General features: G+C 69.1%; 43 protein-coding genes and 3 tRNA genes (1 of these 46 cut by a window edge). 14 read left to right on the top strand and 32 right to left on the bottom strand.

All coding sequences use genetic code 11. The features are described from left to right. A partial coding sequence (gene tnpC / locus Mth01_RS14765) for an IS66 family transposase (protein WP_204016414.1) occupies positions 1–1292 on the bottom strand: 1292 nt, incomplete at its 3' end. Here tnpC and Mth01_RS14760 point away from each other — a divergent pair. After that, a complete protein-coding gene (locus tag Mth01_RS14760; RefSeq protein ID WP_308440801.1) occupies positions 1273–2934 on the top strand; it encodes a reverse transcriptase/maturase family protein in 1662 nt (553 codons plus the stop codon). The genes tnpC and Mth01_RS14760 overlap by 20 nt on opposite strands. Before the next feature lie 104 nt (positions 2935–3038). Here Mth01_RS14760 and Mth01_RS14755 read toward each other — a convergent pair whose 3' ends face one another. From Mth01_RS14755 to Mth01_RS14740, 4 genes are all read right to left on the bottom strand, one after another. Beyond that, positions 3039–3386 carry a hypothetical protein gene (locus Mth01_RS14755; RefSeq protein ID WP_204016412.1) on the bottom strand — a complete coding sequence of 116 codons (348 nt, stop codon included), beginning with the start codon at positions 3384–3386 and terminating at the stop codon, positions 3039–3041. Then, entirely contained in the window at positions 3380–13441 is a 10062-nt protein-coding gene (locus Mth01_RS14750) for a DNRLRE domain-containing protein (protein WP_204016411.1), read from the bottom strand. Before Mth01_RS14750 ends, Mth01_RS14755 begins: the two co-directional genes overlap by 7 nt. Before the next feature lie 337 nt (positions 13442–13778). Next, entirely contained in the window at positions 13779–14687 is a 909-nt protein-coding gene (locus Mth01_RS14745) for a polysaccharide deacetylase family protein (RefSeq protein WP_204016410.1), read from the bottom strand. A 65-nt stretch (positions 14688–14752) separates the two neighbouring features. Beyond that, positions 14753–15064, bottom strand: coding sequence for a hypothetical protein (locus Mth01_RS14740; RefSeq protein WP_239089666.1), 312 nt, complete (start codon positions 15062–15064; stop codon positions 14753–14755). 233 nt (positions 15065–15297) lie between these two features. Here Mth01_RS14740 and Mth01_RS14735 point away from each other — a divergent pair, with 233 nt between their 5' ends. After that, positions 15298–16134, top strand: coding sequence for a DMT family transporter (locus tag Mth01_RS14735; RefSeq protein WP_204016409.1), 837 nt, complete (start codon positions 15298–15300; stop codon positions 16132–16134). Between the two features lie 61 nt (positions 16135–16195). Here Mth01_RS14735 and Mth01_RS14730 read toward each other — a convergent pair whose 3' ends face one another. Then, positions 16196–16786: a sigma-70 family RNA polymerase sigma factor gene (locus Mth01_RS14730; RefSeq protein WP_204016408.1), complete on the bottom strand. Its 591-nt coding sequence runs from the start codon at positions 16784–16786 to the stop codon at positions 16196–16198. Positions 16787–17073: 287 nt separating this feature from the next. Between Mth01_RS14730 and Mth01_RS14725 the strand changes: the two genes are divergently transcribed. Then, positions 17074–18144: a PLP-dependent cysteine synthase family protein gene (locus Mth01_RS14725; protein ID WP_204016407.1), complete on the top strand. Its 1071-nt coding sequence runs from the start codon at positions 17074–17076 to the stop codon at positions 18142–18144. Here Mth01_RS14725 and Mth01_RS14720 read toward each other — a convergent pair. From Mth01_RS14720 to recG, 13 genes are all read right to left on the bottom strand, one after another. Continuing rightward, on the bottom strand, positions 18141–19412 hold the full coding sequence (locus tag Mth01_RS14720) for an MFS transporter (RefSeq protein ID WP_204016406.1): 1272 nt from the start codon (positions 19410–19412) through the stop codon (positions 18141–18143). The two genes, Mth01_RS14725 and Mth01_RS14720, sit on opposite strands and share 4 nt — an antisense overlap. A gap of 3 nt (positions 19413–19415) precedes the next feature. Beyond that, positions 19416–21437 (bottom strand): tetratricopeptide repeat protein, encoded by a 2022-nt coding sequence (locus Mth01_RS14715; protein WP_239089665.1) that lies wholly within the window; start codon positions 21435–21437, stop codon positions 19416–19418. A gap of 323 nt (positions 21438–21760) precedes the next feature. Beyond that, positions 21761–22915, bottom strand: a complete 1155-nt coding sequence (gene ftsY / locus Mth01_RS14710; protein ID WP_407695946.1) for a signal recognition particle-docking protein FtsY — start codon at positions 22913–22915, stop codon at positions 21761–21763. A 102-nt stretch (positions 22916–23017) separates the two neighbouring features. After that, positions 23018–26761, bottom strand: a complete 3744-nt coding sequence (locus Mth01_RS14705) for a chromosome segregation SMC family protein (RefSeq protein ID WP_204016404.1) — start codon at positions 26759–26761, stop codon at positions 23018–23020. A gap of 275 nt (positions 26762–27036) precedes the next feature. Beyond that, positions 27037–27231 (bottom strand): hypothetical protein, encoded by a 195-nt coding sequence (locus Mth01_RS14700; protein ID WP_083501994.1) that lies wholly within the window; start codon positions 27229–27231, stop codon positions 27037–27039. Positions 27232–27419: 188 nt separating this feature from the next. Then, positions 27420–27689: an acylphosphatase gene (locus tag Mth01_RS14695; protein ID WP_204016403.1), complete on the bottom strand. Its 270-nt coding sequence runs from the start codon at positions 27687–27689 to the stop codon at positions 27420–27422. A gap of 85 nt (positions 27690–27774) precedes the next feature. Continuing rightward, on the bottom strand, positions 27775–28692 hold the full coding sequence (gene mutM, locus Mth01_RS14690; protein ID WP_204016402.1) for a bifunctional DNA-formamidopyrimidine glycosylase/DNA-(apurinic or apyrimidinic site) lyase: 918 nt from the start codon (positions 28690–28692) through the stop codon (positions 27775–27777). 33 nt (positions 28693–28725) lie between these two features. Next, positions 28726–29478 (bottom strand): ribonuclease III, encoded by a 753-nt coding sequence (rnc, locus tag Mth01_RS14685; RefSeq protein WP_204016401.1) that lies wholly within the window; start codon positions 29476–29478, stop codon positions 28726–28728. A 296-nt stretch (positions 29479–29774) separates the two neighbouring features. Next, positions 29775–29954 (bottom strand): 50S ribosomal protein L32, encoded by a 180-nt coding sequence (rpmF, locus tag Mth01_RS14680; RefSeq protein ID WP_204016400.1) that lies wholly within the window; start codon positions 29952–29954, stop codon positions 29775–29777. A gap of 1 nt (position 29955) precedes the next feature. Continuing rightward, the gene (locus tag Mth01_RS14675; protein WP_204016399.1) at positions 29956–30531 is read right to left on the bottom strand and encodes a YceD family protein; all 576 of its coding nucleotides are present in this window, start codon (positions 30529–30531) and stop codon (positions 29956–29958) included. 87 nt (positions 30532–30618) lie between these two features. After that, on the bottom strand, positions 30619–31095 hold the full coding sequence (gene coaD, locus Mth01_RS14670) for a pantetheine-phosphate adenylyltransferase (protein ID WP_204016398.1): 477 nt from the start codon (positions 31093–31095) through the stop codon (positions 30619–30621). Between the two features lie 15 nt (positions 31096–31110). Further along, on the bottom strand, positions 31111–31680 hold the full coding sequence (rsmD, locus tag Mth01_RS14665) for a 16S rRNA (guanine(966)-N(2))-methyltransferase RsmD (RefSeq protein WP_204016397.1): 570 nt from the start codon (positions 31678–31680) through the stop codon (positions 31111–31113). 297 nt (positions 31681–31977) lie between these two features. Continuing rightward, positions 31978–34149, bottom strand: a complete 2172-nt coding sequence (recG, locus tag Mth01_RS14660; RefSeq protein ID WP_204016396.1) for an ATP-dependent DNA helicase RecG — start codon at positions 34147–34149, stop codon at positions 31978–31980. Between the two features lie 252 nt (positions 34150–34401). Here recG and rpmB point away from each other — a divergent pair, with 252 nt between their 5' ends. From rpmB to Mth01_RS14645, 3 genes are all read left to right on the top strand, one after another. Beyond that, positions 34402–34587: a 50S ribosomal protein L28 gene (gene rpmB, locus Mth01_RS14655; protein ID WP_079312702.1), complete on the top strand. Its 186-nt coding sequence runs from the start codon at positions 34402–34404 to the stop codon at positions 34585–34587. A gap of 287 nt (positions 34588–34874) precedes the next feature. Further along, a complete protein-coding gene (locus Mth01_RS14650) occupies positions 34875–35147 on the top strand; it encodes a hypothetical protein (protein ID WP_204016395.1) in 273 nt (90 codons plus the stop codon). Between the two features lies 1 nt (position 35148). After that, the gene (locus Mth01_RS14645) at positions 35149–35568 is read left to right on the top strand and encodes a PIN domain-containing protein (RefSeq protein ID WP_204016394.1); all 420 of its coding nucleotides are present in this window, start codon (positions 35149–35151) and stop codon (positions 35566–35568) included. Positions 35569–35629: 61 nt separating this feature from the next. On the opposite strand, the gene thiD is transcribed toward Mth01_RS14645, so the two are convergent. Both thiD and Mth01_RS14635 read right to left on the bottom strand, forming a co-directional pair. Then, complete coding sequence (gene thiD, locus Mth01_RS14640; protein ID WP_204016393.1) at positions 35630–36421, bottom strand: bifunctional hydroxymethylpyrimidine kinase/phosphomethylpyrimidine kinase; 792 nt, start codon at positions 36419–36421, stop codon at positions 35630–35632. Positions 36422–36543: 122 nt separating this feature from the next. Beyond that, entirely contained in the window at positions 36544–37623 is a 1080-nt protein-coding gene (locus tag Mth01_RS14635) for a thiamine-phosphate kinase (RefSeq protein WP_204016422.1), read from the bottom strand. A gap of 48 nt (positions 37624–37671) precedes the next feature. On the opposite strand from Mth01_RS14635, the gene Mth01_RS14630 reads away from it, so the two are divergent. Further along, a complete protein-coding gene (locus Mth01_RS14630) occupies positions 37672–37905 on the top strand; it encodes an Lrp/AsnC family transcriptional regulator (RefSeq protein ID WP_204016392.1) in 234 nt (77 codons plus the stop codon). A gap of 39 nt (positions 37906–37944) precedes the next feature. Then, positions 37945–38400, top strand: coding sequence for a DUF3515 domain-containing protein (locus Mth01_RS14625; RefSeq protein WP_308440800.1), 456 nt, complete (start codon positions 37945–37947; stop codon positions 38398–38400). 40 nt (positions 38401–38440) lie between these two features. Here the strand turns inward: Mth01_RS14625 and Mth01_RS14620 are convergent, their stop codons facing one another. The 3 genes from Mth01_RS14620 to Mth01_RS14610 form a co-directional block, all read right to left on the bottom strand. After that, on the bottom strand, positions 38441–39565 hold the full coding sequence (locus Mth01_RS14620; protein ID WP_204016391.1) for a D-alanine--D-alanine ligase family protein: 1125 nt from the start codon (positions 39563–39565) through the stop codon (positions 38441–38443). 109 nt (positions 39566–39674) lie between these two features. Next, positions 39675–40682, bottom strand: coding sequence for an NAD(P)H-dependent glycerol-3-phosphate dehydrogenase (locus tag Mth01_RS14615; protein ID WP_204016390.1), 1008 nt, complete (start codon positions 40680–40682; stop codon positions 39675–39677). A 70-nt stretch (positions 40683–40752) separates the two neighbouring features. Beyond that, positions 40753–41487: a lysophospholipid acyltransferase family protein gene (locus Mth01_RS14610; protein WP_204016389.1), complete on the bottom strand. Its 735-nt coding sequence runs from the start codon at positions 41485–41487 to the stop codon at positions 40753–40755. A 104-nt stretch (positions 41488–41591) separates the two neighbouring features. Between Mth01_RS14610 and cofC the strand changes: the two genes are divergently transcribed. Then, complete coding sequence (gene cofC, locus Mth01_RS14605; protein ID WP_308440799.1) at positions 41592–42227, top strand: 2-phospho-L-lactate guanylyltransferase; 636 nt, start codon at positions 41592–41594, stop codon at positions 42225–42227. On the opposite strand, the gene Mth01_RS14600 is transcribed toward cofC, so the two are convergent. Beyond that, complete coding sequence (locus Mth01_RS14600) at positions 42224–43696, bottom strand: MFS transporter (RefSeq protein ID WP_204016387.1); 1473 nt, start codon at positions 43694–43696, stop codon at positions 42224–42226. The two genes, cofC and Mth01_RS14600, sit on opposite strands and share 4 nt — an antisense overlap. Before the next feature lie 195 nt (positions 43697–43891). On the opposite strand from Mth01_RS14600, the gene Mth01_RS14595 reads away from it, so the two are divergent. Both Mth01_RS14595 and Mth01_RS14590 read left to right on the top strand, forming a co-directional pair. Further along, the gene (locus Mth01_RS14595) at positions 43892–44632 is read left to right on the top strand and encodes a TetR/AcrR family transcriptional regulator (protein ID WP_204016386.1); all 741 of its coding nucleotides are present in this window, start codon (positions 43892–43894) and stop codon (positions 44630–44632) included. A 9-nt stretch (positions 44633–44641) separates the two neighbouring features. Beyond that, the gene (locus Mth01_RS14590; protein WP_204016385.1) at positions 44642–44845 is read left to right on the top strand and encodes a hypothetical protein; all 204 of its coding nucleotides are present in this window, start codon (positions 44642–44644) and stop codon (positions 44843–44845) included. 99 nt (positions 44846–44944) lie between these two features. Here the strand turns inward: Mth01_RS14590 and Mth01_RS14585 are convergent, their stop codons facing one another. From Mth01_RS14585 to leuC, 4 genes are read right to left on the bottom strand one after another with little or no spacing between them, the layout of a single operon-like run. After that, positions 44945–45244, bottom strand: coding sequence for an HU family DNA-binding protein (locus Mth01_RS14585; RefSeq protein WP_204016384.1), 300 nt, complete (start codon positions 45242–45244; stop codon positions 44945–44947). 51 nt (positions 45245–45295) lie between these two features. Next, positions 45296–45556 carry an SCO5555 family protein gene (locus Mth01_RS14580; RefSeq protein ID WP_204016383.1) on the bottom strand — a complete coding sequence of 87 codons (261 nt, stop codon included), beginning with the start codon at positions 45554–45556 and terminating at the stop codon, positions 45296–45298. After that, positions 45535–46122 carry a 3-isopropylmalate dehydratase small subunit gene (gene leuD, locus Mth01_RS14575; RefSeq protein ID WP_204016382.1) on the bottom strand — a complete coding sequence of 196 codons (588 nt, stop codon included), beginning with the start codon at positions 46120–46122 and terminating at the stop codon, positions 45535–45537. Before leuD ends, Mth01_RS14580 begins: the two co-directional genes overlap by 22 nt. 31 nt (positions 46123–46153) lie before the next feature. Further along, the gene (leuC, locus tag Mth01_RS14570; protein WP_204016381.1) at positions 46154–47554 is read right to left on the bottom strand and encodes a 3-isopropylmalate dehydratase large subunit; all 1401 of its coding nucleotides are present in this window, start codon (positions 47552–47554) and stop codon (positions 46154–46156) included. A gap of 137 nt (positions 47555–47691) precedes the next feature. On the opposite strand from leuC, the gene Mth01_RS14565 reads away from it, so the two are divergent. Then, positions 47692–48408, top strand: a complete 717-nt coding sequence (locus Mth01_RS14565) for an IclR family transcriptional regulator (protein ID WP_204016380.1) — start codon at positions 47692–47694, stop codon at positions 48406–48408. A 36-nt stretch (positions 48409–48444) separates the two neighbouring features. Continuing rightward, positions 48445–50136 (top strand): hypothetical protein, encoded by a 1692-nt coding sequence (locus tag Mth01_RS14560; RefSeq protein ID WP_204016379.1) that lies wholly within the window; start codon positions 48445–48447, stop codon positions 50134–50136. A 138-nt stretch (positions 50137–50274) separates the two neighbouring features. Here the strand turns inward: Mth01_RS14560 and Mth01_RS14555 are convergent. From Mth01_RS14555 to Mth01_RS14545, 3 genes are all read right to left on the bottom strand, one after another. After that, positions 50275–50347, bottom strand: a tRNA-Glu gene (locus Mth01_RS14555). 35 nt (positions 50348–50382) lie between these two features. Beyond that, positions 50383–50458: transfer RNA gene (locus Mth01_RS14550), tRNA-Glu, on the bottom strand. A gap of 57 nt (positions 50459–50515) precedes the next feature. Continuing rightward, positions 50516–50587 (bottom strand) — tRNA-Gln (locus Mth01_RS14545). Between the two features lie 204 nt (positions 50588–50791). Here Mth01_RS14545 and Mth01_RS14540 point away from each other — a divergent pair. After that, a protein-coding gene (locus tag Mth01_RS14540; protein WP_204016378.1) for a M3 family metallopeptidase crosses the window boundary here: on the top strand, positions 50792–52509 show its 5' portion. Its footprint extends 262 nt past the window's final position; only the first 1718 of its 1980 coding nucleotides appear in the window; its start codon is at positions 50792–50794; its stop codon lies off the right edge, out of view.

Here is a 52509-nt window from a genome sequence, read left to right as displayed (position 1 = left end):
AGCGCGATGTCGGGGAAGTCGCGGTGACGGACCAGGCCGTCCCATTCACGGTCCAACGTGGCCAGCACCTTCTTGGCGGCCGGGTGCAGACTGTAGATCGCACCCTGCTCGGCTCGGGCGGCGCCCATCGCATCAAGAGCGGCGTCGAAGGCATCGACAGCGTCGCGGTGCTCGGCGCTGCCGGGCGTCGCCTCAGCCATGGCCCGGTGCGCCGTGTACAGCACGGCGATCCGTTCGATCCACTGGTCACGCCAGTACCGCAACTGGACGTGGGCGTCCCCGGCACGGATGAAATACCTGCGTATGTGCGCCCAACACCACAGCGGATCCACGCCCTCCATGCGGGCCAGCGACTGGTAGACGGTGTAGAAGTCCGACGACACGACCAGACGGCGGCCGGCCGACATCGCGCCATCGGCGCGGCTGATGCCGAAATGCCGTTCCAGCACCACGGCCGAGCGGGTCGGGTCCATCGTGAACACCACCGTGTCATCGGCGATGAACACCCACAGCCACCAGCGGGTCCCGTCCTTGCCCTCAACACGTTCGAACACCCGCCAGCTGGTCTCATCGGCGTGCACATGGTGTGCGGCCGCGTTGCGCGCGGCGATCGCCTCGGTCAGCGGGGCCAGCAGCGCGTGCACGTCCTTCAGCGCCCCCGACAAAGTGCCCTCGGCGACGTCGAAGCCGTCGGCGGCCAACGCGACCGCGATCCGGTGCAGCGGACGGCCCAGCACGTACTTCTCATACAACAGCCGGGCCAGGAAGTGCGCGGTGAACCGGCCCTTGGCGACCGGTTTCGGCGGCACCGGCGCGACCACCGTCCGCGCGCCCGGACAGGCGCAGGCGCGCTTGTAGCGGCGCCGCCGGTGCACGATCCGCGTGATCGTCACCTGCCAGTCGATCTGCTCGCTGTCCTCATACCCCAACAACTCGAAACCGGCCCCGCACCCCGGGCAACACCGCTGGTCCTCGGGCACGTCGTGGATCTCCTCGCGGGTGTTCAGATGGGAGTAGTCCCGCCGCCCGTGCCCTTTACTCCCCGGCCGCTGCCCCCGCCGCCTGCGAGCGCCCTTGCCGCCGTCACTGCCGTCGGGCGCATCCCGCTCACCGGCCCCGCCCACACCGTCCGGCGCCGGGGCGTTCTCCTTCTTCTCCGAGGACCGGCCGAACAACATCCGCGACAGCACCGCGACCTGCTCGCTCAGCTCCTCGATCCGCGCCTCAGCCCGCTCAGCGCGGGCACGCCAATAGGCAACATCGGCGTCGTCGATCGTCTGCGCGGGGGGCACACAGCCAAGGACACACCATCACCAGCACAACATCACGCACCAAAACCGGCGTGTCGCCCCAGACCGCCCACTCCCGGCGAGCGGCAGCAAGGCGCAGCCGCCGACGTCCCCGTCACATCACGCAGGCACCGCGGCCCTATCCCTCCACGGGATCACCGAATGCTTACGGTCGGACAAACTGGTCGGCGAAGTCGTGCGCCTGCTGCTTGAGGCGTACTACGAACCGCAGTTCTCCGACCGGTCCCACGGGTTCCGCCCGAACAGGGGCTGTCACACCGCACTACGCGAGATAGCCACCACCTGGAACGGCACGACCTGGTTCATCGAGGGAGACATCTCCGATTGCTTCGGGTCTCTCGATCACAACGTGATGATCAAGATTCTCGCGGAGAAGATCCACGACAACCGGTTCCTGCGGCTGATCCGCAACATGCTAACAGCCGGATACCTGGAAGACTGGCGGTGGAACGCCACACTGAGCGGCGCACCGCAAGGCGGTGTCGTATCGCCCATCCTGTCCTCCATCTACCTGCACAAACTGGACACCTACGTCGAGACGGTTCTCATCCCGCGATACACCCAGGGGACGCTCCGGAAAACCAACCCCGAGCACAACAGGATCAGGCAGGCGCTGCGACGCGCTCGCCGGCGCGGCGACCGGGTGCAAGCCCGGCAGTTGCAACAGCGGATGCGCCGCATCCCCAGCCAAGACGCTGACGATCCCGGCTACCGGCGGCTGAGGTACTCCCGCTACGCCGACGATCACCTCCTGGGATTCACCGGACCGAAAGCCGAAGCCGAGCAGATCAAAGATCAGCTGGCCAGGTTCCTGCGTGAGGAACTCAAGCTGGAACTCAACGCCGACAAGACGCTGATCACGCACGCCCGTACCCGGGCGGCCCGCTACCTCGGCTACGAGATCGTCACCCAGCACGCCGACCAAAAGATCACCCGAGGCCGCCGATCGGCCAACGGCGTGATCGCGTTACGCGTGCCCCACGACGTGATCAAGGCGAAATGTGCCCCCTACCTGCGCAACGGCAAACCCGAAGCCAGGACCGCCCTGCACAACCTCGACGACTACGACATCGTCAAGACCTACGGGGACCAATACCGGGGCATCGTCCAGTACTACCTGCTGGCCACCGACGTCTGGAGGCTCACCCGGCTGCGCTGGGTAGCAGAGACGTCGATGCTCAAAACGCTGGCGGCCAAGCACTCCTCTACGGTGTCGAAGATCGCGGCCAAATACAGGGCCAAAATCCAAACGCCGAACGGGATACGCACGTGCTTCGAAGCCCGCGTCGAGCGTGACGGCAAGCAGCCACTGGTCGCCCGGTTCGGCGGGATACCCCTTGCACGGAGGAAGACAGCGGTCCTTATCGACCGTGTCATCCAGCCGGTGCCCTACCCCAGGAAAGAGCTGACCATCCGGCTCCGCAGGGGCAGGTGCGAGCTGTGTGAGGAAGTGGCGAAGGTGCAAGTCCACCAGATCCGCAAACTCGCACAGCTCACCAGATCCGGAACAGACCTGCCTGCGTGGGCGGCTCTCATGGCACGGATGCGACGCAAGACCCTTGTGGTCTGCCAGCCCTGCCACGAAGCCATCCACAACGGGCATCCGTCCGCGAACGCGGCGTAGATCACTGGAGAGCCTCGTGCCGGGAAACTGGCCCGCGGGGTTCGGAGGGAAGCCACGCGCAAAAGGACCTGTTCAACAGGAACCTCGGCACGTGGCTTACCCGGTCAGTGCACTGAGGCCAGACTTACCAGCTTGAATATCCCAATACCGAGAAGAATACAGTACGGCACCCAGACCATCTTCACCTTGCGATAAATTAGAGTCGCAATCGTCGCGAAGATAGAACTGAAAACCGCTAGGACCTGAACAGCAGCGATCATATCCGAATCGATCGGATCAGGAATTTCACTGTCACCATTGTAGTCACGAACATCGAAGATGTAAGCGAAGAACATCCCAAGAATCGCCATAACCCACATTACGATGCACGACGCAGCTCTAAACACCTGGGCGAATCCTGGTACCGGGCCTCGATCTACACCCTTCGATGTCGACGAGAAATCATCTACCACAGAAAGCCCTCCATTCGCTTACGGTTATTCATCACACGCCTTGCGTATTGCGCGCCCTTCCCTGCCGCATCGTATCCATTATAGCCATTGGCCGTCCTGAAAGCCGCCTTCTCCGACCAGCCCTTTCCTGCATTGAGGTCATGCAGCCGATTGGCGGCCATAAAGATGCCTTGTATCGGATCCTCGATAGAATCCAACACTTTTCCGATCGCGCCAGAGGGTGGTTTATTCGGATCATATCCCAGGGTCTCCAACCCAGTCTCGACGCTCATGGAAACATCACCAAAGGTTGTCTTTCTGGCCACCTTATCACCATCCAGCAACTTCCGCTTAAAATAAACTAAATCATCGATGATCGGTGGGTCTCCACCTACCTCCTCGTAGAGGATAGCAGCCAGCAGACTCGCTGGCACCCCATACTTATTGGCCGCCGCATTGATGACGTCCCTATAGGCTTTCACGTATCGCTCCTTGAATTCATCAACATACTTCTTCGCCTTTTTATGCTGCCCCGTCTTTTTGAGCCATCCATAATACGCACCCATTGCATCGGTCCACTCTGGCGCATCCTTTACGTGATATTTTGAAGCTGCAGCTATCAGATCTTCGTGCTGCGCAGTCATACATTCGCGCGTCACAGAATATTTGCTAAACGCTGTAGTTTTGCAAGTAATCTCTAGCTCCACAAGCTGCAGCCCACTAGGATCGGACAGACCAATGGGGTTGTTTCCTGCATAGCTGTAGGGATTAATCCATTGCGGCTTTCGCTGGTCGAAGAGCGGGTCGGTGGAGATGAACTTGGCGATGACCGGGTCGTAATATCGCGCGGACAGGTAGCCCAGGCCAGTGGAGTCGTCTTCGACCTTGCCGAGGAAGCCTCGGTCTGTGAAGGGGAGGTTGTCGGTGCCGCGGCGCTGACCGAAGGGTAGGTAGCGTTCGCGGGAGACGGTTCCGGTCGTGTCGTTGAGGGCGAATTGGGTGGAGCCGTGCAGGCCGGCCATCAACCAGGTGACGCCGTCGCTGCCGATACGGATGGCGATCGTGGCACCGTCAGGGGTGGTGTAGTAGCGCTTGCCGGTAATGGCATTACCATTGGCCTCGATCTCCATAGAGCCGAGGTAAAGGGTGGTCTTGCCACCCGGGTCACGGCGGATAAGGCGTTCACCATTGGCGTCGTAGACCATCGTGGTGTCCTGACCGTCGATGGTGACCTTCTCCAGTTGGCCGAGTTCGTTCCAGGTGAAGGTGCCGTTCTTGCTGGCGACAGTGCGGGAGGTCAGTTGGCCAGCGGCGTCGTAAGCGTAGAGGTCCGTGCCACTGGGCCGGGAGATTGAGGTGACGGCGTTGGGCCGCACCGCCGATGTCCCTGCCTGAGGATAGGTGTAAGTGGCGGTCTGACCGTCGGACGTCATGGAGGTGATGTTGCCGGCCCCATCATGGGTGTAGGACAGGGTGTAGGGGTCGATGCCCTGGTTGTCGACTGATGCCGTGCTTGTCCCGCAGGCGGCGGCAGTGGTGGTCCAGGCCTGGGACAACCTGCGCAGGCCGTCGTAGGTGAAGCACTCAGACTGGCCGGTGCTCCCCCCAGCGGCGGAGGCGGCATCCAGAATGCGGGTAATCTGCCCAGAAACATCGTAGGAGAATTGGTCGTCTTGGCTAACGATAGGGCTGCTAGTGTCCGCCTTAGTTGTGGTGGTGACCCGCTTCACCCACCCCGTGGCATCATCCCATGTCAACGTCCGCTTGATCTTTCCATTCATTCCGTACGCACGTTCAGCCAGACGAGCAGTAGGGGAATAGGCTGTGGAGTCGACGTAGGTGAACCCGCCGCCGAGGTTCGAAGTCATTCCCTCAGGCAGGTCGAGACCGGTGTAAGTCGACATCACCATCTCGGCGGGCAGTCCGCCGACGGATGGCATGGTGTAGGTAGCGACCTTACCGGTGATGGTGTAGCTGGTGGCGAAAGTGTACGTCTCGGCCAACAGTCCCTCCGAGGACGGAATCGTCAGAGTGGAGCCGGTCGGGCGGCCCATGCTGTCGTACCCGGTGACCGCGTCGATGTAGGCGTTGCCGTCTACGTACCGGGTGGCGGAGGCCGGCTGCCCCTTGCCTCTGACGGCCGTGTCATACACCCACTCAGCGAGCTTGGTCCCGGAGACGGGCTCACCTGACCACGTGGCGGTCTTCCGGCCGAGGTCGTCGTAGGTGTGGGAGACCTTCTGGCCCTTGCCGTCGGTCGCCCACAGCAGGTGCCCTGCTGCGTCGTAGGCCTGCTGGGAGTTGCCGGCGTCGGGGTCGTGGGCGGCGGTGCGGCGGCCGAGCAGGTCGTAGGTGAACGTGCGGACGTTGCCGTTCGCGTCGACCTGCTTGGTCATCCGGCCGTCGCGGTCGTAGGCGTAGGTGGTGGTGTAGAAGTCGGGGACGGTGACGGTGACCGTCTGCCAGGACGTCCAGTCCGAGCGGAGGGCGCCCTTGACGGCGCGGGCGCGCCAGCGGATCTTCCAGCCGTCGCTGAGCGTGCCGGCGGGGACGGTGACGGCGGCGTCGGCTCCGGAGGTCACATTGCCGGCAGTGCCGGTCCAGATGCCCCCGGTGCCGTGGGCGGTGTCGGCCGGATCGTGCTCGACCTCGAATTCGGCGCCGAGTTGCCCGCCGTCCTGGGCGGAGGTGACCATGACCAGCAGGGAGGGGGTCAGCGTGGTGGTGGTCTCCCCGGTGGCGGGTTGGATCCGCGGGTCGCTGACCGCAGGGGCCTGTGCGGCGTCGGTCACGCTGAACGGCTGCCAGTCCGACCAGGCCGACGTCCCGCCAGGGGTGAGCGCGCGGGCCCGCCAGCGGACCTTCCACCCATCCGACAGTTTCCCATCCGGCACGGTCACGGTGGCCTGGGCGCCGGAGTCGACGTCGTCGACCGCACCGGTCCAGATCGAGCCCGTCCCGTGCTCGGTGTCGGCGGGGTCGTGTTCGAGTTCGAATTCGGCCCGGACCTTGCCGCCGGCGGGGTCGGTGACCTGGGCGAGCAGCTGCGGCGTCAACGACGACGCCACGGTGGTCCCGTCGACCTGCTGCGAGGGGACGACCTGCAGGGTGCCGAGCACGGGGTCGGGCCGGTCCACGCGGAAGGTCTGCCAGTCCGACCAGGCCGAGGCCGTGTCACCGGCGACGGCGCGGGCCCGCCAGCGCACCAGCCAGCCCTCACTCAGCGTCTGCTCGGGGACGGTCACCGATGCCTGGGTCCCTGCCGGGACGTTGTCGGCGGCATCGGCCCAAATCTGACCGCTGCCCTGACCCGCCGGTGCGGCGGGGTCGTGCTCGATCTCGAACTCGGCGCGCAGGGTGCCGCCGGCGGGGTCGGTGACCTGCGCCAGCAACTGCGGGGTCAGCGAACTGGTGACGGTGGTGCCGTCCACGACCTGGGCGGGGGTGACCTGTAGCGCGGTTACGCCGGGTTCGGAGGGGAGATCGCCGGCGTTGACCGTGCCGGTCTGCCAGTCCGACCAGGCCGAGGCCACCTGCGTGGCCGGGTTGACCGCCCGGGCCCGCCAGCGCACGCCCCATCCGTTGGCCAGCTTCCCACCAGGGACTTCCACCGAGGCCTGGGTGCCGGAGGCCACGTCATCGACCGCGCCGGCCCAGATCTGGCCGGTGCCATGCTGCGTGTCGGCCGGGTCGTGCTCGATCTCGAATTCGGCCCGCAGCGCCGCGCCGTAGGCGTCGGTGACGGTGGCCAGCAGGTGCGGGGTCAGCGACGTGATCGTGGTGGTCTGCCCGTCGGTTTGGGACGGGGTGACCTGCAACTGGGAGACGGTGGCGGCGGGGACCTTCACCGTCAGCGGCTGCCACTCGCTCCAGACCGAGGCGTTGGAACCCGGAGCGATGACGCGGGCCCGCCAGCGGACCTTCCACCCGTCCGCGAGCGTGTCGTCCGGCACGGTCACGGTGGCCTGGGTGCCGGAGGCCACATCATCGGCTCCGGCGGTCCAGATCTGGCCGGTGCCCTGGCCTGCCGGGGCGGCGGGGTCGTGCTCGAGTTCGAACTCCACCCGGGAGGCCGCCGCGTCCGGGGTGGTGGCACGGGCGGCCAGCGCCGGTGTGAGGCTGGAGGTGACCGTCTCCCCCGACACGTCCTGGGAGGGGGTGACCTGCAACTGGTCCACGGCCGGGTCCGGCACCGTGATGGTGGCGGTCTGCCAGTCCGACCAGGCCGAGGACACAGACGTGCCGGTATTGGTGGCCCGGGCCCGCCAGCGGATGTGCCACCCGTCGGCCAGTTTCCCGGCCGGAACCTCTGCGACAGCGTCGCTGCCCGGCGTGACCGCAGCCGAGCTGCCGGCCCAGACCGAGCCGCTGCCCTGGCCCGGGTGGGCGGGGTCGTGTTCGATCTCGTAGTCGGCCCGCAGGCTCCCCCCGGCGGGGTCGGAGACGGCCGCGTGCAAGGTCGGCGTCAGCGACGACACGTCCGCCCCGGCCAGCGGGCTGATCGACAGGTTCCCCACCGCCGGAGCGGAGTTGATCGTGTAGGTCACGCTCAGAGAGGGCGCGCGGCCGGTGCCGGCCTCGCTGCTGTCGAAGAAGACCTGATAACCCGCCGAGGTGGTCTCAACATTCCCCCGCAGCTGCAGGCCGTAGTTGGGGGTCCCCGACGCCCAGGCCTGGACGATCGAGGTGATCGTCCAGCTCATGTACGTCTTGGCCGCGCAACCGTTGCTCTCCAGGGTGAGGGTCTCACCCGCCGTCGTGTAAGCAGGCTGATTGGACCAGGTGATCGTCGCCGGATCCCAGCCGGCGGTGACCCGCGAGGCGCGGATCCCCGCACGCGGGCAGGTGGAAGGCTTGCTGATCGACTTCTGGTAGGCCTTCAACGTCGCACCCTGCACGGTCGCACCCGCCAAGGCGGCGGTGTCGAACTTCACGAAGGCGCGTGACAGGCTCGTGGTGTAGGCCCCGGCGCTGATGGTCGTGTCCCCGTCATAGGAACGCGTCGAACCTTGCACCACCGTGGTATCCGTCGTGAGCGGCAACGTGACCGTCGGGTCGATCGTCACCGGATACGCCGTGGCGGGATCGGCCAAAAACTGCGCGTCCGGGCGGAGCACCAGCACCTGCCCGCCGTCGTTGTCGGCGGCCACCTCGGTGGAGATCTTCCCCGGATTGCCGGTCGCGTCCTGTCCGCCGCCGGGCGGGGCGGCCCACATCACCGGCTGCGGCGCCGACGCCACGAGTTTGGCGTTCTTGCGGTTCTTCAGCAGCAGACGCCCGTCCGCACTCTCCGACAGGGCAAGGCCCTTGCTCTGCACGCCGATGCGGATCTCCACCGGTGTTGTGGGCCGCTCGCGTAACACCACGTCATGCCGGAACCCGGTCGGCAGCACCGTCACGACCAGATCCGCGCCGTTGCCGGCCGCATCGGCGAACGTGGCCACGTTGCCGCTCACCGTCGGCTTGGGTAGCGGCGCCGGCCAGCGCAACGCGTACTCCTGCCCGCCCGCGCTCATCGTCACGAACGCCCCCGCGCCACCGGTGGACACCTCCACGGCGGCACCGTCGGCGATCGCCTTCGGCTTCAACGTCCCGTTCTGCTCGACCAGCGTCGTGTCGATCGGCACCCACGCCCCGCCGCGCCGGGTCCGGACCGGACCCGCGCTGACCTGCGTGGTGAACGTCTTCCCGTCCGGCTGGGCATAGGTGATGCTCGTCTCATCGGTGGCTTCGGCCACCTCGACCGGCTCACCCGACCGCTGCGCCTCTGCTGAGGCGCGGGTGCGCGCGGCCTGCAACTCCGCCGACGGCGCCCCACCAGCCGCAGCGGAGCCGGCGGGGGCAGCGGCGGGGGCGGGGCCGGCCGCCACGGACTCAGCTTCCGCCGCCTGCCCGGCCTCGGCACCAGCAGCCGAGGAAGAGCCGGCCGCGGAGGAAGAAGAGGCGGCGGCCGAGGAGGAGGCAGCGGCGGAAGCGGTCGGGGACGCGGCCGGAGAGGAGGCCGGCGGCATCGGGCCAGCAACGCCAGCAGCCTGCTGCCCACTCCCGGTGAGCCATTCCTCGATCTTGGTGACCTGGTCGGCGGCATCGGTGTAGTACACCGTCTTGCCGCCCACGGGCGGGATCACCTCGTACTTGTCCGCCCCCAGGTAGTTCGTGGTCGTACGGCGGAACTCGCTGCCGCCGGTCATGTCCACCTGCGCGGTCACCCGGCCGAGCCCGTCATACTCCGGCTTGGACCACTGCGGCAGCGTCGCAAGGCCGGGGTTGAGCAGACCCGAGCCCGGCTGGCCGGTGTTGTGCACCGGGGCCGAGGTCGCGGCCGTCTGCCCCCGCCCGTCGTAGGTGGTGACCTGAACGATCCGCCCGCCGGCCGGTGAGGCGGTCTGCACCTCTCGGGTGCGGCCGAACCCATCGACATAGGTGTGGGCGGAGACCCACGTGGCCGTGTCGCCGGTGCCGGACTGCAGGCGGGACACGCTGGTCCGGGCCGGCTGACCGGAGGTGAGCGTGTAGGCGACCCTCGCCGCCGGAGTGTCCCCCGACTTGGGCCGCTCAGGCGTCCACAACTGCAGCGTCCGCCCGAGCACGTCGTAGTCGATGTTCACATCGTTGTCGTTGACATCACGCATGCCGACCGGCTGCCCGTTGTACTGGGAGGACCAGGTCGTCACCGCGTGCCCGAGCGAGTTGGTCACCATCACCCCGCCAGACGGCCACCCTGTGGCCGGGGTGTAGACGGTGGTGGTCGTCTTCTCCGCCGGGTCGGTCATCGTCAACGGCCGGCCGTACCCGTCGAACGTCGCCTTCGTCACCGCATGATCGGACTCGCTGCTGTAGGCACGGGACTCGGTCACGTTCCCCCGCATCGGGGTGTTGGAGGACTCACTGGTCGCCCCGTCATACAAGGTGACCGTGCGCGCCAGCAGCGTCCCGGCCGCGCAGTCGTCCCCCGCGCGCCGTTCCTCGCTCGCGGGATAGGAGATCATCCACGCCCCGCCGGAGGTGTTACGCGCATACGTGGTCGCGGTGCAGGTGTTGTCCGAGCCGTCCCCGCGTTCGCCGTAATCGTTGACCGTGACCGGCAACCCATCAGCGTTGTAGGCGGTCTTGACCTCCGTGTACCGCCACCCCGTGGTGGTCTTCTCCCGGCCCACCTGACGCACCCGGTCCACCCGCGAGGGCTTACGCGAACCCGGGGCGGTGCCGGTGACGGTCACCGCGTACTCATACCGGGTCGAACTCTCCTCCCCGCTCGTGCCCCAGACCTGCTCCTGCAACGTCCGCCCGCTCAACTCGACCCGGTCGCTGTGACGGGTGCCGTCGAAATCGGTGAGGCTCTGACCGGACACCCCGCGGAAGAACTTCGCCGAGGTCATGCTCGAACCCGACGGGCCATCACCGACAGTGGTGGTCACCTGCCCGTAACCACGCCAATCGGTGTAATCCTTACGCCGGAACGGCTGACGCGGCGCCAAAGGATTGTCCGAGATCACCCAGGCCGGGTCACCACCGTAGGAGTAGCCGGTCACCTGCTCCGGAGAGCCGCCCACCAAGTCGATGTCGGTGACCGACATCACCAGCCACTTCGCGTACACCTCACCGGTGTAGTACCACGTCCCGTTGACGATCTCCTGGCTCGTGGTGATGAAGTAGCAGTCCAGCCCGCGGGGCCAGCCTTCGGTCGGCGGATACTGCCACGGGTTCGGGCACGGGCGGGCCTGGCCGTACTCCACCTCACTACGCCCGCCCAGCCCATTGCCGACCGCGCCGATCCGGGGGAACTGCACCGGATCCAGGTAGATGCTGACGGCGTTGTCCAGGAACGTCGCATCGAACGTGGTCGCCGGCAACGCGATCTGCGCCCCGCTACCGCCGGCCAGGCCGACCTGCCGGATCGAATCCAGCCACAAGATCGGATGCTCTTCCAGCACATCGCCGTACAACCATTGATACGACAACTCCCACCGGGTCACGTCCTCCCACCCAGAACCGCCCCCCGCCTTCCAGGTCTGAGTGGTGATCGAGGTCAGCTTCTTGCTGGTGGCGAAGGTCGGCGGGGCGAACAGACACGACGACCAGTCACCGTCCTTGCACCACTCCGGCTCATCGGTGATCCCACCCGAGGCCCGGGCAGCGGTCGCGAACACGATCCGCGCACTCGGCGTCGAACCGGCGACGTTGACGTTGTGCCCGTAACGCACCTCACGCACATGCGCGGCCCGGTCGTACTCCGGGGAGCACTCATCCCACCCGCCCAGCGCCGACGTGCAGTAGGACCCGTACTCCACATCGTAGGAGTAATCGATCACATTCCCCTTCGGATCGACCTCCCGATCCAGCATCCAGCGCCAGGTGTCCTCACAGATCTGCTCCACCGTGGAGGAACCGCTGCCCGGCTCCGGGTAATACTCGTAACACGGCTCGCCCTCATCGTCACCGATGAACGACATCAACAACGAGGAATCCTCGTTGTAACCGAACCGGTAGACCGTGCCATCCTGCGTGGTGATCCGCCACCACGACTGCGAGCCGATCGGCTCGATCTTCCACCCGTAATCCTCGACCGTGCGCCACGCACCCGTGGAGTCCTTGACGATGTCGGTGGAACGCCCGTCCACCGACAACGTCAGCTTCGATGCCGCCGGGTCGGAAGAGTACGGCGACTGCCAGCACTTGTCCGACCAGCCCTTCTGCGCCGGGTTGTACCCCAGCCGGCCCGAGCTCGCATACCCCGCACACGACACGAACGACCGCTCGATGAACCCCGTGCCCAACTCCCAGCCCATCCCTGCCAGCCCGGACTGGTTGTTGGTCTGCGACGTCAGCGAATCCACCGCCGCCGAGGAATACTGCAACGCCAGCTTCGGCGCATCCCCCGACGGCGCCGGCGGGGCCGTGATCGGGTAACTGTAGGTGAACGCCCCACCCGACGCCCCCGCCTGCCACGTCCCCGACGGCTTCAACGGCGACGCCGAGAAATCCCCCACCAGCGACCCCGACGCCGTCGCCGCAGCAGACGCCGCCACCACATACACAACCCCACCCGCAGGCACCGCACCAGACGCACCCGCCCCAGCACCGGCAGGCGCCGCACCGGCACCACCGCCGGCACCGCCACTGGCTGCTGCAGGGGCGGCGGTCGGCGAGGCCGCACCCCCTCCAGAACCGGCCCCGGCGGCGGGCGCCACCCGGACCTCGGCCGTCAGATGGCCGCCCTTCACATCGTTGACCACCGGCAGCACCCGCCGTTGCGCCGCCCGCTGCTTGGCACACTCAGCCGTCAGCGGCAGGGCCAGCACACACGCCGGCAACTCCACCAGCGTCAACCGGGAAGCGAACCCACCCCCGCCCGCATGCCGGAACGACGAATAGTCCACCGTGACCTGCGCCGCCGCCACACCAGTGCCGCCGTCCGCCCGAGTCACCCGCAACGCCAGGCCGACCCCGCCGAGCTTGCGGGCCACCGTGTTGTCGAACACCTTGACCTCAGCCGACGCCGGAAACTCCTTCACCGGCTCCTGAGACGGGATCGCCGCAGGCGACTGCGACCCCTTCGAGTTCGACCGCTGCGGCTCCTGCGCCTTCTGCTGCTCCTGGGAGGGAGACGCCGACGGCAAGCGCGACTTCGACGGCATGGGCGACGTGGTCGGCGAAGGTGCCGGACTGGCCGCGCTCTGCGACCCGTCCCCGCCTCCCGACCCACCAGCCGAACCACCGGCGGCCGGCGCAACCGACACCGGCAACCCCGGCACCGGCACCGCTGCCTTGCCCGCCACCAGGTCAACCCGCGCCGACCCGCCCTTCGGCCAGACCGGCTTCGCGGGCGCCTTCGCGCGATGCGACTCCTCCGCGGCCTTCGCACCCGGACCGCGCGTCGCGACCGGCCGCCCCTCCACGCTGCGCTCCGGCTGCCCCTGCTCGTGCGCCGCGGCGCTGGCCTGTGTGACCAGCCCGTCCGGCACGCCGATGCCCGCGACGAAAACACCGAGCGCGACCAGCCCGGCGACCCACGACCGTGGAAAACGGCCGGGCCTCCGGCTGGACGACAACTTCCGGGCACGCGAAATCGGCACGCCGAACTCCTCCGCAGGCATGCGAAGCACACGGCACGACACGGTGCCGCTCACTCGCATAAAGCAGGAATAAACAGACCAAAGGAGATCATGAGCGGCTGACAACCGGGAGTCAAGATCTCTTCCACATCTAGATGATCACTTACAGCGATCTCGCTGGAACGATCCCCCTGCCGCCGCGAATCCGCCCAGCTCACACGACCAGACGAAGAAACACTCCAAAGATGCGGATGTGACTCACATCACACGAATACATTTCGTCTAGACGCGACCACGTCATGAAAAGTTGCGTGAGCCGACAGTAGGCGGTGGCGATCCCCGGGTGCCGACGGGTGGGTCAGGAGCCGGGGCGGGCCTCCTTGGCCTGGAGTCCTCGGTCGGTGGGCGGGCGGCTGAGGTACTCCTTGCCCGGGACGAGCCGGCCGAGCAGCTCCGAGACCGTCACATAGGTGAAGCCCTTGTGGTCGAGTGCGTCCAGCAGGTGTGGCAGCGCCTGCACCGTGGTCGGGTGGATGTCGTGCATCAGCACGATGTCACCGGGCTTGGCGTCGCCGCAGCGCTTGGCCACGACCGACGCGTTGCGGTCACGCCAGTCGAGCGTGTCGACGGCCCACAGGATCTGCGCCAGCCCCTCCTGCTTGGTCACTGCCGCCACCTCATGGTTGGTCGCACCGTACGGCGGGCGCATGACGCTCATCCGCACGCCGGCGACCTGGCGGACGATGTCCTGCGTACGGCCCAGCTCGCGTTTGAGCGCCTCCGGCGAGAGCCCCGCGAGCGACGCGTGATCCCATGAGTGGTTGCCCAGCTCGTGACCCTCGGAGACCATCCGGCGGACGAACTCGCGGGTGCCTTCGGTGATCATCTCGCCGAGCATGAAGAACGTGGCGCGGGCGTGATGGGCGGCCAGCACGTCGAGGACCTTGTCGGTCTGCTCCCCCGGCCCGTCATCGAAGGTGAGGGCTACGCACTTGAGCCTCTCACAGTCGACCTGGCGGGGAGGCGGCGCGACGGGCATACGGGGGCCGGGCCAGCGGGGCTGGATCCCCGCCAGGCGCATCCGGAGCACTCCGGTGTCGAAGTGGGCGCGGGTGCCGAAGCGGTGGGCGGCCGGGGCACGCATGGGCAGGACCCGAGGGCCGGCCTCGCCACGCTCGGCGCCACGCTCGGCGCCCCGACCGCACCCGGCGAGTTCGGCAGACCCGGTGAGCAGCAACAGCGACAGCAGAACCGGCCCGATCCGCATGTGACCCCCCCTTTTCCCACTCCACGTCTCCCATTCGACGGAGAGCAGGCGGGGGTGCGGACGCGCTAGGGATACTCCTCGGCCGGATCCCCCCGCAGAACCCTGGCCAGTTCCTCCCACCAGGGCGGCACGTCCGCCTTCAGTTCGGCGTACCGACGGGCCACCCGGATGGCGCATCCACCAGGATCACTACCCAGGTGGCGGTGTTTCACGGTTCCCTCTCGCCAACGGTAAAGATCTTCGCGGAAGCTCACGACCAGGCCGATCCACACCGAGAGCGTGACGCCGTCACCGATCTCATAGGCCTCGTGGACGCCGAGCGCGGCGAGCTCCGCCCGGAGCTTCTCGATCGCGGTGCCCGACTCGCTCAGCGTCACGTGTCCCCCTGCCTGAGCGACGATCTGCCCCAAAAGGTATGTACCCAGTGTTGAACCGATGCAGATGACTCCACTCAGTAATGATGCGACTTCAATACGTAATCACGCAGGCGTACCGGCGAGTCGTCGACGGGTTCTTCCGTACACCGCCGGGGGCCGCCTCCGGTCGCACGGAAATGATCAGCCATTACACTTCGTCGCACCATCAATGACCGTTTTGTGGGGGGTTGTTCGTGACGGTGGTGGCGCTGGCGACGGCGAGTGCGGTGATCTTCGGTACGGCCGACTTCTTCGGCGGGCTGGCCACCAGACGCTCACGGGTGTTGGCCGTCGTGGTTCTGTCACAGCTCGGGGGGCTGGCGCTGATCGGGGCGCTGATCCCGTTCCTGTCCGGCTCGCCGAACGCGCCGGCGCTGATGTGGGGGCTGGCCGCCGGCGTGGTCGGGGGCGCCGCCATCGTGCTGTTCTACCGGGCGCTGGCAGCCGGGATGATGTCGGTGGTCGCGCCGACCACCGCTGCCGCCTCGATGGCACTGCCGGTGATCTTCGGCCTGGTCGCCGGTGATCGGCCCCCGGCCCTGGCGCTCGTCGGCATCGCTGTGGGACTGTTCGCCGTCGTGCTGGTCAGCCGGGAGCCGAACGGCCCCGCCTCGGCATTCAAGATCGGCCCGGTGCTGGCCGCGCTCGCCGCAGGCGCGGGCTTCGGCGCCTTCTTCGTCCTGATCAAACTCGCCCCGGCCGAGGCGGGTGGCTGGCCCCTGCTCGCGGCGAGGGCCGCGTCGGTCACGCTGGTCGCGATGCTGGCGCTCGCCGCCCGCAGGAGTCTGCGGCCCCTGCCGGGCAGCCTGCCCGTGACGATCGCCGCCGGGGTCCTCGACATGGCGGCGAACGTGCTCTATCTGCTCGCCGTCCAGCGCGGCATGCTCAGCCTGGTCGCGGTGCTGACCTCGCTCTACCCGGCGAGCACGCTGCTGCTCGCGCGGTACGTGCTCGGCGAACGGCTGAGCCCGGTGCAGATCACCGGGGTCGGCTTCGCACTGGGCTCGATCGCACTCATCGCCGCGGCCTGAGCCCCCCGGTCCAGGCAGCCTGGTGGTTCAGACGGCCCCGTGGTTCAGGCAGCCCCGTGGTTCAGGCAGCACAGGGCTCGGGGACGCGTACGACGCCCTCTTCCCGGGCGTAACCCTCGAGCATGCCGCGCAACTGACGCCGGCCGCGGTGCAGCCTGGACATGACCGTGCCGATGGGGGTGCCCATGCGGTCAGCGATCTCCTTGTAGGCGAAGCCCTCGACGTCCGCCAGGTAGACCGCCACCCGGAACTCCTCAGGCAGCGCGCGCAGGGCGTCCATCACGACGGTGTCGGGAAGCTGGTCGAGGGCTTCGACCTCCGCGGACCGCAGGCCGTTCGACGTGTGGGACTCGGCAGCGGCGAGCTGCCAGTCCTCGATCTCCTCGGCGGCAGAGAGCTTCGGCGATCGCTGCTTCTTGCGGTAGTCGTTGATGAAGTTGTTCGTCAGGATCCGGTGCAGCCACGCCTTGAGGTTGGTGCCCTCACGGAACTGGTGATAGGACGTGTAGGCCTTCGCCACGGTCTCCTGCACCAGGTCCTCCGCGTCGGCGGGGTTCCGGGTGAGGCGCATGGCCGACGCGTAGAGCTGGCTGGTGACCGGCACGACCTCGCGCTCGAACCAGGCCTGTCGGTGATCGTCCGTCAAGATCATCTCATCCCCCTACAGACTTCTCCCCCGTTACCCGTCCGGCAGGAACCCATGCGAAAGATACGGGTCCATCGTCATACCTGGGCACTGATCGACAGCACACCCCGCGACATCATCCCAAGTGGGCCGTAAGCAGAGCGTTAATCGTGGTTTCTGATGATTCGGAATGCCTACGGCATTGGCACACCGCGGTCAGGTCACGCGATAGCCGGACAAGTCTCATTATCATAACACCAATGGCTCAATCGCGAGTAAAGTGTGGCAGACGTCACGCCAGTAGAGTGACCGCCATGGAATACGTGGACCGGCACGACCCGACCACCCGAGCGTGGGTGGCCGAGGCCATCCAGGCGGTGGAGGCCGACGCCAACCGCAGTTGCGACACTCATATGCATGTCTTCCCACTCCCTACGCGCTGGGGGATCGACCTCTACCTGAAAGACGAGTCGGTGCACCCGACCGGTTCACTCAAGCACCGCCTCGCCCGGTCCCTCTTCCTGTACGGCCTGGCCAACGGCTGGATCGGCCCCCAGACGACGATCATCGAAGCGTCCAGCGGCTCCACGGCGGTCAGCGAGGCGTACTTCGCCCGTCTGCTCGGCCTGCCGTTCATCGCGGTGATCCCGGCGACCACGTCCCCGGAGAAACGGGAGATCATCGAGTTCTACGGCGGCAAGTGCCACCTGGTGGCCGATCCGGGCGCGATCTACGCGGAGTCCCACCGGCTCGCCGCCGAGACCGGCGGCCACTACATGGACCAGTTCACCTACGCCGAACGCGCGACCGACTGGCGGGGCAACAACAACATCGCCGAGAGCATCTTCCAGCAGATGACCCTGGAACGGCACCCGGAACCGCTGTGGATCGTGGTGGGCGCGGGCACCGGCGGCACCTCGGCGACGATCGGCCGCTACATCCGCTATCGCCGGCATCAGACGCGGCTGTGCGTGGCCGACCCCGAGGGCTCAGTGTTCTATCCGTCCTGGGTCTCCGGCGGAGAGCACGCCGGAAACGGGTCACGGATCGAGGGCATCGGGCGCCCCCGGGTGGAGCCGTCGTTCCTGCCCACGGTCATCGACCGGATGACCCGGGTGCCCGACGCGCTGTCGATCGCCGCCATGCACTGGGTCAGGGAGGTCACCCGCCGCGACGTCGGCGGATCGACCGGCACGAACATCGCGGCGGCCGTGCAGGTCATCAGGGAGATGCGGGAGAAGGGCGAGCGCGGCAGCGTCGTCACGTTGATCTGCGACGGCGGCGAACGCTACCGGGACACCTACGGAGACCCCCGCTGGCTCGCCGAGAAGGGGATCGACATCGCCCCCCATCTCGCCGAGCTCCGCGAGTTCCTGGCCTCCTAGACGTCGAGGACGGCGCGGCGCAGCGGAGATCGGGACACGGCCGCCGACAGCAACAGCCAGCTCATGCCGGAGACGGCGAGGACCACGTACATGTCGTTCAGCGCGTTCTCCAGCACGCCCGTGACGATCGACGCGAGCGGAATGGAGCTGAACGCGAGCATTCGGGCGGTGGCGAGGACCCGGCCGAGCAGCCGCTCGGGGATGAGCCGCTGCCGGAGGGTGAGCGCGGACACGCCGAGCACCCCCGCCGCGGCGAACTGCACCAGCCATGCCGCTCCGATCGCCACCGGGCCGCGCGCCGGGATCAGGCACAGCACGGCCAGGCCGCCCACGGCCATCGCCCAGATCATGAGCGGGCCCGGTGGAAAGCGCCTGAGCAGACGACCGACCAGCGCCGCGCCGAGCACCGCGCCGACGCCCTGCATGCCGTACACCACGCCGATCTCGGTCGGCGTGAACCGGTGGTATTCGGTGAGGTAGAAGATGAGGTTGGCCAGGGCCAGCCAGATCGCGAAGTTGCCCGCCATGGAGAGCAGGGCGCTGGACAGGACGATCCGGTTCTCCCGGAACAGGTAGCGCAGGCCCTCCCGGATGTCCGCGAACACCGATCGCCCGACAACAGCGGCGGCACGGCCGGCGGCCTTGACCGCGGGCATACGGCCGATGAGCAGGATCAGCAGGGCAGACACCAAGAACGTCGCGGCGTCCAGGAAGATCGCCGCCTGGTAGCCCAGCGCCGTCACGACGGTCGCGCCGATCATCGGCCCCACCGCGCTGAGTGTCCAGTCGCCCATGTGGGCACGCGCGTTCGCCGTCGCCAGACGCTCCGGCGGCACCAGCGCGGGCAGGATGCTCTGGAAGGCCGGCTGATAGAGCGGATCGACGCAGGCCAGCAGGAAGGTGAGCACGAAGATCAGCCAGATCGGCTGCGCGCCCGCCATCACGAACAGGGCCAGGGCGCAGGCGATCACCCCGGCGGCCAGGTCCCCCGCGATCAGCACCCGCCTGCGGTCGAACCGGTCGGCGATCACTCCGCCGAACATCGCGAGCAGGAGGTAGGGGAGGTACTCCAGCGCGTACAGCCCACCGGTGGCCAGGGCGGAGTCGGTCAGGTGCAGCACCAGCAGGGGAAGGGTCAGCCGATACATCCAGTTGCCGACCGACGAGGTGAGATAGGCCGCGAGCAGCAGCCAGTACCGGTGGGCGGGGTAGGCCTTCGCCTCCGGCGCCGGTTGACCGACCGGCCTCGCCGGGGTCTCCTCCCGCACCTTTCAGCTCCCCGCAGCCAGTGCGCGCCGTACGTCCTCGTCGTCGGGCGCCAGTTCCAGCGCCCGGAGCAGGTCGGCCCTGGCCTGCTCCTGCCTGCCCAGCGCCCGCAACGCGACGGCCCGGTTGAACAGCGCGGTGAACAGCTGCCCGGCGTCCTCCTCCCCGAGCTCGACCGCCCGGGTCAGGTCGGCCACCGCCCCTTCGGGGTCGTCCGTCTCGAAGGCGAGAACGCCCCGGGCGGCCCAGGCGGACGCGAGGCCGGGGTCACGGTCGACGGCCGCGTCGAGCGCCTTGCGCGCCTCCGCGTGCCTGCCCTCGGCCGTCGCCACCTGCCCCAGCACGCACAGCAGGTGGGCGTTGCCCGGATCCAGGGCCAGACCCCGTTCCGCGTCGTCACGAGCCCTGCCGTACTCCCCGGCGCCCGCCAGCAGACCCGCCCGGTTGACATAGGCGACCGCGAAGCCGGGATCGAGTTCCAGCGCGTAGTCCAGGTCGGCCAGGGCTCCCTCGTGGTCCCCGGCGGCGAACCGGATCTCCGCCCGGTTGTAGTACGGCTCCGGGAAGGGCGGGCTCACCCGCATCGCGGTCTCGTAGTCGGCGACCGCGTCGTCGTGCCTGCCCAGACGGCACAGCAGGTTGCCGCGGTCGATGTAGTAGTCGGGGTACCGCGGGTCCGCCTCGATCGCGGCGGTCAGGTCCGGCAGCGCCTCGTCCGGCCGGCCGAGCATCGCGGTCAGCTGGGCCCGGTTGGCCCGCAGGACCAGCCGGTGGATCGGATGCTCGCCCGGGTCCAGATCGCGCTCCGCCAGCTCGATGGCCTCCTCGACGAGCCGGTACGCCTCGGTGAGCCGGCCGCGGCGGCTCACCACCAGGGCCTTGCCGTTCAGGTCGAATCCCAGGTGGAAGGCGCGCACCCGGCGGTCGGGCAGCAGCGAGGTGAGCGCCACCGCCTCGTTGATCCAGGCCAGCGCCTCGTCGGCGTCCCGCCGGGCGGGGTCGTGGTGGCGCACCAGCAGCATCGCCGTGGCGTACGCCGCCGTCGCCCGATCCTTCGCGTCGACGATCTCCCGGCGGGCCAGGTCAAACAGCGCGCGGGCCGCGTCCTCCCGCTCGGTGGCCCCCAGCGCGGACGCCGTGCTGTGCAGGATCCGCCACCAGGCCGCCGGGTCGGCCTCCCGCTCGATGATCCGCAACGCTCGTTCACCGAGCTCGGCCACCGCGTGGTGGAAGCCCTCGACCAGGCACTTCTCCACCGCGAACGCGAACGCGTCGATCGTCGCCCGCAGGTCGCCCCCGTGCTCCCGGTGGTAGGGGATGGCCCCCAGCCGCGGTGCGACGAGCCCGGTCGAGGCCAGCGCGTCGGCCCGTTCCCGGTGCCGCCGTGCCCGTTCCCCGGGCTGCATCCGCTCGTACGGCTCGCGCACCTCCGGTGCGTCACAGGTGCCGTCCAGCTCGACATAATCTCCCAGACGCCCGGCATCCCCCACAAATCTGACATCTCCATCGGGTCCGGCCGCCCGCACACGCGGTTCACGAGGCTCGGCGTACTGCCGGAGGGCGGCCGCCAGCTCGGGATCGGGATCGGCCGCGCAGACCACGAGCGTGAGCAGGGCGGGGTCCAGACGGCGCAGCAGGACGGTGAGGAGCTCGCGGTCAGTGTGGTCGGCCTGGTCGACCTGCTCCACGACGAGTGCGCGCGGCCCATCCGATCCCGCCTGATCACGCAGGTAATCGCGGAGGAACTCGGCCAATCCGTTGGCGATTCGCAGTGTCCGGCGCGGCGCGGGCACCAGGATCCGCTGCGGCCTCGGCAGGCCGGCGGCGATCGACTGCCGCCGGGCGGGGACCATGTCGCACAGATCGGGCGCGGCCGTACGGATCTCGATGTCGTGCGCGGCCACCAGGTCGGGCCGGCGCTCCAAAGCGCCCGGCACCAGCGCGTGCAGCAGGGCTCCAGCCGCGGTGTACGGTCCGCACCGCCGCCGGTGGGCGTCGATCGGGGGCAGCAGGAGCTGCGACGTCACCACCTCGTCAGCCCGGTGTGGATTCCTGATCCATAGATGACGCACCCGCTCTCCTCCTACTCCCGCGACCGGCTCGAACGAGAACGAAGCCGGTGCCCCGGGTTGTGTTCAACCCCGACGGGCGCCGGCTTCGTCGTCGATCAGATCCCGTGCCGAGGGCTGGCCGCGGCGGAGAGCTTGACCGTTCCAGGCTTGTGAACAACGATCTTCTTCATGTCGATCCCTCCCGATCATGTGGCAAACGAGGGAAATATCAACATAAACCAGATCACTTAACAAGGCTTCACTGGAGATTGTCCGGAATCGGACGGATTTCGGCGCGATCAATCCCCCACAATGGCATCGACGAAAACCTCCGGATCGAAGGGCGCCAGATCATCGGGGCCCTCGCCCAGGCCGACCAGCTTGACCGGAACCCCGAGCTCGCGCTGCACCGAGATCACGATCCCGCCCTTGGCGGTGCCGTCCAGCTTGGTCAGCGCGATGCCGGTGACGTTGACCACCTCGGCGAACACCTGGGCCTGGCGCATGCCGTTCTGCCCGGTCGTCGCGTCGAGGACCAGCAGCACCTCGTCCACCGTGGCCTTCTTCTCGATGACCCGCTTGACCTTGCCCAGCTCGTCCATCAGCCCGGTCTTCGTGTGCAGACGGCCGGCCGTGTCGACGATCACGGTGTCCGCCTTGTCCTCGATGCCCCTGGCCACCGCGTCGAACGCCACCGACGCCGGGTCGCCGCCCTCGGGACCGCGTACGGTCGCGGCGCCCACCCGGTCGCCCCAGGTCTGCAGCTGATCGGTCGCCGCCGCCCGGAACGTGTCGGCCGCGCCGAGCACGACCTTCTTGCCGTCGCCGACCAGCACCCGGGCCAGCTTGCCCGACGTGGTGGTCTTGCCGGTGCCGTTGACGCCCACCACCAGGACGACGGCCGGCCGCTCGCCGTGCGGCTCCGTGCGCAGGGTCCGGTCGAGCTCCGGGGAGACCTGCGTGAGCAGCTCCTCCCGAAGCAGCTTGCGCACCTCGGCCGGGGTGCGCGTGCCGAGCACCTTCACCTTCGTCCGCAGGTCCTCCACCATCGCGCGGGTGGTGGACACGCCGATGTCGGCGGTGATCAGGGTCTCCTCGATCTCGTCCCACGCGTCGTCGTCGAGGCGGTCCCGGGACAGCAGTTCGAGCAGGCCCCGGCCGAGCATGTTCTGCGATCGGGCCAACCGGCTGCGCAGCCGTACCATCCGGCCGGCCGACGGCAGCGGGATCTCGATCTCCGGAGCCTTGAGCAGCTCCTCGACGGGAGCGACCGGCGGAGGAGGCAGCGTCGTCGTCGCGCCGCCCTCTTCTTCGCTCGGGCCCGCCTTCGCCGGTTCCTCAAGCGTGGGCGCGGGCGGCTCCGGCGGCGCCTCCACGGGCGGGAGGCCCCTGCCTTTCGGCCGGAGCAGCAGGAACAGGCTCCCCACCGCCAGGACGGCGATGGAGATCACCATCACGATTATGCCTACGTATGCGTCCACACCATGCAGTTTCCCAGATCAACCGCGATGCTCCCGTCACCGCACCCATGACGCGTCACCCGAGTCCTGGGACGGTCAGTCCCTCAGCCGCTGACTGACCACCTGGGTGACGCCGTCACCCCGCATCGACACGCCGTACAACGCGTCGGCGATCTCCATCGTGCGCTTCTGGTGGGTGATCACGATGAGTTGGGAGCTCTGCCGCAGCTCCTCGAAAAGGGTCAGCAGGCGCTGGGTGTTGGTGTCGTCCAGGGCCGCCTCGACCTCGTCCATCACGTAGAACGGCGACGGGCGTGCCTTGAAGATGGAGATGAGGAAGGCCACCGCCGTGAGCGACCGCTCCCCGCCCGACAGCAGGGACAGCCGCTTGACCTTCTTGCCGGGCGGCCGGGCCTCCACCTCCACCCCCGTGGTGAGCATGTCGCTCGGGTCGGTCAGCATGAGCCGCCCCTCACCGCCGGGGAACACCCGCTGGAAGATCTGCGCGAACTCCCGCGCCACGTCCTCGTAGGCCGCGGCGAACACCTGCTCGACCCGCTCGTCGACCTCCTTCACCACGAGGAGAAGGTCCTTGCGGGTCTTCTTGAGGTCTTCCAGCTGGGAGGTGAGGAACGCGTGCCGCTCCTCCAGCGCGGCGAACTCCTCGAGAGCGAGCGGGTTGACCTTGCCGAGCTGGGCCATCTGCCGCTCGGCCACTCTGGCCCGCTTCTCCTGCTCCTCCCGGACGTACGGAACCGGCGGCTCGCCCGGCACCGGGGCCTCCGGGCCGTACTCCGCGATCAGCGGCTCGAGTTCGAGGCCGAACTCCTCCATGGCCCGCTGCTCCATCTGCTCCAGCCGCAGCCGCCGCTCGGTCCTGGCCATCTCGCTGCCGTGCACCCGGTTGACCAGGGCGTCCAGCTCGGCGCCGAGCTCGCGCACGCGCAGCCGTACGGCCTTGAGCTCGGCGTCGATCTCCCCACGCGCCCGCTCCGCCTCGTCGCGCTCCTGCGCGGCGGCGGCCAGGGAGCCCTCGATGGCGCGCAGCGCGGCCCGGGCCCCCTCGACCACGGTGGCGGCGGTCTGCGCCTGCGCCCGGCGGCGTGCCCGCTCGGCCGCCGCCTGCGCGCGGTCCTCACGTTCCCGCCTGGCGGCGCGCAGCAACCCGTCCACGCGCCCCGCGATGCCCCTGGCCCGCTCCTCGGCGGTGCGGACGGCGAGCCTGACCTCCATCTCGGCCTGCCGGGTGACCCCGCAGGCCGCTGCCAGCTCGTCCCGGGCGTCGGTGGTCGGCTCGGCCTCCAACTCGGCCGCGTACTCCGCCTCCGCGAGCCGTTCCTCCAGCTCCACGACGCCCGCCTGGGCGGTCTCCCCGGCCTCCTCGGCGTCCTGTACGGCTCTGGCCAGCCGGGCGGCCTCGTCCTGGGCGGCCTTGACGGCGGCCTCCAGACGGGCGAGGTGCTTGGCCGCCTCGGCCGCCCTCCTGTCGGCGTCCCGCTGTCTGCCGCGCAGCCCGTCGAGCACGGCCTGGGCGGCGTTCAATCCGTTCTGGGCGCTGTTGACGGCGTTCTGGGCGGCGCTCACGCCGCTGCTCGCCTCGGCGACCCGGGCCTGGGCCGCCTCGACGGCGAGCCGGCACGCCTCCTCCGCGGCCGTCGCCTCGGCCAGCGCCTCGGCGTGCCGCTCGGCGGCCGCTCGCGCGGTGGCCGACTCGGCGGCGGCCTCGTCCAGCGCCCGGCGCATCTGCAGTGCGGAGCTCTCTCCCGCCGCGCCGCCGCGCGCCGCGTGGGCGCCGAGCACGTCGCCCGCCCGGGTGACCGCCCGCAGATCCGGCCGCAGATCAACGACCTTGCGCGCCGTGATCAGGTCGGGGACGACGACCACGTCCGCCAGGAGCGCCTCGGCCGACGGGCGGAGCTCCTCGGACACCTTCACCAGGTCGGCCGCCCATGCGGCGCCCGCCACCGGTGGTTCGGCGGCCTGCCGCACGGCCCCCTCCGTCTGCTCGACCGACTCGGGGCCGACCGACTCGGGGCCGGCCGCGATGAGGAGGGCGCAGCGGCCGCCGCCGCAGTCGCGCAGCTGCTCCACCGCTGCCACGGCGGCCGTCAGCGAGGCCACGGCCACGCCGTCGACCGCGAGCACCGCGGCGACGGCCGCCTCCGCTCCGGGCTCCACGTTCAACAGGGCGGCGATCGGGCCGAGAACTCCGGGCAGCCCCGCGCCGAGCAGCGCGGCCGCCCCGTCGGCGCCTCCGGCGAGGCTCATCTCCAGCGCCTCGCACCGCGCCTGCAGCGCGGCCATCGTACGCTGCGACTCCTGGTCGGCGGCGCGAGCCGCGGTGACGGCCGATCCGGCGGCGGCCAGCGCCTCACGCGGCGCCGTCAGGGCGGCGCGCGCCTCATCCACCACGGCCTCCGCCTGCACGCCCACGGCCCGGGCCTCCTCCACGGCGGCACGGGCGAGGTCGACGCCCTCCTGTGCGGCGGCCAACTCGGCGGCCAGCTCGGGGTCGGCGACCGGTTCGCTCGACTCCTGCGCGTCGTGGTCGACCCGCGCACGCTCGGCGCGCTGCCGAGCCTCGTCGAGAGCCCTGGTGAGCCGTCCGACCTCCTCGCCTGCGGCACGGGCGCGGCTGCGTGCCGACTCGACCTGGCCGCGGAGCCGGGCGAGGGCCTCGCGCCGGTCGGCGGCGGCCCGCGCGGCGGCGGCCAGGCGCCGCTCCTCCGCGGCCAGCGCCTCCTCGGCCTCGGCCCGGATCTCCACGGCCGCTGCCAGGCGCTCGCGCGCCTCCTCCAGCTCCTCGGACAGCGTCCGCTCCTGCTCGCGGACCTCGGCCGCCTCCCGCTCCAGATCCTCCGGGTCGCGCCCACGGCGCTCGATCGAGGCGGCGTCCGCGGCGTGCCGCTGCCGTTCCGCGGCGAGGCCTTCGACGCCGCGCAGCCGTTCCCGCAGGGCCGACAGGCGGTAGAAGGTCTCCTGCGCCGCCTTCAGGCGCGGCTGGGCCTCGTTCTCCGCGGTCTCCAGCTCGGCCTCCCGCCGCTGCCCCTCCGCGAGATCGTTCTCGACCCGGGATCGCCGCGCCTGTACGGCCGCCTCGTCGGCCTCCTCCCGCCGCAGCGTGTCGCGGAGGGTCACCACGTCGTCGGCGAGCAGGCGCAGCCGTGCGTCCCTCAGGTCGGCCTGGATCACCGCGGCCTTCCTGGCGATCTCAGCCTGGCGGCCCAGCGGCTTGAGCTGGCGGCGCAGTTCGGTGACGAGGTCCTGGACGCGGGTCAGGTTCGCCTGCATCGCGTCGAGCTTGCGAAGCGCCTTCTCCTTGCGCTTGCGGTGCTTCAGGACGCCCGCCGCCTCCTCGATGAACGCGCGGCGCTCATCGGGGCCGGCGTGCAGCACCTGGTCGAGCTGGCCCTGCCCGACGATCACGTGCATCTCGCGGCCGATGCCGGAGTCCGACAGCAGCTCCTGGATGTCGAGGAGGCGGCAGGTGTCGCCGTTGATGGCGTACTCGCTCTGGCCGGACCGGAACATCAGCCGGCTGATCGTCACCTCGGTGTAGTCGATGGGGAGCGCCCCGTCGGTGTTGTCGATGGTCAACGTGACCTCGGCCCGGCCGAGCGGCGGCCGGCTCGAGGTGCCGGCGAAGATGACGTCCTCCATCTTGCCGCCGCGCAGCGACTTGGCGCTGTGCTCGCCCATCACCCAGGCGAGGGCGTCGACGACGTTGGACTTGCCTGAGCCGTTGGGGCCGACCACGCAGGTGATGCCGGGCTCGAACCTCAGAGTGGTCGCGGAGGCGAAGGACTTGAAACCGCGCAGGGTCAGGGCCTTCAGGTACACCTGTCGCCCCCTCCCCCCGCCCACGCGTTCTGGGGAAGACTATCGCTCCGGCGACTTCCAAACGTCGCATACGCTCAGCGAACGGTGTCTCCGAGTCGTGTCTCGCCCGGACGTTCTGAGCGCGAAATCGGTGACGATCCGTACGAACTCCGAAGGAGGCACGGGCGGAGCGGTGCGGAAAGTATGGCGAAAGCGAGAGGAAGCGGATCCGGAAATGGCAAGGGACGCCTTTGCGGGGCGTCCCTACAATCCGTTTTCCAATCCCCTGCCGGTCCTCAGGTGAGAACCGGCTCGCGATCCTGCAGCCGGGCCAGGGCTTCGTCGCGAGCTTGCGCCGCGAGCGCGTCGTTCTGCGCCTGGAGCCGGGTGAGTTCTGCCTCCAGATCACGGACGCGCTGCTGGAGACGGCGCATTTCCGAGATCATCCGAGGGTCAGGACCGCCGACGTGGCCGAGTAGAGCCTTCGCCATAGTAAAGGGTCCTCCACGCTGAGTGACCAGACTGGTTCGCGCACTTCTATACCGCGGGAGGGGTGCGCGTGGTTCCTCTCAAGAGTCGCACCGGCAATGGAGGCGGTCAAGTTGAACGCTCCACACAGACGGCCGGTAGGCACTCTCGACAGGTAAATATACCCGATTTGGTGGGTTTGGGGGAAGGCCTACCTCTCTACAAACCCGGCCATACTTCCCTTAGCGTCGCTCCATCGCTCAACTACCCCCTCCACCTGGCCGGGCGTGTCGCCGCCGCGTAACGCCTCGAGAAGCTTCTCGCACGATTCCCGGGGGCCTTCGGCCACGACCTCGACTCTCCCGTCGGCGAGGTTCGCGGCCCACCCGGACAGGCCGAGCTCGAGCGCCCGGGACCGGGTCCACCAGCGGAACCCGACTCCCTGCACCCGTCCCCGGACCCATGCGGTCAGCCGAATCATGCTTACCAGTATCCAAAGCCGCCTCGCGCGCCGCACGCCGGGGTCCATCTGACCATAAGAGAGCAGGTGGAGCACCAGGCTGTTGCTACGGATGAGCATTTCTGGGACGTGGCTGACATTTCGGACAGCTGTAGGAGGACCTGTTCATGAACGCCTCCCGCCTGACCGGCGTCCCGCAGCGGGGACAGGGGCGGTCCCGCCTGCCGTACACGGCGAGCGACCGGTCGAAGTAGCCGCTCTCCCCGTTGACGTTGACGTACAGGCTGTCGAACGACGTGCCGCCCTGCTCCAGCGCCTCGGCCATCACCTCGCGGACCGCCGACAGCAGTTCGGCGATCTTCGTTGTGGTCAGCGTCTCGGTCGGCCTCGCCCAGTGCAGCCGCGCCCGCCACAGCGCCTCGTCCGCGTAGATGTTGCCCACCCCGCTGATCAGCGACTGGTCCAGCAGCGCCCGCTTGATCTCAGTGCGGCGCGACCGCAGCCTGGTGGCGAACTCCTCGTCGTCGAACGCGTCCTCCAACGGGTCTGCCGCGATGTGCGCGATCGGCTCGGGTACCGGTCGCGGCAGCCGTACGGCCATGGGCGCGACCAGCAGATGACCGAACGTGCGCTGGTCGACGAAGCGCAGTTCCGGGCCGCCGTCCGTGAAGGACAGCCGCACCCTCAGGTGCTTCTCCATGGGCGTGCGGGGATCCACGACGAGGAGCTGGCCGCTCATGCCCAGGTGGGCGATGAGCGCCTCACCCGCACCGGCCTCGCGGCCCAGTCCGTCCTGGCCATCCGGGCCGGCGGTGACGTCCTCACTGCCGAGCAGGGGCAGCCACAGGTACTTGCCGCGGCGCTCGACGGAGGCGGCGGTCCGGCCCTTGAGCCGGTCGGGCAGGCTGCCGACGTTCCTGCGGACGGCTCGCGGGTGCAGGACCTCCGCCGACGCGATCGTCCGGCCGGCGACCCAGCGTTCCAGCCCACGCCGGACGACCTCGACCTCGGGCAGTTCAGGCATCCGTCAGCTCAGCTCTTTCCAGCTCTGTCCAGCTCAGCTCTGCCCGAGCTCGGCGGCTTCGCGGGCGTCGCGCAGCGCGCGGATCGCGGTCCAGGCCGCCTCGGCGGCCTGCTGCTCGGCCTCCTTCTTGCTACGCCCGGCACCCGTGCCGTACTCCTGACCGCCGACGCGGACCGTCGCCACGAACGACTTGGCGTGGTCGGGGCCGCTCTCGTCGACGTGGTACTCGGGCACCCCGAGCGCCTCAGCCGCGGTCAGCTCCTGCAGGGACGTCTTCCAGTCGAGCCCGGCGCCGAGCGAGGCCGACCGCTTGATCAGCGCGTCGAAGAGCAGGTGGACGACGCGGAACGCCTCGTCCAAGCCCTTGTCGACGTAGACCGTGCCGATCAGCGCCTCCAGCGTGTCGGCCAGGATCGACGACTTGTCGCGCCCGCCCGTGCCCTCCTCGCCACGGCCGAGCCGCAGATACCTGCCCAGGTCGAGGGTCCTCGCGACGTCCGCCAGCGCCCGCATGTTGACGACCGCCGCACGCAGCTTGGCGAGCTGCCCCTCGGGCAGGTCGGGATGGTTGCGAAACAGCGTGTCCGTGACGACCAGGCCCAGGACCGAGTCACCCAGGAACTCCAGGCGCTCGTTCGTGGGCAGGCCGCCGTTCTCGTACGCGTAGGAGCGGTGCGTCAGCGCCCGCTCCAGGATGTCCGTGCTGAGCCGGACGCCGAGCACCTGCTCCAGATCGTCTCTGGCGATCTCCACTGCCACCGGCTTGTTACTCGATGCCGCACCCATCGGTTTCCTCCCAACTCGTCCCATGGCAGGGCCCGGTCGAGCACGGGAGGCAGATGGATCGTCGGGAAAGCCCGAAGGCGTGGTGGACGCCGGGCCACCGGTTCACCGGGGCCCCGGCGTCCACCACGACCGCGGGCACGTGCCGAGACTCTCCTCCGTCCGGCCGCCAACCGCGTGCGCGTGTCGAAGCCCTCATCAGGGCTACCGGCCCTGATGGCAAGGTAACGCCGACCGGGTCGTTTGACGACCCGGTCGGCGCCCCCTGTACGCCTGTATGTGCATAAGCCGACGGTCGATCAGGCCGACGGCTCGATCACCTGACGGCGGTTGTAGGTGCCGCAGGTCTCGCACGCCGTGTGCGGGCGCCTGGGCGAGCGGCACTGCGGGCAGCTCACGAGCGCGACAGCGGCGGCCTTCCACTGAGACCTGCGGTGGCGGGTGTTGCTCCGCGACATCTTCCGCTTGGGGACGGCCACGTCAACCCTCCTGATCGTCTTCGTTGTCCATTTCCAAACCCTGCAGCGCCGCCCAGCGTGAGTCGATCTTCTCGTGTCGGTGGTCCGGGCCGGCCTCGGCCAGCCTGATCCCGCACTCCGCACAGAGCCCGAGGCAGTCATCCCCGCACACCGGGCTCAGCGGCAGCGCGAGCACCACCGCGTCACGGAATACCGGCTCGAGATCGAGCAACTCGCCGTCGAGGAACAGATCGTCCTCGCCACCCGCGTCTCCACCGGGAAACGCGGCATCCGCCGAGTAGAAGTAGAGCTCCTGGAAGTCGACCTCGATTTCCGAGGCCAACGGCTCCAGGCAACGCGAGCATTCTCCGCTGAGCGGAGCCCGCGCCGTGCCCGTGACGAGCACGCCCTCCATCACCGCCTCGAGCCGGAGGTCCAGCTCGACGTCGGCGTCCTTGGGAACGCCGATCATTCCGACCGCGAGATCCGCCGGTGCCGGGAGCGTCAGGTTCGACCTGCGCATGGACCCCGGTCGGCGTCCCAGGTCGTGAGTTGAGATCACCCAAGGGGCCCGGGGATCGAGGTTGTGCGCAGACATCCTGCTCTCGTTAGGCATGGCGAATCACCGCCGTCGTGCAAGGCTGAGAAGCAAGAATACCAGCCCCAGTCCTCGATCCGGCACCGCTCAGCTTCTCAGCCGTTCCATGAGCTGCTCACGCACGAGTTCCGGGACCAGGCCGGACACGTCCCCGCCATAGCGCGCGATCTCCTTCAGCCGGCTTGAGGACAGGAAGGAGTACTCAGGGTTGGTGGACATGAACAGCGTCTCCACGCCGGACATCCGGTAGTTGAGCTGAGCCATCTGCAACTCGTAGTCGAAGTCGCTGACCGCGCGCAGGCCCTTCACAATGGTCGGGATCTCCTGTCGGCGGCAGAAGTCGACCAGCAGACCGTGGAACTTCTCCACCCGGACGTTCCCGTACTCCTTGGTCACCGCCTCGATCATCCTGATGCGTTCCTGGACGTCGAACAGCCCCTGCTTCTCGACATTGACCCCGACAGCCACGACGACCTCGTCGTACAGCCGCGACGTGCGGCCGATAATGTCCAGATGTCCGTTCGTTACGGGGTCGAACGACCCCGGGCAGACGACGCGGCGCAAGGCGCACCCCCAGATTTACGGGTTCCCGGCTGCGCGACCGTACCAAACGGACGCTTCGCCGTATCGACGGACCCTGTCTTCCTCGAACCCCGGCGGCCACACCAGGTCCCTACCCCTGGACTCCCGTTCCACCGCGACCAGGGCGCCGTCCGCCAGCCAGCCGTTGTCCCGCAGCGCCTCGAGCACCCTGACAACGGCGACGTCGGCGACCGAGTAGGGCGGATCGGCGAAGACGAAGTCGTACGGCTCCTCACACGGCCGGCTCACCACCCGCTCGGCCTTCTCCTGCCGGAGCAGCGCGCCCGGCAGGCCCAGCGACGCGATGTTCTCCTTGATCGTCCGTACGGCTCTCGCCTCCGACTCCACGAGCAGCGCGTGCGCCGCGCCCCTACTGAGGCTCTCCAGGCCCACCGCGCCCGATCCGGCGTACAGGTCGAGAACCCTGGCCCCCTCGAGCGAGCCGAGCACCGAGCCCACCGTGGCGAACAACGCCTCCCTCGTCCGGTCGCTCGTCGGCCGCGTCCCCCGTCCCGGGGGCACGGCGAGCCGGCGGCCTCCTGCGATCCCTGCGATCACCCGCGTCACCCGTTCATTGTCCCGCCATCCGGCACCGGACGCGCGGTGAGTCAAGAGTGGGCAAGCGGCGGCGAGGAATGGGTAAGAGCGGTATCGCGCCGCCTCCCTCATCCGCATGATGAGTTCTGCGGCCTTCAACGTGACCCAGGGGAAGGCCGGCCGACGTGATCGTGAGCCCTTCCGTACGTCGGCGCCCTCGGCACCTGACCCGGGGGTGGGCCCAGCCGGGGGCGGCATTCGGGGGGAGGCCGTCCCAAGGCTGGGCCCTGGGTCATTTTTGAGGAACGTCACATTTTTCGAGGAACGTCACGTTTTTTCGAGGAACTCCGCCTGCTCGCCGGCGACCAACGCGTCGAGTTCGGCCCGCAGGGCGGCAGAGGCGGTCAGCTCGGGATCGGCACCCAGCACCGCGACGGCCTCGGCCCGCGCCGTCTCGATCACGTCCTCGTCCTCCAGGAGCCGCAGCATCTTCAACGAGGACTTGCGACCGGACTGCGCCACCCCGAGAACGTCGCCCTCCCGCCGCTGCTCCAGGTCCACCCGGGACAGCTCGAAGCCGTCCAGCGTCGCGGCCACCGCGTCAAGCCGTCTGCGCGCCTGGGTGGCCTCCGGCGCCTCGGTGACCAGCAGGCACAGTCCGGGCAGCCCGCCCCGGCCCACCCGGCCCCGGAGCTGATGGAGCTGGCTGACGCCGAACCGGTCGGCATCCATGATCACCATGGCCGACGAGTTGGGCACGTCGACGCCGACCTCGATGACCGTGGTCGCGACTAGCACGTCCACCTCCCCCCGTGCGAAGGCTCCCATCACCGCGTCCTTGTCCTCCGGGGTGAGCTTGCCGTGCAGCGCCTCGACCCGCAGCCCCTGAAGCGGGCCCTGCGAGAGCAACTCCGCCACGTCGAGCACGGCGAGCGGCGGCCGGCGCTCCTCCTCGCCCCCGTCGTCCTTGGCGAGGTCGCCCTCGTCGCCCTCCTGGTCGCCGATCCTGGGGCACACCACGTACGCCTGCCGGCCCAGGCCGACCTCCTCCCGCACCCGTTCCCAGGCCCGGTCGAGGAAGTGCGGCTTCTCGGCCGCCGGGACGACGTGCGTCGTGATCGGGGCACGGCCCGCCGGGAGTTGCGCCAGCGTGGACACCTCCAGGTCGCCGAACACGGTCATGGCCACCGTGCGCGGGATCGGCGTGGCGGTCATGACGAGGACGTGGGGCCGCCCGCCCCCGCCCTTCTCGCGCAGCGCGTCACGCTGCTCGACCCCGAACCTGTGCTGCTCGTCGACCACCACCAGGCCGAGGTCGGCGAACTGCACGTGCTCCTGCAGCAGGGCATGGGTGCCGATGACGATCCCGGCCGCCCCGGAGGCCGCCTCGAGCAACGCGCTCCTGCGCGCGGCGGCGCCCATCGAACCGGTGAGCAGGGCCACCCCCGTCCCGCCGAACATGCCGCCGGTGCCGAGGTCGCCGAGCATCTTCCTGATCGACCGGTGATGCTGCTGGGCCAGCACCTCGGTCGGGGCGAGCAGCACGGCCTGGCCGCCGGAGTCGGCCACCTGGAGCATGGCGCGCAGCGCCACCACGGTCTTGCCCGCGCCGACCTCGCCCTGCAGCAGCCGGTGCATGGGATGGTCCTCGGCCAGGTCGGCGGCGATCTCCGCACCGACCTGCCGCTGCCCCTCGGTGAGCTGGAACGGCAGCCTCCGGTCGAACTCGCTCAGCAGCCCGTCGTCCCGTCCGGGGCGGGGCCGGGCCGGGGAGGCCGAGGCGGCCATCCGCTGCCGCACCAGCGCGGCCTGGAGCAGGAACGCCTCGTCGAACTTGAGCCGCCGTCTCGCCTGGGCGATCTCCTCCGGATCCCTCGGCCGGTGGATCTGGCGCAGCGCCGCCTCCAGGGTGGACAGCCCGTGCCGCCGCCGCATCTCTTCCGGGATCGGGTCGTCGAGACTGAGCACGTCGAGCACGGTGCGCACGGCTCGGGCGATCTTCCAGCTGGCCAGGCCGTGCGCGGAGGGATAGATCGGCACCGGTACGTTCGCGAACTCCTCGGCGGTCGCGTCCGTCTCGTCGAACGACTCGTAGTCGGGGTGGGTGAGCGACACCCGCCTGGTCCGCGAGGTGCGGAAGACGTTGACCTTGCCGGAGAACATCGCCTCGGTGCCCGGCCTCAGCCGCTGCTCCGCCGCGTGCGCCCCCTTGCCGAAGAAGGCGAGGTGCAGCTTGTCCCTGCCGTCGGTCACCTCGACGTCCAGCCAGGTGCCCTGCCGGTTCTTCATGGGACGGCGCATCGCCGCCGACACCCGCGCGACGACGGTCACGTGGTCGTCGTGCTCGAGCGAGGAGATCGGCGTCAGCTCGCCGCGCCGCGCGTAGCGCCTCGGGTAGTGCCGCAGCAACTCACCGACCGTGGAGATGCCCAGCGCGGCCTCCAGCGGGGACGCCGTACGGCCCAGCGCCCGCTTGAGCGGCTCATCGAAGCTCGTCACGCCACCAATTTCTACCCCGGCTCCCCGACATTCCGGCGCACCCAGTCCGCTTCCCGGTGCTCGTGCACGCCGTCGTCTCCGATGCGCTAGCGTGGGCAGGTACGAGATTTCGGGTTCGCCGGGCCACTCTGTTTGGCGTGCACCTCCGGGCATCGGATATTCTTGTGCGGCCAGCCGGTTGTTCCCGGCATTGCTCGGACGAGCCGTTGCAGCGGCGCCGGGCCGATCGACTGAATCAAAGGAGCGATTACCGTGGCCTCCGTCTGCGACGTCTGCGCGAAGAAGCCGATTTTCGGCAACAACATCTCGCACTCGCACCGCCGTACCCGCCGCCGCTGGAACCCCAACATCCAGACCGTGCGTGCGGTGGTCAACGGCACGCCGAAGCGCATGAACGTGTGCACCTCCTGCATCAAGGCAGGCAAGGTCTCCCGCTAGACCACACCTCCGCCGAGCCCGTCACCTCGCCCACGGTGACGGGCTTTCGCGTCCCCGGGCTCCCCAGCTCATCCGCAGTGGAAGAAAACCACTCCCACCAGCGATTCGGCGGGTGATCGCGAGACTCAACACGGAACGTGTCCATCTATCATCACTCCGTGACTATCACTCTCTCCCCACCCGCGAATGCGGTCGCCGTCCAGGGCTGCGAGATGCCGAGCCTTGGCATGGTCGTCTCAGTCAGGCATGCCGAGGTTTACGCCGATCCGGCTGGTTATACTGACGGTATGACCAAGAAGATCGGCATCAGCCTGCCCGATGACCTGTACGACTGGATGCAGTCACAGGTCGCGGCCGGCGAGGCCGACTCCATCTCCGGTCTGATCACCAGGATCGTCGCAACCCATCGCCAGCGAATGGAGTTGGCCGCTCTCATCGCCGATCTCGAGGCGGAGTTCGGCGAGGCCACACCCGAGGAAATGGCCTGGGTCGACCGGGCGATGGCCCTGGCAACGGCCGTCGCCAACGGTGAGCCGCTGCCGAACGACGAGGCGGCGTGACATGATCCGTTCACCACGTTACGTCTTCGACACGGGCGCTCTCATCCAGCTCGAGCGCGGCGACCGCCGGCTGCGGGAGATTTTGAAGCGGGTAACGAAGGCAGAAGCCGAAGCCATCATCCCCCAGACCGTCATCGCGGAGGTCTGGCGGGGAGGCCCGCGCCAGGCTCGGGTGGCGGCGCTGTTGAAGCTGGCCGACGATGCCAGTGCGGAAGCGGTCTCCATCGACGAACTGACGCCCGAACGAGCCCGTCAGATCGGCAAGAAGATCGGCGAGTCCGGCCACGACGACATCGTCGACGTGAATGTCGCCCTCTCGGCACGGGACGTCAGAAGCGGGCAGCTCCGGGCGACCGTTCTCACCGCTGATCGAAACGATCTCCTCAAGGTGGACGGCGACCTGGCCATCATCGACGTCTGATCCCGCAGATGGCTGAGGAGCCCGTCACCGGCTTCCGGTGGCGGGCTCTCTCTTGTCGCGGTTATCGCCAGCGCCAGGCGTGGTCGACGGGGCCGATGCCGTCACCGAGAGGGAAACCCCTGGCGATGGCGCCGGTGACGTAGTCCTTGGCCTGCCGTACCGCACCGGGCACGTCCTCCCCGAGGGCGAGGTAGGAGGCGATGGCAGAAGCAAGAGTGCAGCCCGTCCCGTGGGTGTGCCGGTTGTCGAGCCGCTCGGCGGCGAACCGGTGGGTGGTGGTGCCGTCGGTGAGCAGGTCGACCGGCTCGCCGGGGAGGTGGCCGCCCTTGATGAGCGCCCACTTGGGGCCCAGGGCCAGTACGGCCTCCGCCGCCCGGGGCAGGTCGTCCTCGTCCTCGACCTTCACGCCGGTGAGCTGCTCGACCTCCCACAGGTTGGGGGTGACGACGGTGGCGGTCGGCAGCAGGCGGGCCTTGACCGTCTCGACCGCCTCCGCGGCGAGCAGGCTGTCGCCGTGCTTGGAGACGCCGACCGGGTCGACCACCACCGGAGCCGCCACGCCCGCGAGGACCTCGGCGACGGTCTCCACCAGCGGGATGGACGCCAGCATGCCCGTCTTGATCGCCTGTGCTCCGATATCGCCGAGCACCGAGTCGAGCTGGGCCCGTACGGCCTCCGGCGGCAGCTCCCAGTAGCCCTGCACACCCAGCGAGTTCTGCGCGGTAACCGCGGAGATCACGCTCATGCCGTGCACACCGAGGGCGAGCATCGTCTTGAGGTCTGCCTGGATCCCGGCGCCTCCGGCGGAGTCCGAGCCCGCGACCGTCAGCACAAGCGGAGGTGTCGTCGTCATGCCCCCATCCTCCCAAAGACCTCACCCCCTACCCACCTCCCTCTATCTGCGAGATCACGGAGAGTGAAAGTGCAGGCAGGCCACCCCTTCTGCGAGAAACTGCGAGATCGCAGCCGGGGCGGTCAGGTGCGGAAGTGGTCCCAGCCGCCGGTTGTCCCGGTGGTTGTCGTGGGGTGGCCGGTTACCTGGACGCCTTCGCCGTCAGTGACCTCGCCGATGGGCGTCCACTCGGGCGGGAGGCGTACGTCCGGGGGGAAGGCCGCGGCGAGGGCGTGGTCGTCGCCGCCGGTCAGCACCCAGTCGAGCGGATCGACCTCGTCACCGAGCACTCCGGCGGCCTCCGCGAAGATCTCGGGGATCGGCAGCGCGGCGGGATCCAGCCGGATGCCCACCCCGCCGGCCGCCGCGACGTGACCGAGATCCTGCAGCAGGCCGTCGCTGACGTCGAGCATGGCGGTCGCGCCGAGCCTGGCCGCCTCGGGCCCCTGGGCGTACGGCGGCCGCGGACGCCGATGCGCGTCGACCAGCGCGACCAGCCCCGGCGGCAGCCCTCCGGAGCCCCCCGCGCCTTCGCCCGGTGCGTCTCCAGTCCCCGGTACGCCTCCAGTCCCCGGTACGCCTTCGGATGCCGGGACGGCACCGGAGGCGAGACCGGCGCGCAGCAGAGCCAGGCCGGCCGCCGCGTAGCCGAGACGGCCGGCGACGGCGACGATGTGGCCGGGGCGGGCGCCGGACCGGGTCACCGGCGGTCTGCCGCCGAGGTCGCCGAGCGCGGTCACGCCGATCATGACGATCTCCGACCGCGCGATGTCGCCGCCGGCCACGCCGGTTCCGGCCAGCGCGCACTCGTCGCGGAAGCCGTCCGTCAGCGCGTCCAGCCACTCGATCGCGGTGTCGGCGGGTAGTCCCAGGCCGACGACGAGCGATGTGGGCTCGGCGCCCATGGCGGCGATGTCCGCGAGGTTCTGAGCTGCCGACTTGCGGCCGATGTCGTACCCACTGGACCAGTCGCGGCGGAAATGTCTCCCCTCGATCAGGACGTCGGTGGTGACCACGACCCGGCCGTCGGGCGCGGCCAGGACCGCGGCGTCGTCGCCCGGTCCGAGCAGCACGGCAGGGCTTTGCGAAAGACGACCCGTTATTCGGCTAATTACTCCGAATTCACCGAGTTCTCCGACTGTGATGACACACCCCCTGTGTATTCGAGGTACGGTTACGCTCCGGCACTGATCTCTATCCGGGAGGACGGCATGGTCCACGCCTACATCCTTATCCAGACCGAGGTCGGCAAGGCGGCCAGCGTGGCCGGGGAGATCTCCTCGATCACCGGCGTGACCAAGGCCGAGGACGTCACCGGCCCGTACGACGTGATCGTCCGCGCTGAGGCCAACAACGTGGACGAGCTGGGCAAGCTCGTCGTGGCTCAGATCCAGAGTGTGGAGGGGATCACCCGTACACTAACCTGTCCGATCGTCCATATCTGACGAGAGAGCCGGGCAGACGATCCGGCCCGATCTGGCTGGATGGCTATGCGAAGACTGTCCTTTGTTTCCGGGGTGGTAGCCGTCCTGGCCACCATGTCGGCTGCCCTGACCGGGTGCTCCACCACCGTCCATGTCGACCCGCCGTCGCCGACCGGTGCCGCCGCGGAGGCGTGCCGCAGACTCGGCGTCGTACTCCCCCACGCGCTGGACGGCGCCAACCGCACGATGTTCGAGCCCGCCTCGTCGTTCGTCTCCGTCTGGGGAGACGGAGAGATCATGCTGCGCTGCGGCGTGCCCAGGCCCGCCGAGATGGCGCCGACCGCCGAGGTCTCCGACATCAACGGGGTCGGCTGGTTCTCCGATCCCCGGCGGCCGCTGCTGTTCACCGCCGTCAACCGGGTGGCGTACGTCGAGGTGACCATCTCGAAGAAGCACGTCCCCGGCGAGGTCCTGGTCGACCTCGCCGACCCGATCAAGAAGACCATCCCGGAATAGACTGGAATGGCCTGGAACAGGCCGCCCCTCTTCCGAAGGTCTAGCGCAGGCCGGCCGGGCGGTTCAGCGCGAGCCGGATCATGCGGTCCACCAGTTCCGGGTACGGCAGGCCGCTGGCGGCCCACAGCTTCGGGGCGACCGACTGCGCCGTGAACCCGGGCATGGTGTTGATCTCGTTGACGATCACCTCGCCGGAGGGCGTGTAGAAGAAGTCGACCCTGGCCAGCCCCTCACAGCTCAGCGCTTCGAAGGCGCGCACGGCCATGGCCCGCATCGTCTCGGCCACCTCGCGCGAGATGTCGGCGGGCGCCTCCAGGCGCATCCCGTCGGGGAAGTACTTCGCCTCGAAGTCGTAGAACTCATGATCCTCGCGGACCCGGACCTCACCGGGCATGCTCGCCTCGGGTGCGGCGTCCCCCAGCGACTCCAGCACCGCGCATTCGATCTCCCGGCCGGCGATCGCGGCCTCGACGAGCACCTTCGGATCGTGCTCGCGGGCGAACTCGACAGCGGCCTCCAGGGATGCGGGATCATGCGCTTTGGAGATGCCCTGCGACGACCCGGCCCGAGCGGGCTTCACGAAGACCGGCCAGCCGAGTTCCTCGACCTCCTTGAGCATCCGCGCCCGGTCGGTGCGCCAGTCGCGGTCGCCGATCACCACGAACGGCCCGACCGGCAGCCCGGCGGCCCGCAGGACGAGCTTCATGTATGCCTTGTCCATGCCGATCGCACTGGCCAGCACACCCGAGCCGACGTATCGCACCCCCGCCATCTCCAACAGGCCCTGAATCGTGCCGTCCTCGCCGAACGGGCCGTGCAGGACCGGGAACACCACGTCCACCTCGCCGAGCGAGCGTGGGATCTCTCCTGGCTCCAGGGCGACGAGCGAGGCGGACTCCGACGGCAGCGCCAGAGCCGTACCGGTCTCGTCCACGCGGGGCAGACGGTCGCCCTCGATCGCGTAGGTCTGGTCACCGGGGGCCAGCACCCAGCGTCCGTCCTGGGCGATGCCGATGGGGACGACGTCGTACTTCGACCGGTCGATCACCTCCAGCACGCTGCCCGCCCCCATGAGAGAGACGGCGTGCTCGGAGTTGCGGCCTCCGAAGACGACTGCCACGCGCACGCGTGACCCGGGTCGGGAATCCGTGGTGTCCGAGTTCATGGTGTCCGAATCTACCGCCTCTTGCGGGGCAAAACGGCTCGTCAGCCGCGCGCCCGGCCAATCTATGACCAGGCGCACGGCCAACCTATGACCAGGGCGTACGCCGAGATCACACCCCGTAACGCTCAGGTTTGGGAGCCCGGGACATCAGCAGCGCGGCCGCCTCACGGGGCGTCATGCCGTCGTGTACGACGCCCACGACCACCTCGGTGATCGGCATCTCCACGTTGTACTTGCGCGCCAGGCCGAGCACCGACTCGCAGGACTTGACCCCTTCCGCGGTCTGCCTGGTCACCGCCACGACCTCGTCCAGAGTCATCCCACGCCCCAGGTTCTCGCCGAAGGTGCGGTTGCGGGACAGCGGGGACGTACAGGTCGCGACGAGGTCGCCCATTCCGGCGAGGCCGGCGAACGTGTGCTGGTCGGCCCCGAGCGCGGCGCCCAGGCGGGCGATCTCGGCGAGCCCGCGGGTCATCAGCATGGCCTGGGCGTTGTCCCCCAGACCCATCCCCGCCGCGACGCCGACGGCCAGCGCGATGACGTTCTTCACCGCGCCGCCGAGTTCGACTCCGATGACGTCCGGATTGGTGTAGGTGCGAAACCACGGCAGGTGGCAGGCCTCCTGAAGCCGGTCGGCCACCTCGCTGTCGGAGCAGGCGACGACGGTGGCGGCGGGCTGGCGCCGGGCCAGCTCACCGACCAGGTTCGGCCCGGACACGACCGCCACCCGATGCTCCGGCACCTCGGCCACCTCGCGGATGACCTCGCTCATCCGCTTGCAGGTGCCGAGTTCCACGCCCTTCATGAGGCTGACGAGCACCGCGCCATCGGGGATGAAGGGCTTCCACTCCACGAGGTTGCGCCGGAGCGTCTGCGCCGGGACCGCGAGCACCACGTAGTCGGCGCCGTCCATCGCTTCGGCGGGGTCGGTGGTGGCGCGCAGCGTCTCGGGGAGCCGGAGACCCGGCAGATAGTCCGGGTTCTCGTGCCGCTCGTTGATCGCGTCGACGACCGCCGCCCGCCGACCCCACAGGGTCGTACGGGTGCCCGCCTCCGCGAGGATCACCGCGAACATGGTGCCCCACGAGCCGGTTCCGAACACGACCGCCTTGCTCACTTGCCGCCCCCGCCCCTCCAGGTTCCACCGGGCTCGCTCCCGTCCCGGTCGTCCCTCACCGTACGCCCTGTCAGGCACTCTCACCGTTCTTGGGGTCGTACGGAACGTCCGGCGCCTTCTCGTCGCGGATCTCCGCGAGCAGTTCGGTGATGTCCGCCATGATGTCGGCGGTCGCCTCGCGCAGGACCGACGCCCGCAGCGGCTGCCCGGCGTACTTGGTCAGGTCGACGGGCGGCCCGGCGAGCACCTGGAACTTCTTGCGCGGAAACAGCCGCGGCTTCTTCGCGCCGTACGGCAGGAGATCCTGGGCCCCCCAGTGAGCGATCGGGATCACCGGCACGCCGGTCTTGAGCGCCAGGCGGGCGACGCCCGTCTTGCCCTCCATCGGCCAGAGGTCGGGATCGCGGGTGATCGTGCCCTCCACGTAGAACAGGATGCACGCCCCCGCCCGCAGCCGCTCCTCGGCGATCTTGAGTGACTGGGTGGCCTCGGTGCTGCCGCGGTGGACGGGGATCGCCTGGAGCTGGGTGACCGCGTGACCGAGGAAGCGCACCTTGAAGAGCCCGGCCTTGGCCAGGATCGTCGGCCAGCGCCCGGTGTTGTAGATGTAGTGCGAGAGCAACACCGGGTCCGACCAGGACAGGTGGTTGGCGGCGAGGATCAGGCCCCCCTCGCGCGGCACGTGCTCTCCACCGCGCCAGTTCCGTTTCACGAACAGCCGTGACAGCGGTTTGACGACGACGACCGCGAGGGCCTCCCAGAAGCGGGGCGGACGTCCGGCACGGCGGCGGCGGGGCTTAGTCACTGGGGTTTCTCTCCAAGATCTTCCGAGATCACGGGATGACCGCGGGATGCGGCACAAGTCTCCCGGTTGGCCGTCGGAAATGTCGAGGCGGGATGCTTGACGACATGCAGTGCACGCGATGGTCCATTGTGGTCCCCGTCAAGACCCTGATCCGGGCGAAGACACGCCTGGCCGCGGCGGCCGGGCCGTACCGTGCCGATCTCGCGGTGGCGGTCGCGTGCGACACGGTGTCGGCGGCGCTGCGCTGCCCGCCGGTGGCACGCGTGGTGGTGGTGACGGCGGACCCGGTGCCGGCGCGGCGCCTCGCGGAGGTGGGCGCCCACGTGGTGGCCGACCCGGACCGCGGCCTCAACACCGCCCTGCGCTTCGGCGCCGCCGAGGCCGTACGGCTCGCGCCCGCCGACGCGATCGGGGCGCTGCAGGCCGACCTGCCGGCGCTGCGGCCCGCCGAACTGGAGCACGTGCTGGCCGCGGCCGCGGAGTTCGAGCAGTCGTTCGTCCCCGACGCCGCCGACGTGGGCACCACCTTCTACGGCGTACGGCCCGGCGTGCCGTTCCTGCCCGGTTTCGGCGGCGAGTCCCGGGCGCGGCACCTGTCCGGCGGAGCCAAGGAGCTGACCCTGGACGGCGTCTCCTCGGTCCGCCGGGACGTCGACACGGTGGAGGACCTGCGCGAGGCCCTCGCCCTGGGCGTCGGCCCCGCCACCGCGGCGGTCGCCGCGCTCCTGAGCTCGGTCTAGTGGGACGCCTCGGCGTCCTCACGTGCCCGTCTGGGCAGGAGGAAGGCCGTCGCGAACACCGCGAGGAGCATGCCCGCAACCACCCAGAGCGTGACCTTCATGGCGTGGTCGAAGCTCGCCGGTGTGGGGACGCTCCCGAGCCGGTCGAAGAAGACCGTGCCCAGCAGCGCCACGCCGAACGCGTTGCCGAGTTGCTGGACCGCCGTCAGCGTGCCGGACGCGGAACCCGTCTCATGCTGCTCCACCCCGGCCAGCACGATGTCGAAGAACGGCGCCATCAGCAGGCTCATGCCGATGCCGGCGACGACGAGGGCGGGCGTGAGCTGCCAGGGCGTGACCTGCGTCCCGGCGATGTTCAGCGTGAGCAGGACCCCGAGCACACCCAGGGTCATGATCAGGACTCCGCCCTGCAGCACCTTGCGGCCGAACCTCTGCAGCGGCTGGACGATTCCGAAACCCACGACCATGCCGGCCGACCACGGCACCATCGCCAGGCCCGCCTTGAGCGTCGAGTAGCCGAGCCCGATCTGCGTGAAGAGGTTGAACACCAGCATGAACCCGGCCATGCCGGCGAAGAACACCAGGCCGGTGGCCATGCCGCCGGTGAACGCCCGCTTGCTGAACAGGCTGGGCACGACCAGCGGATCCCCACCCTGACGGCTCTTACGCGCCTGGAGCCGGCCGAAGACCGCGAACACCGCGACCGAGGCGCCCAGCATGATGAACGTCCAGACCGGCCAGCCGTTCTCGCGCCCCTGGACCAGCGGATAGATCACCAGGAAACCGCCCAGGGTCGCCAGGACGACTCCGGGGAGGTCGAGCCGCAGCGGGTGCGGCGACCTCGACTCGGGCAGGAAGCGCAGCCCGGCGAGCAGCGCGGCGAGGCCGAGCGGCAGGTTGACAAAGAAGATCATTCGCCAGCCCGAGCCGAAGTAGTCGGCCTGCACCAGCCAGCCCGCCAGGATCGGCCCGCCGACGGCGGACAGTCCCATGACCGGTCCGAAGAACGAGAAGGCCGCCGCCATCTCCTTCGGCGGGAACATCTCCTTGATCATGCCGAGTCCCTGTGGCAGCATGACGGCGCCGAACAGGCCCTGGGCGACGCGTGCCGCGATCAGCATGCCGGGCGACTGCGCGGCCCCGCACAGTAGCGAGGCCAGCGTGAAGCCGACCGCACCGATCAGGAACATGCGCTTGCGCCCCACGATGTCACCGAGCCGGCCTCCGGTGATGAGACCGACCGCCATGGAGAGCATGTATGCGGCGCCGAGCCACTGGATGGTCGCGCCGGTGCCACCGAGATCGGCCCGCATGCTCGGGGCGGCGATGTTGGTCACCATCGCGTCGAGGAGGTCCATCACCTCCGCCGCCAGAATCACGAAAAGGGCGGCCCAGCGCCACCGGTACGGCACCGCCTCGTCATCCGGTGGCGCCGAGACCGGCGCCGTGAGATCCGCAGGGTTGGCCATCGCTCCTCCTTGAGTTGTGTGACTTTCTGCGATATGAACACTGTTCTCTGAGAGAACAGTGTTCAGCGCAAATCCGTACACACGATATATCTCATTCGTGGGGATGACAAGATATATCGTGAAGGTGCGAGCAGTGTTCACCTCGTGGTAGCACCGTTCACTACGATGTCCCGGGGAGAGCGGGAGGCTCGGAAGATGAGCGAGAAGGACATGCCCACACCGCCATGGGAGCGTCCGCGCAGGCGCCCGGCCCCGGCCCGGATCCCCCTGACCCGCGACCGGATCGTCGAGGCCGCTTTCGTCGTCCTCGACCGGGAGGGCTACGACCGGCTGAGCATGCGCCAGGTGGCGGCCGAACTGGGCGTGGCCGTCTCAGCCCTGTACGCCCATATCAGCGGCAAGGACGACCTGCTGGAGCTGATGTACCACCGCCTGTTCGACGGTGCCGAGGTGCCCGATCCCGATCCCGCCCGCTGGCAGCAGCAGATCAGGGAGTACGCCTCGCAGAGCCGGGACCGGCTGAAGCGCCACCGTGACGCGGCACGGATCTCGATGGGCAATGTCCCCTTCTCACCCGAGTTGCTCCCCCACATGGAACGGCTCCTCGCCCTCTTGAGCGCGGCCGGCCTGCCCGACCGGGTGACGGCGATCGCCGGCGACCTGCTGTCGACGTACGTGAACGGATTCGTCCTGGAGGAAGGCATGTGGGCCGAGCGCTACCGGGACACGGACGTCAGGTCGTGGGAGGCGATGCGCGACGAGATCCGCGGCTACTTCGCCTCCCTTCCTCCGGACCGGTTCCCGAACATGGTGAGACTGGCCGAGCTGATGGTGGACGAGTCCAACGACTACCGGTACGACCTCGGTCTCGAGATCATCCTCCGCGGCCTCGCCTCGTACATCGGCGATCAGAACATGCCACGCGAGCACGGGTAGGCTGATCGCGTGCAGGCCACGGTCAAGGTGTTCGAACCCGAGACGCGTTCGGGCTCGGTGTTCCTCGATGACGGTACGGAGATGCCGTTCGACGCGGAGGCGTTCGACGCGGGACCGCTGCGGCACCTGCGCTCCGGGCAGCGGGTCAACATCGTCCTCGCGGCCGGGCGCGTCACCTACGTCACGCTCTCGACGTTCCCCACACCCCGATGACCGGCGTTCCCCACACCCTGAGCCGGCCGCGATACGACGAACGGCGCCCGGAAAGATCATCCGGGCGCCGTTCGAGGTCGTTCTTGTTCCGGCCGATGGCTAACTCTTCTTTGCCGACGCCTTACCGCCGGCGTTGACCTGCTCCTTGAACTCGGCGCCAGGGCGGAACCTGGGCGCCCAACTCTCCTCGACCTTGATGGGGTCACCGGTCGAAGGGTTGCGAGCCGTACGAGCGGGCTTGTGCACCATCTCAAAGGCGCCGAAGCCGGTGATCGAGACCTTGTCACCGCTGGCGACGGCGTTCTGGATCGCGTCGAGAACGGCGTTGACCGCCTCGGTCGCCGTCTTCTTGTCACCGACGCGATCAGTGATCGCCTCGACGAGTTCCTTCTTGTTCATTTGGTTCCCTCCCCCTTACGCGCTTGAAATTAGGGGACGAGGTCTCGGGACTCAATCACCGGGCGGCAAGTTTCGCCTGCTCGGCGTGTCGGATCTGCCGTCCAGATAGGCGATGAAGACGTCCAGCCGATCGGCCGCGTGGGCTATGTCCCGTTTTGCCACGTCACAGATCGAGAGCAGCCGTCGCGTGAGGCGGGCTTTCTCCTCCTGTGGCAAGGCTAACGCCCTGACGTGGCGATGCGCATCACGCAGTCGCCGCGCCAGTCGGTCCTCCGGGGTCTGGGCCTCGCTCAGACGGTCGTCGGCAGCCATGGCTGCCGTCCATTCTCGTACACCTCGATGTCGTCCGCGTGACGCAGGGTCAGGCCGATGTCGTCCAGGCCCTCCATGAGCCGCCAGCGCGTGTAGTCGTCGATCTCGAAGGATGCGGCGACGTCGCCGAAGCGCACCTGCCGCTCGGCCAGGTCCACGGTGACCTCGGTGGCCGGGTCGGCCTCGACCGCCGCCTGCAGACGCCCGACGACGTCCTCCGGCAGCACGACCGGCAGGAGACCCATCTTCGTGGAGTTGTTCCGGAAGATGTCACCGAACCGCGAGGAGATCACGACACGGAAGCCGTACTGCTGGAGGGCCCAGACGGCGTGCTCGCGGGACGATCCGGTGCCGAAGTCCGGACCGGAGACGAGGATCGTGGCCCCCGCGTAGGCGGGGTCGTTCAGGACGAAGGACGGGTCCTCCCGCCAGGCGGAGAACAGGCCCTTCTCGAAGCCGGTGCGGCTGACCTGCTTGAGCCACACGGCCGGGATGATCTGGTCGGTGTCGACGTTGCTGCGTCGCAGCGGTACGGCCCGGCCGGTGTGCGTGGTGAAGGCGTCCATGATGGTCTCTCCTGGGTCCGAAGGAGGCGGGTCAGAGGTCGGCGGGGGCGGTCAGGCGGCCGGTGACCGCGGTCGCGGCGGCGACGGCCGGCGACACGAGGTGCGTGCGGCCGCCCTTGCCCTGGCGGCCCTCGAAGTTGCGGTTGGAGGTCGAGGCGCTGCGCTCACCGGGCCCCAGCGTGTCGGGGTTCATGCCCAGGCACATCGAGCAGCCCGCCTCACGCCACTCGGCGCCGGAGGCCTTGAACACCTCGTGCAGGCCCTCCTCCTCCGCGGCCTTCTTGACCTGCATCGAGCCGGGCACGATCAGCGTGCGGGTGACGACCTTGCGACCGCGCAGGATCTCGGCGGCGGCCCGCAGGTCCTCCAGCCGTCCGTTCGTGCAGGAGCCGACGAAGACCGTGTCGACCTCGACGTCGCGCAGCGGGGTGCCCGCGGCGAGGCCCATGTACTCCAGCGCGCGCTCGGCCGCCGCCCGCTCGACGGAGTCGGCGAAGTCCTCGGGAGAGGGTACGGCCGAGCCGAGCGGTACACCCTGCCCCGGGTTGGTGCCCCACGTGACGAACGGCGTCAGCGTCGAGGCGTCGATCTCGACGACCTTGTCGAACACGGCGTCGTCGTCGGTGCGCAGGGTCTTCCAGTACTCGACGGCCTGGTCCCAGGCGGCTCCGGTGGGCGCGTGCGGACGGCCGCGCAGGTACTCGAAGGTGGTCTCGTCCGGAGCGATCATGCCCGCCCGGGCGCCGGCCTCGATCGACATGTTGCAGATCGTCATGCGGCCCTCCATGGAGAGCTTGCGGATGGCCTCACCGCGGTACTCCACGATGTGGCCCTGGCCGCCGCCGGTGCCGATCTTGGCGATGATGGCGAGGATGAGGTCCTTGGCGGTGACGCCGACCGGCAGGTCGCCCTTGACCTCGATGGCCATCGTCTTGGGCCGGTAGGCGGGCAGCGTCTGAGTGGCCAGCACGTGCTCGACCTCGGAGGTGCCGATGCCGAACGCGATGCCCCCGAACGCGCCGTGCGTCGAGGTGTGGGAGTCGCCGCAGACGATCGTCATGCCGGGCTGGGTGAGGCCGAACTGCGGGCCGATGATGTGCACCACGCCCTGGCCCGCGTCACCCATCGGGTGCAGTCGGACGCCGAACTCCGCGGCGTTCTTGCGCAGGGTCTCGACCTGGGTGCGCGACACCGGGTCGGAGATGGGCCCCAGCACGGTCGGGACGTTGTGGTCCTCGGTGGCGATCGTCAGATCGGGGCGGCGCACCTTCCTGCCGGCGAGCCTCAGGCCGTCGAACGCCTGCGGGCTGGTCACCTCGTGGACGAGGTGGAGGTCGATGTAGAGCAGGTCGGGCTCGCCCTCGGCACGCCGTACGACGTGCTGCTCCCAGACTTTCTCGGCCAGTGTGCGACCCGTCGGTGTGCGACCCATGGTGAAACGCCTCCTTGCGCTCGGCCCCCGGGCTGTGTCTCGAATGACGAGACAGAAATATCGGGATATGGACACTTTATATGCTGATTTCCCCTATTGCGTTTGCATCTCGGATATCGAGACGGCAGTATCGGGGTATGGACAACTCTAGCGGGGTCGGAGTACTCGACAAGGCGGTTCTCGTACTCAACGCACTGGAGGCGGGCCCCGCTTCCCTGGCACAGCTCGTCCAGGCGACCGGCCTGGCCCGGCCGACCGCCCACCGGTTGGCGGTCGCGCTCGAGTACCACCGCATCGTCTCCCGTGACACGCAGGGGCGTTTCGTCCTCGGGCCCCGGCTGTCCGAACTGTCCACGGCCGCCGGCGAGGACCGGCTGCTCGCCGTGGCGGGTCCGGTGCTCACCCAACTCCGCGACCTCACCGGCGAAAGCGCCCAGCTCTACCGCCGCCAGGGGGACGAGCGGGTCTGCGTGGCCGCGGCCGAGCGCACCAGCGGGCTGCGCGACACCGTGCCCGTCGGCTCGGCGCTGCCCATGGGCGCGGGGTCGGCGGCGCAGATCCTGCTCGCCTGGGAGGACCCGGACCGGCTGCACCGCGGCCTGCGCGGCGCCAAGTTCACCGCCACGACGCTGTCGAGCGTACGCAGGAGGGGCTGGGCGCACAGCATCGGCGAGCGCGAGCAGGGCGTCGCCAGCGTCTCGGCTCCGATCCGCGGCTCGGGCGGCAAGGTCATCGCGGCCATCTCCGTGTCCGGGCCGATCGAGCGTCTCACGCGCACGCCCGGGCGGATGCACGCCGGTCCGGTGGTGGCCGCCGCCGAACGGATCACGGAAGCGATGCGGCGGGCAAACTGATTAGAGCCGGAGCACCAATGGGCCTAGGCTGGCGGGGTGACCGATCGCATCGAGGCAGCCGCCGCTGAACTGCGTCCCCTGCTCCAAGAATTCATTCTCTGGGTGCCGGACAACGCACCGGGCAGCGATCCCGAGCTCGTGGGACCCGCCGCGCTGTGGCACCGCCTGGCCGTCCGCGACGATGCCGGCTTGTGGAAGCGCGGTGACCTGCGCACCGTGCTGCTCGAGCACATGCCCAAAGCGGTGGAAGACCCCGAGGCGGCCGCCGACGGGCTGGCGTCGGCGATCCGGTCCTACCTGACGTTCCTGTCGTCGACCGGACGGCTGGCGCCCGGCTCCGCGTCCCTCGACGCCCTGCTCGCCGAGCTCGACGACATCGAGGACGACTTCATCGAGGCGATGGAGGACATCCTGGACGGGAACCCCTGGGACGACGATGACGAGCTCGACGAGGTCGGCGAGAGTCTGGGCGACTTCGAGCCGTTCGCCGACGAGATCGCGGCGCTGCCCACGATCCGGCTGCGTTCCGACGCCGAACTGGCCGAGGCCGCCCGCGGGGTCGCACTCATCGCCCAGGCTCGCGATCTGGCGCTGTGGGTCGGGACCGGCCGCAAGGTGGGTGTGGAGGCTCTCCTGTCCGACGACGAGGTGAACGAGGCCGTACGAGCGCTCGGCCTGCCGGACGCGCAGTATCTGTGGAACGTCTGGAACCTCGCCATCGACCTGGAGTTCCTCGCCCCGGACGGGGACGACACGGTCAGCGTCGACCCCGACACATCCGCCTGGCCCTTCGAGGACGACGAGGACGCCCTCGACGTGTGGACGACCGGCCTGCACTCGATCGACTACGGCGACCCGGAGCTCGACGACGACGATCTGACGCTGGCGCTGTCCGGGCTGACCCGCGCGCTGCTGATCCAACTGCTGCGGGGCAGCGGCTCGCGGACGCTGGCCGATCTTCGCGAAGAGCTGACCCAGGCCGTGTCAGAGTATGACGATCTCGGCTTGGACGCCTGGGCCGCCGCCGGTGATCCGCTCGCTTCCGTTGTGGCCTGGCTGAGCGGGTACGGCATGGTCGGTGTCGACGACGGCGTGATCTCACTGACGCCGCTCGGCGCCGACGGCGTGGTGCATCTGCTCGACGACGAGGACATCGAGGTGGACGCCCGGCCCGCGATCGACGCGATGACCGCGCTCGATCTGCTGTCGTTCAGCCCCGACATGACGGATGAGGAGGCGGACGCCGAGTTCGCGGCGTGGCTCGCCCTGCGCACCCCCGCCCAGGCCGCCTCCGAGTTGCTCGCGGCCGCCGCTGAGGACGAGTCCGACGCGCTGGTCCGCGTCCAGGCCGCCAGCCTGGTCGGCTCTCTCGGCGACGCGGCGGTGCCGGCCTGGCACGAGGCGGCCAAGGAGCCGTCGCTGCGGCCGTACGCCGCGACCCACCTGACCCAGATGGGGGTCGAGGGCGCGCCTGAGCCGACGCCCACCGACGTGCACTGGCTGATCCTCGACATGTGGACGATCGCCAACGATCTCGGGCGGGCCGAGTTCGTGGCCAGCCTGCACGAGGTCGAGACGCAGAAGCTCATCGGAATCCTCGACGGCATCTGGAAGACCCGGCACCCGCATCTGGAGGAGCTGCTGGAGGCCATCGCCGAGGCGCACCCCGACAAGCAGGTGAGCAAAGCCGCCAAGCGCGCCCTGTTCAAGGCCCGATCGGGGAGCTGAGGCTACTCGGGAAGGACCGGCACGATCGGCAGGCGTCCCGCTCAGGAGCACCGAGCGGGACGCGGTCGGCGTGACCGTGCCGCATCCCCTGGAACGCGAAAACCCCCGGACCGTGAGGTGCCGGGGGTTCCGCTCATGTAGCCCCGACCGGATTCGAACCGGCGCTACCGCCTTGAGAGGGCGGCGTCCTAGGCCACTAGACGACGGAGCCTTCATGATGCATCTGCAGCGTGTGCTACCTCACAGTGGTAGTCCCGAGCGGATTCGAACCGCCGTTACCGCCTTGAGAGGGCGGCGTCCTAGGCCACTAGACGACGGGACCATGCACTGTGTGTCGCATCTCTGCGATTTTCCAACCGAATCCCTTGGGGGGATCCAGCTGGGGTACCAGGACTCGAACCTAGACTAACGGAGCCAGAATCCGTCGGGCTGCCAATTACCCCATACCCCAATCCGCTTGCCGGACTCAGCGCCCCGCTTGCGACTCCGAAAGGATAGCCCAGCTTGGGACCCACTACCAAAACGATTGCCGCGCGCCGCGCGACATCGTCGTGGGTGATGGTTGTGCGAGGCTGAGAGCACACGGCGCCGGCCGTCCACGAGACGGCCGGTCGTACGCTCGGACACACCGCCGGACACCAAGGAGCCGCCGCAGATGAACCCGGCCGAGAACCCGTTCCTCAGCCCCAGTGACCTGCCCTACGGGCTGCCGCCCTTCCAACTGATCAGGGAGGAGCACTACGTCCCGGCCTTCGAGCAGGGCATGGCCGAGCACCTCGCCGAGGTCGCGGCGATCGCGGACAATCCGGAGCGGCCGACGTTCGAGAACACGATCGAGGCCCTGGAGCGGGCGGGCGCCCTGCTCGACCGGGTCAGCGCCGTCTTCTTCAACCGGGCGTCCTCCGACGCCACCCCCGGCATCCAGAAGATCCAGCAGGACGTCACCCCCAGGCTGGCCAAGCACGCGGACGCCGTACACCTGAATGCGAAGCTGTTCGCCCGCATCCGCGCCGTGGCGGTGGGCGGTGAGGAGGAGCGGTGGCTGCTCGACCGCTACCTCACCGACTTCACCCGGGCCGGCGCCCTGCTCGACGCGGCTGACCAGGAACGGCTCAGGGGGCTCAACGAGCGGCTGTCGGAGCTGGCGACGACCTTCCAGCAGAACCTCCTCGCCGACACGAACGACCGCGCGGTCGTGGCCGATGACGCGGCCGAGCTCGACGGCCTGACCGAGGACGCGGTCCGGGGGCTCGCCGAGACGGCCAGGGAGCGCGGCCTGGACGGCAAGCATGTGATCACGCTGGTGCTGCCGACCGGCCAGCCGTCGCTCGCCTCGCTGACCGACCGGTCGCTGCGCGAACGCGTCCACACCGCCTCTATCGGGCGCGGTGCGGCCAACGCCGAGCTGATCAGAGAGATGGCGCTGCTGCGGCGCGAGCGGGCGCGGCTGCTCGGCTACGCCGACCATGCCGAGTACGTCCTGGCGGACCAGACGGCGGGGACCACCGGGGCCGTCACCGAGATGCTGGCCAAGCTCGTCCCGCCGGCCGTGGCGAACGCGCGCAGGGAGCAGGCGGAGCTCGAGGAGCTCGCCGGCCATGCCGTACGGCCCTGGGACTGGGCCTTCTACGCGGAGAAGGCCCGTGAGGCGCGCTACGACATCGACGGCGCCCGCCTGCGGCCGTACTTCGAGCTGAACGCCGTCCTGGAGAAGGGCGTCTTCTACGCGGCCACGCGGCTCTACGGGATCACCTTCACCGAACGGAAGGACCTGGCCGGCTATCACCCGGACGTGCGGGTCTTCGAGGTGTTCGACTCCGACGGCGCGCCGCTCGGCCTGTTCCTCGGCGACTTCCACGCCCGGGCCTCCAAGCGGGGCGGCGCGTGGATGAACAGCCTGGTCAGGCAGTCGGCCCTGGAGGGCGCCCGGCCGGTCGTCGTGAACAACCTCAACATCGTCAAGGGCGAGCCGACGCTGATGACGTTCGACGAGGTCAACACGATGTTCCACGAGTTCGGGCATGCCCTGCACGCGTTGTTCTCGGATGTGCGCTTCCCGCGCTTTTCGGGTACGGCGGTGCCGCGCGACTTCGTCGAGTATCCCTCCCAGGTGAACGAGATGTGGGCGACCCACCCCGAGATCCTGGCCAACTACGCGAAGCACTACGAGACGGGCGAGCCGATGCCGCAGGAGCTCGTCGAGCGGCTGCTGGAGTCACAGAAGTTCAACCAGGGGTTCGCCACGGTCGAGTACCTGGCCGCCACGCTCCTCGACTGGGCGTGGCACACGGAATACTCCGGCGAGGACCCCGCGGCGTTCGAGACGAAGGCGCTCGCGGACGCCGGCGTGGACCTGCCCGCCGTGCCGCCGCG

It is taken from the genome of Sphaerimonospora thailandensis, assembly GCF_016863115.1.
GTDB classification, from domain to species: domain Bacteria; phylum Actinomycetota; class Actinomycetes; order Streptosporangiales; family Streptosporangiaceae; genus Sphaerimonospora; species Sphaerimonospora cavernae.
This window is presented reverse-complemented; position numbering and strand designations above follow the sequence as displayed.

What these genes read in the sequence shown, in the direction of transcription:
- Mth01_RS14725 (WP_204016407.1), top strand. Translation starts at nt 17,074, where the DNA reads ATGGAATACGTGGACCGGCACGACCCGACCACCCGAGCGTGGGTGGCC.
- thiD (WP_204016393.1), bottom strand. Translation starts at nt 36,421, where the DNA reads ATGACGACGACACCTCCGCTTGTGCTGACGGTCGCGGGCTCGGACTCC.
- Mth01_RS14620 (WP_204016391.1), bottom strand. Translation starts at nt 39,565, where the DNA reads ATGAACTCGGACACCACGGATTCCCGACCCGGGTCACGCGTGCGCGTG.
- Mth01_RS14580 (WP_204016383.1), bottom strand. Translation starts at nt 45,556, where the DNA reads ATGGCTGCCGACGACCGTCTGAGCGAGGCCCAGACCCCGGAGGACCGA.
- Mth01_RS14650 (WP_204016395.1), top strand. Translation starts at nt 34,875, where the DNA reads ATGACCAAGAAGATCGGCATCAGCCTGCCCGATGACCTGTACGACTGG.
- Mth01_RS14595 (WP_204016386.1), top strand. Translation starts at nt 43,892, where the DNA reads ATGAGCGAGAAGGACATGCCCACACCGCCATGGGAGCGTCCGCGCAGG.
- Mth01_RS14675 (WP_204016399.1), bottom strand. Translation starts at nt 30,531, where the DNA reads ATGTCTGCGCACAACCTCGATCCCCGGGCCCCTTGGGTGATCTCAACT.
- leuD (WP_204016382.1), bottom strand. Translation starts at nt 46,122, where the DNA reads ATGGACGCCTTCACCACGCACACCGGCCGGGCCGTACCGCTGCGACGC.
- Mth01_RS14600 (WP_204016387.1), bottom strand. Translation starts at nt 43,696, where the DNA reads ATGGCCAACCCTGCGGATCTCACGGCGCCGGTCTCGGCGCCACCGGAT.
- Mth01_RS14585 (WP_204016384.1), bottom strand. Translation starts at nt 45,244, where the DNA reads ATGAACAAGAAGGAACTCGTCGAGGCGATCACTGATCGCGTCGGTGAC.
- cofC (WP_308440799.1), top strand. Translation starts at nt 41,592, where the DNA reads ATGCAGTGCACGCGATGGTCCATTGTGGTCCCCGTCAAGACCCTGATC.
- Mth01_RS14645 (WP_204016394.1), top strand. Translation starts at nt 35,149, where the DNA reads ATGATCCGTTCACCACGTTACGTCTTCGACACGGGCGCTCTCATCCAG.
- Mth01_RS14700 (WP_083501994.1), bottom strand. Translation starts at nt 27,231, where the DNA reads ATGGCGAAGGCTCTACTCGGCCACGTCGGCGGTCCTGACCCTCGGATG.
- mutM (WP_204016402.1), bottom strand. Translation starts at nt 28,692, where the DNA reads ATGCCTGAACTGCCCGAGGTCGAGGTCGTCCGGCGTGGGCTGGAACGC.
- Mth01_RS14625 (WP_308440800.1), top strand. Translation starts at nt 37,945, where the DNA reads ATGGCTATGCGAAGACTGTCCTTTGTTTCCGGGGTGGTAGCCGTCCTG.
- Mth01_RS14630 (WP_204016392.1), top strand. Translation starts at nt 37,672, where the DNA reads ATGGTCCACGCCTACATCCTTATCCAGACCGAGGTCGGCAAGGCGGCC.
- ftsY (WP_407695946.1), bottom strand. Translation starts at nt 22,915, where the DNA reads ATGGTGATCTCCATCGCCGTCCTGGCGGTGGGGAGCCTGTTCCTGCTG.
- Mth01_RS14745 (WP_204016410.1), bottom strand. Translation starts at nt 14,687, where the DNA reads ATGCGGATCGGGCCGGTTCTGCTGTCGCTGTTGCTGCTCACCGGGTCT.
- Mth01_RS14730 (WP_204016408.1), bottom strand. Translation starts at nt 16,786, where the DNA reads ATGATCTTGACGGACGATCACCGACAGGCCTGGTTCGAGCGCGAGGTC.
- Mth01_RS14695 (WP_204016403.1), bottom strand. Translation starts at nt 27,689, where the DNA reads ATGATTCGGCTGACCGCATGGGTCCGGGGACGGGTGCAGGGAGTCGGG.
- rnc (WP_204016401.1), bottom strand. Translation starts at nt 29,478, where the DNA reads ATGGGTGCGGCATCGAGTAACAAGCCGGTGGCAGTGGAGATCGCCAGA.
- leuC (WP_204016381.1), bottom strand. Translation starts at nt 47,554, where the DNA reads ATGGGTCGCACACCGACGGGTCGCACACTGGCCGAGAAAGTCTGGGAG.
- Mth01_RS14565 (WP_204016380.1), top strand. Translation starts at nt 47,692, where the DNA reads ATGGACAACTCTAGCGGGGTCGGAGTACTCGACAAGGCGGTTCTCGTA.